We start from the raw sequence: 56,856 nt of genomic DNA, 5'->3' as shown, positions 1-56,856 counted from the left end.
GCCCACTGCTTCAGTTGCACAAAAGACATCCTGGCAGCAGTGCGCCTGAGTTCGGCCCTGCGGGCCCACGGGATCGCGCTGCTGCGCTTTGATTTCACAGGGCTTGGCAATAGCCAGGGTGACTTTGCCAACACCAACTTCAGCTCCAATCTGGAAGACCTGCGGCGGGCCGCCGATTACCTGCGCCAGGAACACGAAGCCCCACAATTGCTGATCGGCCACAGCCTGGGCGGGGCGGCCGTGCTGGCCGTGGCGGAGGATGTGCCGGAGGTACGCGCCGTGGCCACCATCAACGCCCCCAGTGATGTGGCCCACGTGACTCATCTCTTTGGCGAGGACACCCTGGAGGTCATTCGGGAGCAAGGGGAATCGGAGGTGAACCTGGCGGGGCAGAAATTCCGCATCCAGCGGCAGTTCCTGGAGGATCTGGACAGCCACAAGGTGCTGGATCAGGTGGCGAAGCTGCGGCGGCCTCTCATGATCTTTCATTCGCCCCACGACAAGATCGTCTCCATCGATCATGCGGCGCAGATCTACCGGGCTGCCAAGCATCCCAAGAGCTTCGTGTCCCTGGATAACGTGGACCACATGCTCTCCCGGCCCGCCGACTCCAGCTACGTGGCATCCCTGCTCAGCGCCTGGGCCGAGCGCTTTCTGGACCCACCGGAGCGAGAGGAATCAGGGGATCACGAGCGGGGCGTGCTGGTGGCGGAAAACGGTGTGGGTCCCTACGCGCAGACCGTCGAGATCGGCCCCCATCGGATCAACGCCGACGAGCCCGAATCCATGGGCGGAAAGGATCAGGGCCCGGCCCCCTATGAGTTCCTCATGGCGGGCCTGGGTGCCTGCACGAGCATGACCCTGCGCATGTATGCGCAGCGCAAGGAACTGCCTTTGGAGCACGTCTCGGTGCGCCTGCGGCATCGCAAGGTGGAGGAGGAGAGCGAGGACGGCGGCAAGCCCGCTCAGCGGGACCAGTTCGACCGGGAGATCACCCTGGATGGGGACCTCACGGACGACCAGCGCAAGCGGCTGCTACAGGTTGCCGATCGCTGCCCGGTACACCGCACCCTGGAATCCGAGGTGCGTATCCAGACGCGGCTGGGGGATGAGAGAGTGGAGTGAGGTAGTGCGGTTCCCCCGGCGTTGGGGGAGCCCGGTGTTGGCGGAGCGGCGGAGCGCGTCGGCGCTCTCGACCGCGGCGCCACGATCCATCAGTGCTTGTAACGGTAGCTGATGCGACCCTTGGTGAGGTCGTAGGGGGACATTTCCAGCTTGACCTTGTCGCCGCTGACCACGCGGATGCGGTAGCGACGCATCTTGCCGGAGGCGTAGGCCTGAACATGGACGCCATTGTCCAGTTCCACCTTGAAACGCTGATCGGGCATCACGTCGGTGACGGTGCCTTCCATTTCGATGAGATCTTCTTTATTAGACATGGTTGTACCTCGCACGCATGGGAACGGGGAATTGCAGTCCATTCCCGGGGCTTATGATGAAGTGAATCGGTGTGTCGACCAGACAGCCAGGGCCGAGACGTTATTCGGGCTGCTTCCGTTGATGCAGATTGGCGGTCCCTCAGCCGGTGATGACCGGCCAGGCCGCAACCCCGGATCGTCAGTGCAGGATGGTGCGCAGGCTGCCGGGCGTGGCCGTTGCCAGGATCGGAAACGTTCGGCTAATCCACGCCCTGAATGGCCGATGATTTCTTGAAGTCGCGCACAGTATACATGAATCGTCAAGGCGTTTCAGGGGCTTGCGCTGAATCGATGACGGCCCCTGGAGAAAACCCGGGACGCCGGGGGGCGTCCACGGGTCATGAAGGACGGCCTTCAGGAACTGCTGCCAGGCGAACTCACGGTGCCGCTCAGGGGCTTGTCAGCCTCATCGGTCTTGGCAGCCGTTTTGGCCGGCTCACCGGCCGGGGCCGTGGCAGCCCCCTGCCCTGCCGGCGTCTCCGCCGGCTTGGCGTCAGTCTTTACCTCAGGCTTGGCCTCAGGCTTGGCCTCGGGTTTGCCTGCCGCCTTCGGTTCGGACTTGGGCTCGGGTTTGCTTTCGGGCTTGGCAGGTGACGACGTCGCTGCCTTGGAGGGTGCAGGACGACCGGCGGGGCCGGACTTCGCGGCAGCCCTTTTGGCCTGGGCGGCCTTTTTCTCCTCGGCGGCCTTCTTTCTCTGCTCTTCGGCCTTGGCCTTGCGAGCCTTGGCTTCCTCAGCGCGGTCGGCCACGGCCTTGATGGCCTCTTCCACCGCCGTCTTGGCCTTGGCGGCCGAAATGGGCTGATCGATGCGGATCACCCCCAGAGGCAGCTCGATATGTGCGCAGACCTCTTCCAGGAAGTCGTCCGGGTCGTGCACCAGGCCCTTGCGCCGTGCGCTGCGGCAACGAATCGCGCAGACCACGTCGAAGCTGTCCTTCTTGCACAGGACGAAATCGAAGGTTTCGTCGTCGATGCGCTTCTGCGCCGTTTCCTTCAGCGGTTGATCGGGGGTGGGCTTGACGGCCACCACTTCGCTGGCTGTCAGGTTGGGGTAGATACGATGCTGGTCACCGAAACTCTCTTCAAGGGCCTTGAGGACCTCGATCTCCTTGGGGGTGAGCAGCTTCTCTTCGCGCTGGTAGGCACCGGAATTGGGCGGGGGTAGGTCCACCCGGGCACGATACTGGGTATAGAAAGCGATCGCCGCCGCAGCGAACAACAATATGATCAGTACTTCCGCCATCACAACATCCCTCCATCGGATTAAATGGAAATCCGGGCAAGGGTCCGGTTTTGTTCGCGCTACGGGCCACTTCCCGGCAACAGATTCTGACCGGCCTGAAAAAGGCACAGTCGTCCGATTTTGTAGGCCGTGGCGAACGTATTACAAGCCAATTAATAGGGTTTTTTGAGGGATATCGGGTCTTGGGCACTTGAAATGTAGCGGCCCAAGGTTTTTCAGGGCTTGCCGACCAGCCCACCCAGGGCCTGCAACAGGCCATCCACCTGCGCTCTGGAATGGGTGGCGCTGAGCGTGACACGCAGCCGCGCCCTGCCCTGAGGAACGGTGGGAGGCCGAATGGCCGGCACCAGCAACCCCTGTTGAAGCAGGCTATCGCTCCATTGGACAGCCCGCTCGGAGGCTCCGACCACGATGGGTTGAATGGGCGTGGCGCTCTCCATCAGTTCCAGGCCCAACTGCCCTGCGCCCTCCCGAAACTGCACCACCAGATCACGCAAATGCCCCCGACGTTCAGGCTCTTGCTGCACGATGCGCAGCGAGGCCCGGGTGGCCTCGGCCACCGCAGCGGGCATGGCAGTGGTGTAGATATAGGTACGTGCCGACTGGATCAGGGTTTCGATCAGGTCCTCGGGGCCGGCCACGAAGGCACCCGATGTACCCAGCGCCTTGCCCAGGGTGCCCATGAGGATGGGCACCTGATCCTGAGAAAGCCCCAGATGCTCCAGGGTTCCGGCTCCCCGCTCACCCAGCACGCCGATACCATGGGCATCGTCGGCCATCAGCCAGCACCCGTGGGTATCGGCCAGCGAGGCCAGGGCCTCCAGCGGCGCCAGGTTGCCATCCATGGAGAATACCGCGTCGGTGCTGATGAAGGTCTCGCGATCCTCCTCCCTGGCGGTCTTGCCCAGACGGCGGGCGAGATCCCCGGCATCGGCGTGATGATAGCGGCTGAGCCGGGCACCGCTGATCATGGCAGCATCGATCAGCGAGGCGTGGTTGAGGCGATCTTCGAACAATCGATCACCCCGGCGCAGCAGTGCCTGGGCCACGCCCAGGTTGGCCATGTAGCCGGTGGAGAACAGTAATGCCCGGTCCCGGCCGGTGAAGGCGGCCAGTTCATCCTCGAGGGCATGATGGGCCCGGGTGTGTCCGTTCACCAGATGGGCGGCACCCGCCCCCACACCATAGGTCTCGGCCCCTTGTCGAAAGGCCCGGATCACCTGCGGATGATTGGCCAGACCCAGATAATCGTTGCTGCAGAAGGCCAGCACGGGCCTTCCGTCGATCACCTGCTCCGGCTCCTGCGGCCCCTCCAGGATGCGCCGGGACCGGTACCGGTGCTCGTTGCGCAGGGCCTGAAGGGGTGCCTTGAGATCCCGGGTCACGCGACCCGGGTTTCGTCGTCTGCCGTGCGCTCCACCTCCAGGGTATTCACACCCAGGCGGCGGAAGAGCTGCTGGTCGTGGTTTTCGGTGGCGTTGGCGGTGGTGAGCAGTTTCTCGCCGTAAAAGATGGAGTTGGCACCGGCAAAGAAGCACAGGGCCTGCATCTCGTCGCTCATCTCGCTGCGACCGGCAGACAGGCGCACATGGGAGGTGGGCATGATGATGCGGGCCACGGCCACCACCCGCACGAACTCCAGCGGATCCACCGGCTCGGCGTCGGCCATGGGGGTGCCCTCCACCGGTACAAGATTGTTGATGGGCACGGATTCCGGATGACGCGGCAGGTTGGCCAGTTGCTGCAGCAGGCTGGCACGATCGCGGCGGGACTCGCCCATGCCCAGGATGCCGCCGGAACAGACATTGATGCCCGCCTCGCGCACGTGGGCCAGAGTGTCCAGGCGATCCTGATAGGTGCGGGTGGTGATCACCTCGCCGTAATACTCCGGCGAGGTATCCAGGTTGTGATTGTAGTAGTCCAGGCCGGACTCCTTGAGGCGACGCGCCTGCATCTCGGTGAGCATGCCCAGGGTCATGCAGGTTTCCAGGCCCATCTCGCGCACGCCGCGCACCATCTCGATCACCCGCTCCAGATTCTTGTCTGTGGGGTTGCGCCAGGCGGCCCCCATGCAGAAGCGTGTGGCACCCTCGTCCTTGGCCTTACGGGCCTCGGCCAGCACCTCTTCCACGGGCAGCAGTCGCTCCCGTTCCACGTCGGCATCGTTGTGGGCGCTCTGGGAGCAATAGCCGCAGTCCTCGGAGCAGGCCCCTGTCTTGATGGAGAGCAGGCGGCTCACCTGGACCTGATTGGGATCGAAATGGGCCCGATGAAGGGTATGGGCCTCGAACAGCAGATCATTGAAGGGACGATCCAGCAGGGTGAGGATCTCGTCCACCGTCCAGTCGTGACGGGTTTCAGCCATGGTCAGGCTCCTTGGGAATCTCGACGTCTTGCCAATGCTCCCGGTTGATCCGGATGATGTCGCGGATCGACCAGGGGATGATGATGAGTGCGGCCACCAGCCAGTAGATCCGGAAATAGAAGATCTCGGGCGGGAAGAAGGTGCCGATGACGATCAGTGCCCCCATGAAGGCGTAGTAACGATAGGCCGCCTGCTGGGTGTAATACCCCACCCGCTCGTCCGGATGGTGCCGGTTCAAGGCGTACACCAGCATGGAGCCGCCGAACCACAATACCAGGGGCACGATCCCCATGATGGCCGCGATGATCGTGGCCACGCCCACCTCGCCCGTCACCAGAAACAGCGGTACCCCGGCCACGGAGACGGCGATGATGGTGCCATAATTGAACAGCTTGGCCGATCCGGCACAGGCGCGCGCGGAGACATGGCGGGTGGCGGCGGGCTGGGACATACTCGGACACCTGGGAAAAACGGCCGGCCCGTTCGGTCAACGGACAAACCTCGAATATACCGCAACCGTGAGCGAGGTGACAGGGAAGTGAATCGACTGATTTCGGAAGTACGGCGCCTGGGCGCCGCCTGGATGGCGCGGGCCTACCCGCCCGTGTGCCTGCTCTGCGGGGCCGCCGGGGACGATGGGCTGGACCTGTGCCGGCCCTGTGCCGCCGAACTGCCCCGCCCGGGCCACGTCTGCCCCCGCTGCGGCCTGTCCCTGGGGAGTGATTCGGCGCACCCCTGTGGTCACTGCCTGACCCACCCACCCGACTTCGATAATGCCTGGGCGGCGCTGAGCTATCTGTGGCCGGTGGATGACCTGGTGGGACGCTTCAAGTTTCACGGGCGCCTCAACCACGGTCGGCTGCTGGGCGAGCTCATGGCCCGGGAACTGGCGCCGCGGGTGACCCGCCCGGACTGCGTGATCCCGGTGCCGCTGCACCCGCACCGAATACGGGAGCGGGGCTTCAATCAGGCGGTGGAACTGGCGCATCCGCTGTGCCGCGCCCTGGACTGCCCGCTGGAGGCCTTCGCGGTGCACCGGGTTCGCGCCACGCCACCCCAGCAGACGCTGTCCGCGAAACACCGTCAACGCAATCTGCGGGGCGCCTTCCATGTGGCTGAAGGGTTTGCGCCGGCCCACGTGGCCCTGGTGGATGATGTCATGACCACCGGATCCACCCTGGACGAACTGGCCGGCTTGCTGAAGACCCGCGGCGTGCAGCGGGTGGATGTCTGGGTGCTGGCGCGGGTGCCCGACCCGGCTAGAGGACACCCCGAACCAGATAATCCATGGCAATCCCGGCAAACACCACCGCCCCGAACCAGTTGTTGTTCAAAAAGGCCTTGAAACAGCCCTTGGGGTCACGGTCATGGATCAGGTACTGCTGGTAGATGGCCAGGCCGGCCGCCGCCACCAGGCTCAGGGTGAAGATCATGCCCAGCTCTGCCTGCATGCCCACCAGCACCAGGGCGATCAGCACCAGCAACTGCAGCAGGCCGATGATGCTCCGGTCCGACTCGCCGAACAGGATGGCGCTGGACTTGACGCCGATCTTGAGATCATCGGGCCGGTCCACCATGGCGTACATGGTGTCGTAGGCGGTGGCCCACAGGATGGTGGCCACGAACAGCAACCAGGCCAGGGGCGGCGGGAAGGCCCCCGTCTGGGCAGCGAAGGCCATGGGCACGGCCCAGCCAAAGGCCGCGCCCAGATGCACCTGGGGCAGGTGATGGAATCGCTTCATGAAGGGATAGGTGCCCGCCAGCAGCACCGCCACCACGGACAGGGCGATGGTCAGCGGGTTCATCAGCAGCACCAGGCCGAAGGCGATGATGGAGAGCACCACCGCCACGCCCACCGCCTCGGTGGGGCTGATCAGGCCCATGGCCAGGGGGCGATCGCGGGTGCGGCTCACATGACCGTCGATGTGCCGGTCGGCGAAGTCGTTCATGGCACAGCCGGCGGCGCGCATCAGGGCCACACCCGCCACGAACACGAACAGCACCAGGGGATCGGGCATGCCCTCGGCGGCGATCCACAAGGCCCAGAGGGTGGGCCATAGCAGCAGCAGGGTGCCCACGGGACGATGCATCCGCGTGAGCAGTGCATAATTGATCAGCCGGCCCTTCAGGCCCCCATTGGATGATGCGGTCTCGGTGTTCACGGGTATCGACGCATATTGGGTCAGTGGCAGTCGGTGGCCAAGTGTAGCAAAGCCCGGCCGCCCTTTGCGGCCCAGCTCTGGATGCTGTTCAAACCGCTTTGTCTGGTCGCGCAGCTCTTGGTCGAATTTCCCTGCATCGGAAGATGGCGACTCAGGAATCGTCAGGATCCAGGGGCTTTGAATGCAACAACATGTGCTCCACTTCCTCGGCCGGCATGGGTCGGCTGAACAGATAGCCTTGTCCCTGCACGCAGCCATGATCCAGCAGGAAGTCCCGTTGCACCGTGTTTTCAATGCCCTCGGCGATGACCTTCAGGCCCAGGGTCTCGCCCAGTCCGATGATGGCGCGGATGATGGCGGCATCCTCGGGATGGTTGGCAGGGTCCTCCTCCATCTCGAAGACGAAGGATCGATCGATCTTGATGGCATGCACCGGCAGGCGCTTGAGATAGTTCAGGGAAGAGTACGCAGTGCCGAAGTCGTCAATGGAAATGCGGATCCCATGACCATGCAGCTCGGTCAGGGTACGTATGGTCTGGTCAATGGAGCTCATGGCCGCGCTCTCGGTAATCTCGATTTCCAGGTCGCCAGCGTCCAGGCCGGTTTCGGCCAAGACGGTGAGGATGCGCTCGACAACGCCGGGTTCCCGGAACTCGCGCGCTGACAGGTTGACCGCCACGGGCACCGTCGGGACACCCCGGGCCTTCCAGTCGCGAATCTGCTCGCAGGCCTGTCGCAGGATTGCCGGCCCCAGCGAGAGGATGAAGCCGGTCTCCTCCGCCAGGGGAATGAAACGACCCGGCGAGATCATGCCCCGTTGGGGGTGGCGCCAGCGCACCAGGGCCTCCAGGCTGAGCGCACGTCCACTGACCAGTTCCACCCGGGGCTGATACACCAGATGAAATTGGTCCTGCTCCAACGCAAGCCGCATGGCCTGGTCCAGTTCCATGCGTTCCTGTAGCGCCGCGTCCATTTCCGGGATGTAGAAATGGTAGCAGCGGCGACCTTCGGCCTTGGCGCGATACATGGCCGCGTCGGCATGACGTACCAGCTCCTCGGGGCAATCACTGTCGCCGGGGTAGACAGCAATACCGATACTCACGGTGATGGAAACTTGCTGGGATGGCAGCGACACCGGCTGATTCAGACTCGCCTGGAGCTTTTCGATCACGGGGATCACGTCCTCCACATGCGTGAGGCTGGACAGCAGCAGGATGAATTCATCGCCGCCGAAGCGGGCCACCGTGTCTTCCTCGCGCAACAGGGTGCGTAGACGTTGCGCGATGTGGATCAGCAGTTGATCGCCTTGGGCATGGCCCAGTGAGTCGTTGACCACCTTGAAATCATCCAGGTCGATGAACACCACGGCCACAGTCTGCTGATCCCGTCGGGCCTGGGCGATCGCCCGATCGATCCTGTCCAGCATGACGCTGCGATTGGGCAAGCCGGTCAGCGGATCATGGAAGGCCAGATACTCCAGGCGCTGGGTCAGGGCGCGCTTGTCCGAGATGTCCTCCGCCAGCTTGATGTAATGCGTCACCTCACCACGGGCATTGCGGATCGGTGAAATCCGGGCCTGCTCCCAGTAAGGCTCACCCGAGCGGGTGCGATTGTTGAATTCGCCTTCCCAGGTTTCGCCGCCGCGGATTGTTGCCCAGAGCGCTTCGTACTGCTCGACGTTCTTTTCGCCGTAGCGCAGCATGCCTGGTCGCTGTCCGAGCACCTCCTCGCGGGCGAAACCCGTAATGTCACAAAAACGCTGGTTCACGTACTCGATCACGCCATCCGTGTCGGTGAGCACCACGACGCCGGGGCTTTGCTCCACCGCATAGGCCAGTCGCTTGCTTTGCTCCTCGACCAGCTTGCGCTCGGTGATGTCCAGGGTGGACCCCAGTATCTTGCGCAGATGCCCATCCGGGCCATGGACGGGAGAGGCCTGATGCAGTATCCAGCGCCACTGACCCGTCTGATGGCGCATGCGTACTTCGAAGCGGAACCGCCCTTGCGGTTGTCGCGTGTACTGCTCGAATTGGTGAATGCCCTCATCGCGCTCATCGGGGTGGATCAAGGACCACCAGGCTTCCAGGTCATCCTCCATCTCATGATCCCGGTAGCCCAGCTGTGCCTTGAGTTCGTGCGATAGAAAAACCTCCCCATTCGGGCGCCATTCGAACAGGCCCACGTTAGCGCCCTGTACCGCCTCCCATAGCCGTTCCTGATCCTTCAGTCGCGCCGTGATGTCTACATCCATGCAGTAAAGGCGCAGGTCATTGGGAGCATGTTCCACCACAATATGGGAGGAAAGCACTTTCAGCAGATGACCGTCCCGATGCCGCAGATTCAACTCCTCCGAAGGGGGGAGCGTCCCCCCCTCGCGCAAGTCCCGCATCCGCGCGAAGAACACCTGCCGTTGTTCCGGGGGAATGATGAGGTCTGCCAGATTGGTGCCCACGGCCTCATCCGCGCAATAGCCATAAAGGCGCTCACTGGCGGCATTCCAATAGAACGTCGTCCCATCAAGCCAATAGCCCTGAATGGAGATCTCGGGCACGTTATCCAGCAGTTGGGTGAGGGCCGCCTCATTGCGCTGCAGCGCCGCCTCCGCGTGATGGCGTGCGGTAATATCCCGGTTGGTTCCGCGGTGCCCCCGATAGCGACCCGACGCATCCCACACAGAGCGGCAGTCGTGCTCGATCCAGCGGACATCGCCGGATTGCGTGATGATGCGGAAGTGCAGCAGTGCCTGGTCCTCATGACTGCCCGCGTGCACATGCCCCTCATAGACCGCTCGATCATCCGGATGGATGATGCGCAACATGAGGCCCGCATCATCCAGAAACGCCTCTGCGGCGTAGCCGGTGATCTGTTCGCAGGCAGGGGACACGTAGCGGAATCGGTTGTCCTCACCCAACCAGTAGTCCCAGTCCGGCGAGAACTGCGCCAGGATCCGATAGCGCTCCTGCTCTTCACGCAGTTGCTGGTTCAGGGCCTCCAGGGCGTGCCGCTGATTCACAGCGGCAGTCTGGTCCACAACACTGCAGATGAACTCCGTGGCCCCATCGTAGGTATCGGGAATGCGGATGAGCTTGAGGTCGGCGATCATGCGCTGCCCGTTGGCACCGCGCAGGGGAATCTCACGGAGTTCAGCACCCCCCTCGCGGGCAGCCTCGCCCAGAGCCGCTTGCAGTGCCGAGTGATGCGAGGGGATTGCCAGATGCTGGAACAGTTTCTGATCCAGGGCCAGCGCCGCCATCGCCGCGCCATTGGCCTCTCTTACTTCGCCTCGATGATCAATCACGAAAGTGGGCTGCGGGAGGCCCTGATAAAAGCGATTGAAGCGCGCCAGGGCGCGCTGGGTGACCTTTTCCCCCTCGACCAGAGACTCGTTCTGCAGGACGAGCTCCGCATGGTAGATGTGCAATTCTTCCAGCAGACGATCCAGGTCGACTTCGCCCCGCTCGATGGCCAGATCCATATCCTTCCACGCGTTGTCGCGCAGAATGGCCTGAGCACGCTCGCGTAAGCGGTTTCGGTCCATACCGGGGTTGCCTATTCAAGGCTGGATAGCGAAGGATAACTCTTTCAAGGTGTCAGTTGCAGCCCCATGATCCGCTTCATGTGACCGCCCCGCCGCAACTGGAGCCCTGGCCGGCCGTGCAACCGTAGCAATGATCAGCAACCGTGATGGGCGCCCCCTCCAGATCCCGGTGGATCAAGTCCCGCAGATGGGTACGCTGCTGTGTACCCGCCCCCAGGGGAAGGCGCAGCATCTGATTGAAATCGCAATCATACACATAGCCCTGCCAGTCGACGCTGAGCAGGGTGCGGCACATGACGCGTTCCAGGTTCTCTGCCCGATAGGCATCCTTGAGCAGCGTCATGTAGGCCTCATGCTGACCGCTCTTGCGCAGCTGCTTGGCAAAACGGTGAATGGGCATGTTGGTGATGGCAAACAAGCCGTTGAACACGATGCCGTATTCCCGGGCCAGATGGTCCTTGTAGTCGGCTTCCAGCTGCGCCTGCGGAGGTGGCAGGTCAGGGCCCAGCGGGTTATAGACCAGGTTGAGCACCAGCTCGCTGCCGGGTTGCCCGTAGCCCATGGCGTTCAGTTGCCGCAGGCCCGCCAGGCTCTGCTCGAAGACACCGTCTCCGCGCTGGGCGTCCACATTATCCGGAGTGTAGCAAGGCAGGGAGGCCACCACCTCCACCTGGTGGGCTGCCAGAAACGCCGCCAGATCGCCCTGGCCCGGCTGCTCCAGCACCGTGAGGTTGCAACGGTCCATCACATGCACGCCCATCCCCCGCGCCTGCTCCACCAGGTAGTGAAACTGAGGATTCAACTCCGGCGCCCCGCCGGTGAGGTCCAGGGTGCGAATCCCGGCAACGCGAAGGTACTCAAGCACCAGATCGGCGGTGGCGCGATCCATCTTCTCCCGGCGATTGGGCCCCGCATTCACGTGGCAATGAAAGCAGGTCAGGTTACAGACATAACCCACGTTGACCTGCAGGGTTTCCAGCCGGCCCCGCCGGATGGCCGGGAAGGTGGTGGATTGCATGTTTTGCACAATGGCGCTCATGGAACCTCCTTTGGCACCGGCCATGCGGCCGTCAAGTCGTGCATTCTTCCCAGTGTTCCGGGAGATGGCGCAGATCATCGGGTTCATCGATATCCCACAATGGGGGTTGCTCACTCAGAGACCAGCCCAATGCGTGAATGCGTTCGCGGGTCTGTTGGGCCACCCGGGGCGTACTCCAGTCGATCCCCTCGAAGACGGTTGAGTGAAAACGACTCAATGCCAACGCCGCATAGCCGCCATCGGCCACCGGGGTGATGACGGCATCATGGCTGGTCAGGGCCAGTGCCATGGCACGCAAACGATTCCGGGTAAGCCCGGGACAGTCAGTGCCCATGACGATCACCCGTTGTTCGCGAGCCAGCAATGGTGCGGCACCCCGGGCGAGACGCGCGCCCAGATCGCCGTCTCCCTGGGGGGCGGTGGCCAGGCGTGCGGGCAGCGGTATGCCGCTCCAGGCATCGGCCTCATCAGGGGTTCTCAAGAGAGTCACCGGGCCAAGGTCCGCGCCCAGGGCCTCGTGGAGGGCATGGTGCAAAAGACGCTCGGCCAGTGCCGCCGCACCCCGGGGGCCCAGCGCCGGGATGAGACGGGTCTTGGCCAGGCCAGCACGGGGCGCCTTGGCGAAGATCAGGACATGCGTTTCAGGGGTCATGGGGATTTCATCCTCATCCCTGGCCGTTGTAGCGCTGTGCAAGGATGTGGGCCGACGTGCCACGCCAGTACAACCAACGCAGGTGCCACATGAGCAGGATGGTGCGCCACGCCCCATGCTGTTCCCAACGTCGTCCCGAGGTGCTCACCCGCGCCCGCAGACAACGGGGGGCCGTGATCCGCCGGAGTCGGCGGCTGATCTCGATGTCCTCCATCAAGGGCTGATCCGGAAAGCCCCCCACCGAATCGAAGAGTTCACGCCGCATGAACAGGGCCTGATCCCCCGTGGCAATCCCGGTGAGACGCGAACGTTGGTTCATCAATGCGGCCACCAGGGGGAGCAGCACACGGCTGCGCCCCCGAATACGAACGTTGAAACGTCCCCAGCCGGACTGGCCCTTCAGGGCATCACGTACCCGAGTATCGGCACCCATGGGCAGGTGGGTATCGGCATGCAGGAACAAGAGGACGGGTGCCCGGGTCGCCGCTGCGCCGGCATTCATCTGACGGGCCCGCCCGGGCGCCGAGACGATGATCGGCAGTCCATGGCCCTCGGCCACCGCCACCGTGTCATCCTGACTGCCGCCGTCCACCAGGAGGATTTCCGTCTCCCGTAACACAGCCGCCTCCAGGTTTCGCGCCAGAGACGGCAGATTGGCGGCTTCGTTCAGGACCGGCACGATCACGGCCAGCGCCCGCCCCGTCACGATGCATGCTCCGCACGGCGATTGATGCGATGGCCGTGAGAGAGAAACCCCACTCCAATGATTGATTCCTGCGCCATCACCCAGTCTCCCATCATCGATATCACCTCGGTGCGGCAGGAAAGAAGAGATTCCTGCATGGAGCATCTCCGCCTTGGTTAGATGCATCATGGAACCTTCAGTTTCCGTCCGTGACCTCATGGGCACAGGGAATCGCGGACTGCCAGCGCAGCGCTGTGGCTATTACGGATAGGCAATGCGCCGGCCCCGTTGGATACTGGGCCACAACAACCGGGAACGGGAGCATCGCACCCATGATGAATGACCTGAATCGGCAATGGCTGGTACGCGGGGTCCTGCTGGCGTTCATTGCGGCCGTGGTGACCCTGGGCGTGCTTTACCGGGATGCCCTCAGCGTGGAGTCGGTACGCCAGCAACTGGACCAGTTCGGTGCCTGGGCACCCGTGGTGTTCATGGTTGCTTACGCCCTGGCCGCCGTGGCGTTCCTGCCGGCCTGGATCTTTACCGTGACGGCCGGTGCCCTATTCGGCCCGGTGCTCGGGCTGATCTACGCCCTGGGGGGCGCCACCCTCGGAGCCACCCTGGCATTCCTGGTCGCACGCCACGCCGCCTCCGACTGGGTGGCCGGAAAGGCAGGCGGCATGGTCAAGCGCGTGATCGTGGGCGTGGAACGGGAGGGGTGGCGCTTCGTGGCCTTTACCCGCTTGGTCCCGCTGTTCCCCTTCAATCTGCTCAACTACGCGCTCGGCCTGACCCGAATCCCCTTGCTGCACTACGTAGCGGCCACGCTGGTCTGCATGATCCCCGGGGCACTGGCGTACGTGTGGATCGGCCATGCCGGCGCGCAGGCAATCGCCGGTGGCGAGCGCACCGTCCAGGCCGTACTGATCGCCATCGGTCTGCTGGCCATGGCCCTCTTCATGCCGCGGCTGGTGCGGCGCATCCGTCGTGACCCGGTGCCAGGCCTGGACGACGCGCCGGACGAGCGTAAAACGCGATAACGCTGCACTCACCAGCCAATAACGAGCGCAGCGAATAATTTGTCCGTGTGAAACGCTTTATTATAAATTCTTTTCATTCTCTTTGTTGTGCCAGATCCTTAATATGTAGATCATCTCATCGGCGATAAGGTAACGTACCGTATAGCTGCTTATATAAAGATCGCGTATTAACTCCGGGTCGGATGCTTTCAAAACGGGCAGACCAATTTTTGGAAACTGCTTCAGCTTATCGATACCTTCTTGTAGATCTATCGCAACTCGACGGGCTGCGAACGGATTCTTAACCTCTACAAATTACACCATTCTGCAGAGATCATCGACCGACTCCGGCGAGTACCTTATTTTCATGATTTAGGTGGCGATTTTCGATTATTAGTGCCCCAGCTATTCAGCCAAGCATTCACATCCTCTTCATCAATGGATTTACCTGCCTTGATGGATTCAAGCGCTTCGAGGGTATCCTGCCACCTTGATTTCTCTTGGGACTGCCTCGCAAGAAATTCTTTAATCGCTTGATTTATAAGACAATTCTTGCTCCTATCAAGCTTTTTGGAAAGAACCTCCAAGGGTTTTTCCAAGTCGTCAGCAATTCGAATACTCGTGACGCCCATGATGCCCACTCCCAGTGTAGTGATCTGTAATACAGATTAGTACAGCCAGAGCATCATGGCTAGACGAATTTATAACGCTGGCCATCACCGGTGACAAAACCGCAGCGAAGCGGAGGGTTTGGCATCCGGTGCATGGCTTGGTTATGTTTCGTTTGCTGGTAATTCGAGCTGCCTCTCACTACGCCAGATTCGTATGAGCACAACCTCTTTTGCCTGCCTGAGATAGACAACTCGAAACGGCGCGTGAATCAATTCGCGAATATGATCCATGTTGAATTCAGGAACAACTCGGCCAGCATCAGGGTGAATTTGAAGCATTCCACAGTGCTCCAGGATAGCAGCCACGAAGCCATCACCGATGTGTGGCACATCCTGCTCTTTGTAATAGCCCTGAATAGCCTGTAAGTCCTCAAGAGCAGATTGTGCGATGTGTAATTCCATTTACTTGATACCCAAAGATTTTCTGGCGTCCTCCAACGATACGGTGTTGCCCTCGCGAACATCCATAAGCCCCTGCGCTACCGCCTTTACAAACCGCAATTCCTCGGCAGTTCTCTCATAATCCTCGAGCCCCTGCACAACAGCCACACCACGGCCACGACTGGTAAGCAGGATCGGGCGATGCGTATCCTGCGCTCGACCAACCACCTTGCCGGGATTGATCTTCAGGTCTGATAGAGGAATGACATCCTCGGAAAATTTCACTTGCATAGTGATTACCTAGCCAACGATTTGGTGCTACCAATAGCACCGGTTAACAGGTGCTGTCAAGAAACATGACAGATCTTAGACGGAATCGGCCTTCCCCAGGAAAGACAGATTCCGCATAGCACGCCCTGGCAACCCGCCTTACCTGCCGCGAAACGCACACCCAGCATCCGAACCGCCCCCACAACCCACTGACTCAAAGAGCAATCCATCCCGAAAAGGGACGCCCAACTCAGTCCCAATGATTGAAGGCACCCACGCAGTCGGTGCTATACCGAGTCTGTATAACTTGGCATGAATGCAATGAAATACAGTATTTGCCGAGCGATACGGGCGCATTCTGTTCAACCCTTGACTGAACACGTACTCTCCCTGGTGTGACCTTCGATCCTGTCCGGAACGCCGGTGGACCCGCGGATACGCCAGGCCTGGATGGCTTACACCTTGAATCGCCCCACCAGCACCTGTAGCTCCGCCGCCAACCGGGCCAGTTCGTCGCTGGCTCCGGCGATCTGACCGGCCCCGGAGGCGGTCTGATCCACGGACTGGGCGATATTGGAGATATTACGGTTGATCTCCTCGGATACGCTAGACTGCTCCTCGGCCGCGCTGGCAATCTGAGTGTTCATGTCATTGATGTTGCCAATGGAGCCGGTGATGGCCTCCAGGGAGGCCCCTGCGATCTGCTTCACCATCTGGTGGATCCTGTCCACGAAGGCGTTGAAGGCCCCCGCCAGGTCTCCCAGCTCATTCTTTCCCCCCTCAGCCAGGCGGCGCGTGAGATCGCCCTCCCCTTGCGCGATGTCCTTGAGGGTGGTGGCCACCTGCTCAATCGGGCCGGAGATCATCCGCGCCAGGATGGTCGCATCCTCTAGAATTTTCATGGGGATTCCAGTTCGGGGGTTCGGGCCTTTTCCCTATTTTAGACCTTTGGTCCGTATCCGATGATCGTCGATCAGGCTGTTAAGATGGGACGGAGAGAAATCCTCTGCCTGTTTTCGCTGCAAGGGAGTCCCCCATGAATGACCATTACGATCTGATTGCCATCGGCGCCGGTAGCGGCGGCCTGTCCGTGGTGGAGCGCGCGGCCCGTTACGGGGCCCTCTGCGCCGTGGTGGAATCAGGGCCGCTGGGAGGCACCTGCGTGAACGTGGGCTGCGTGCCCAAGAAGGTGATGTGGTATGCCGCCGACATGGCCCATCGGCTGGATGACGCCCCGGGCTACGGCTTCAAGCTGGCCCGGGAGGGCTTTGACTGGAGCGAACTGGTGGGTGCCCGGGATGCCTATATCGAGGGTATCAACACCTGGTATCACACCTATCTTGCGGACTCGGGTGTGGACGAGATCCCTGGCCGCGCCCGTTTCGTGGACGCCCACACCCTGGAGGTGGATGGCCGGCGGGTGAGCGCGGATCATGTGGTGATCGCCGTGGGCGGTCAGCCCAGCGTGCCGGACATCCCGGGGGCCGAACTGGGCATCACCTCCGATGGATTTTTCCAGCTCAAGAGTCAGCCGCGGCGCGTGGCCGTCATCGGGGCAGGGTACATCGCCGTGGAACTGGCGGGCATGCTGCGCGCCCTGGGTTCCGAGGTGTCCATGTATCTGCGCCGCCAGACTCTGCTGCGCTCCTTTGACCCCATGTTGCGCGACACGCTGATGGAGCAGATGCTGGCCGATGGGGTGAACCTGTTCCCCAGCACACAGGTGGGACGACTCATCGCCCACCCGGACAGCGTGGAACTGTTCTGCGACCAGGGGGAGTGCCGCGGGGTCTTCGATCAGGTGATATGGGCCACTGGCCGGACACCGGCCACGAACGATCTGGATCTGCACAATACCGGCATTCAACCCGACGATCAGGGGTATATCCCCACGGATCTCTACCAGAACACCTCGGTAGAGGGTGTTTATGCCATCGGTGACGTGACGGGCCGGGCCCCGCTGACGCCGGTGGCCATCGCCGCTGGTCGACGCCTGGCGGATCGGCTCTTCGGGGGCCAGACGGATCGGCACCTGAGCTATGAGACCATCCCCTCGGTGATCTTCAGCCATCCTCCCATCGGCACCGTGGGCCTCACGGAGGAAGAGGCGAGGGCGGCCCACGGGGAGGCGGTGAAGGTGTATTCCACCCGCTTCACCTCCATGTACCACGCCATGACCCCCCATAAGGTGGCCACCGCCATGAAGCTGGTCACCGTGGGGGCACAGGAGAAGGTGGTGGGCGTACACATCATTGGCCCGGACGCCGACGAGATGCTGCAGGGGTTCGCCGTGGCCGTGCGCATGGGGGCCACCAAGCGTGATCTGGATGATACAGTGGCCCTGCATCCCACCAGCGCGGAGGAGCTGGTGACCATGAAGTGAACTGTTCAAGCCCCGCGACAGGAGCCCTCTCATGATCCGAAGCTTTGAAGGTCATACACCGAAGATCGCCCCGTCCGCCTGGGTGGACGACAGTGCCCTGATCGTGGGGGATGTCACCCTGGGTGCAGACAGTTCCGTGTGGCCCATGAGCGTGCTGCGCGGGGATGTGAACCGCATCCGTATCGGCGAATGCAGCAACATCCAGGATGGCAGCGTGCTGCATGTCACCCATGACGGGCCCTATACCCCTGGTGGTCAGGATCTGGCAGTGGGTAACGAGGTCACTGTGGGCCACAACGTCACCCTGCACGCCTGCCACATCCATGACCGGGTGCTGATCGGTATGGGTAGCGTGGTGATGGATGGGGCGATCATCGCCTCGGACGTGATTCTGGCCGCCGGCAGCCTGGTGTCACCGGGCAAGGTACTGGATTCGGGGTATCTTTGGCGGGGCAGGCCGGCACAGCGTGTGCGCCCGCTCACCCAGGAGGAACGGGACCATCTGCGCTATTCGGCCGAGCATTATGTGCGTCTCAAGCTGAGGCACGAGGGGCAGGGGAGGCCGCCGGAAGGGGTTGAGGTCTGAGCAGGGTCGGGCCCTTGTTGCCAGCCTCACCACCCTCACCCCAACCCCTCTCCCGCCAGCGGGAGAGGGGCTAGAAAGTCCTGCCTCTCCATCCTCTTGGGAGGGGACTATGAGCTCCCTTCTCACCTCGGGGGAGAAGGGCCGGGGATGAGGGGGAACGGCGGGCACGATCCTCCCTCGGATGGCACGGATCACTGGGTCAGCGGGATGAACGTCAGTTCCACGCGTCGGTTCTGGGCGCGCCCCTCGGGCGTGTGATTGTCCGCCACCGGACGATGCGGACCGAAGCCGATGGTGTCCAGCCGCACCGGTGACACCCCCTGGCTCTGCAGATAGCGGGCCACGCTGCGGGCGCGACGCTCCGACAGGTCCATGTTGTACTCCACGCTACCGGTACTGTCGGTGTGGCCAGCCACTTCCAGGGCGGTCTGATCGAATTCCTGGGCCACCTTGGCCACCGAATTGAGCACATCGTAGAACTGGGACTTCACCTCGTCGCGGTTCACGTCGAAAGTAACGTTGCCCGGCATGTTCAACACCACATTGTCGCCCACCCGGGTCACGCTCACGCCCGTGCCATCCAGTTCTCGGCGCAGTTCCTGCTCCTGACGGTCCATGTAGTTGCCCACAGCGGCGCCGGCCAGGGCGCCGATACCGGCACCGATCATGGCCCGCTTGGTGCGGTCGCGACGGGTGGTGAGATTGCCTACCAGGGCGCCGGCAGCCGCGCCAATGGCCGCACCGGTGGTGGACGCACTGATTTTATCCTCACGGGTATAAGGATCGATGGTGGTACAGCCGGCGAGGCCCACCAAGGCCGCCACGGCGATGATCAGCAATGGATGACGCATGAAAAACTCCCGCAACACTCAGTCAAGGGGCTGCCCGTCAAGGATAAGGACGCGCCCCGGTTATATCGGTCGATAACCGCCTGGAAGCCAGGCTACCGCAGGCCTGATGAACCCATCATGAACGGGGACGCAGGGCCTCCATGACCGGATCAGTCTGTGGACGCTGGCCGCGCCAGATGGCAAACGCCTCCGCCGCCTGCTCCACCAGCATGCCCAGGCCATCCCGCGTCCAGGCCGCTCCCTGTGCATCCCCCCAACGCACGAATGCGGTGGGGGTGTCGCCATACATCATGTCATAACAACCGGCACCGGGGGCCAGCAGGCCGGCAGGCAGGGGAGGGGTTTCATCGGAAAGCCCGGCGGCCGTGCCATTGATGATCAGATCGTGGGATTCCCCGGCAAGCGCCTCCAGCCCGCTGCCGGACACCGGCCCCAGATCGGCAAAATCCCGAGCCAGATCCTGGGCCTTGGCGGCGGTGCGATTGGCGATGTGCAACCGTGCCGGGCCCTCGGCCAATAGCGGAGCCAGCACACCGCGCACTGCCCCGCCGGCCCCCAGCAACAGGATACGGCTGCCGGCCAGAGGGGTGGGCTGGCGCTTCAGATCCGCCACCAGCCCAAGGCCATCGGTATTGTCCCCGTCGAGCCCGTCGGCGGTGACCGTGAGGGTGTTCACGGCACCGGCCCGCCGGGCCCGGTCGGTCAGGGTATCCGCCAGTTCGAAGGCCTCGTGCTTGAAGGGCACGGTGACACTGAAGCCTCGATACCCCGCATCCACCAGCCTGCGCACCGTGCCGGGAAAATCATCCTCCGGCGCCAGCACCGCCTCATAGACCATCTCCTGGCCCGTTTGCCGGGCAAACAGGGTATGGATCTGCGGTGACTTGCTGTGGCCGATGGGGTGGCCGATGACGGCATAATGATCCATGGGCATGACGGATCAGTCCATCCACTCCAGTGCCTGACGGGCGTAGTAGGTGAGGATGCCATCGGCGCCCGCACGCTTCATGCAGGCCAGGGCCTCCAGCACACAGGCTCGCTCGTCGATCCAGCCGTTCTGACCGGCGGCCTTGAGCATGGCGTACTCGCCGCTCACGTGATAGGCAAACGTGGGCACCCCGAAGGTCTCCTTCACGCGGCGGACGATGTCCAGATAGGGCATGCCGGGCTTGATCATCACCATATCGGCCCCTTCTTCCAGGTCCATGGCCACTTCCTGCAGGGCCTCGTCGGAATTGTGGGGGTCCATCTGGTAGGTGTACTTGTTGCCGGCACCCAGGTTGGCGGCCGAACCCACGGCATCGCGGAAGGGGCCGTAGAAGCTGGAGGCGTACTTGGCGGAATAGGCCAGGATACGGGTGTGGATGTGACCGCCTTCCTCAAGGGCCTCGCGGATGGCGCCGATGCGGCCATCCATCATGTCGGAGGGGGCCACCACGTCGGCGCCGGCCTCGGCATGGGACAGGGCCTGCTGGGTGAGCACGTCCACGGTTTCGTCATTGAGCACGTAGCCGGTCTCGTCGATGAGCCCGTCCTGGCCGTGGGTGGTGAAGGGGTCCAGGGCCACATCGGTGATCACACCGATCTCGGGCACGGCGTCCTTGAGGGCGCGCACGGCGGTCTGGGCCAGGCCATTGGGGTTATAGGCCTCGGCAGCATCTTCGCTCTTCTTCTCCATGGGCACCACGGGGAACAGGGCCATGGCCGGAATGCCCAGGCGGGCACTCACCTTGGCCTCTTCGATGAGCAGGTCGATGGACAGCCGCTCCACGCCGGGCATGGATGGCACCGGTTCACGCTGACCCTCGCCTTCCAGGACGAAGACCGGGTAGATGAAGTCGTTGGGCGTGACCATGCTCTCCTGCATCAGGCGGCGGGAGAAGTCATCGCGCCGCATGCGACGGGGTCGAACCAGGGGATAGTAGCCTTTGTACTGGGACATTGATCACTCCACGCCTTGATGGGCTGTCTTGGGATGGATTCTAAAGGGGCTCAGGATAGCCGATTTGCCCCGACGGAGCACGGCGTGGCGTCATGCCGAAGTCGCGGCCCGGGCCGCTGCCACCGAGGGTGGTGGCTCCCATAGCGATGACAAACCGGATATCCTTGCCCCCATGAATACACATCCCTTTGAATCCGTCATCGTCGACACCGGCGAGAATCCGAAAACCTGCGTCATCTGGCTGCACGGCCTGGGAGCCGATGGCCATGACTTCGAGCCCATCGTGCCCGAGATGCAGTTGCCGCCCGGCAAGCCGGTCCGCTTCATCTTCCCCCATGCCCCGGTGCGGCGGGTGACCATCAACAATGGCATGCCCATGCGCGCCTGGTATGACTTTCGGGAACTGGCCCCGGGGGAGGGAGAGGATCACGGCCAGGTGGGGGAGGGGGTCGCCGCTGTTCAGACCCTGCTCGCCGAGGCCAGGCGTCATTACGACACGGTGCTGCTGGGGGGATTCTCCCAGGGGGGCGCCATGGCCCTGCTCACCGGCCTGGTGGAAGGGCCGGCCCCGGACGCGGTCTTCGGACTGTCCACCTATCTGCCCGATGCCGCCAAGGCGGGTCTGCAACTGTCCCCCCGGGCGGCCGGCCTGCCGATCTTCATGGGCCACGGCAGTTTCGATCCCGTGATCCCTCCGGATTTCGGCCGTCACACCAGCCAGGCCCTGCGCGCCATGGGGGTGACACTGCAGTGGCATGAATATCCCATGCCCCACAGTGTGTGCCCCGACGAGATCCGTGACCTGAGCCGGTGGATGGGGCCGCTCATTCAGGCTTAGCGGGCTTGCCATCCTCCTTCGCCGAGCCATCCAGCGGCGGCAGGTTGAAGGCGAAGGTGGTGCCGGCGCCTTGCTGACTATCCACCCAGATGCGCCCGCCCAGGTGCTGGATGATGTTCTTGCAGATGGCCAGTCCCAGGCCCGTTCCCTCGGGCTTTTCGGTGAGGGCATCCCCCACCTGGCGAAACTTCTCGAACAGGGTGGGCAGATCCTCGGTCGGGATGCCGGGCCCGTTGTCCTCCACCTCCACCTTGACGCCCCCTTCCTCCAGGGGCGTGAGCCTCAGGGTCACGCGCCCCGTATGGGCAGGGGTGAACTTCACCGCATTGGACAACAGGTTGATGATCACCTGCATGAGCCGGTCACGGTCGGTGTCCATGGGAACCGGATGATCGGGCAGGTCCAGATGCAGGTCCACCGCCTTGGTCTTGAAGAGCTGTGACGTGGCGGTGGCGGCATCACTGAGGACTTCCACCAGATCATAACGGCGGATGTACCAGCGCATGGCACCGGATTCCAGCTTGGCCAGGTCCAGCACCTGATTGATCAGTCGGGTGAGGCGCTCGCTCTCGCTGATGATGATGCCCAGGAATTCCTGACGCTTGTCCGGGTCCAGGTCCCGGTTGTCATAGAGGATCTCGGTGAAGGAGCGGATGGAGGTGAGCGGCGTGCGCAGTTCATGGGTGACCGTGGAAATGAAATCATCCTTCATCCGATCCAGTTGCTTGAGTTGCTCGTTGGCGGCGCGCAACTCCCGGGTGGCTGTTTCCAGTTCCCGTGACTTGGTTTCCAGTTGCTGGCTGTAGGCGATCACCTGGCTGGCCTCGTCCAGGATCTCCATCACCTCCTCCAGGCTGACCACATCCCCCTTGGCCACATTGGAGACCATCACCCTCGCCGAGGCGGCGCCGATGGAGCCGGCCAGCATGCGCTCGCACAACTGGATCAGATCGGAGTCCGCTTCTCGCATCTGTGTCAGATCCAGGCCCCGACCGCGAGCATAGCGTTCAAAGGCCGCGCGGGCACGGGCCTCCCCCACGAAGCGCTTGAGCAGATCGAACAGGTCATCCACCGTGGCCGTGCCGCGCCAGAAGCGGGAGATGCCATAACGCTCGGCCGACAGACGGAAGACGTCCACGAACAGATTGGCCTGGATGCGCTCCATGGTGTTCTGCTGAGTGAGCAGGGAGACCGTCACGTAGGCCCCCAGGTTCACCAGCATGGACCAGACCAGGGAATGGGTGATCTGATGCAGCCCGGACAACCCGAACAGCTCGTAGGGCTTGAGCAGTTCGATACCCCAGGGGCCATGGGTGATGAATGTGGCGGGCAGCCAGCCGGCCTGGGCAAAGGAGGGCAGCAAGAGGGTGTACAGCCAGACCACAAACCCGGCCGACAGGCCTGCCAGGGCACCCTTGCGGGTGGCCCCCTTCCAGAAAATGCCCCCGATCAGGGCCGGGGCGAACTGGGCCACGGCGCAGAAGGACACCAGCCCCATGCTCACCAGGCCCACCATGTCGCCAGTCACCCGAACATAGGCATAGCCCAGCAGGATGCCGATGAGGATGGCACCGCGGCGGATATACAGCAGCAGCCGGGTGAGGTCCCGACGCCGCTCCAGCCCCAGCCAGCGGATGCGCAGCAGCGCCGGCATCACCAGGTCGTTGCACAGCATGGTGGCCAGGGCCACTGTCTCCACAATGATCATGGCCGTGGCGGCAGACAGACCACCCAGGAACACGATCAGTGCCAGCAGCTGCATTTCCTGGGAGAGGGGCAGGGCCAGCACGAAGTTGTCCGGGTTCACCTCCCCGTATCCGAACATGAGCACGCCGGCGAAGGCGATGGGCAGCACGAACAGGTTGATGAGGAACAGGTACAGGGGGAACAGCCAGGCCGCCTTGCGCACATGGCTTTCGTCCACGTTCTCCACCACCGCCACCTGGAATTGTCGCGGCAGGACCAGCACCACCACCATGGCCAGCAGGGTGAAGGCAATCCAGTTGCCGTAATCGGACAGTTCTCCCACGTGGAACAGCTCGGCCAGCTGGGGATGAGCCGCCGCCTGACTGAACAGATCTCCCACGCCACCGAAGATCACGAAGGTGACCACCAGGCCCGCCAGTATGAAGGCCACCAGCTTCACCACCGACTCGAAGGCGATGGCGGCCACCATGCCCGAGTGGTGCTCCGAGGCATCGATGTGACGGGTGCCGAAGAGGATGGCGAAGACGGCCAGGATCAGGGCCACATAAAAGGCGGTGTCGGCGTAGAAGGGCACGGTATGAGCCAACTGAGAGGCCGACGTATCCGGATAGCTGACCATCACATTGAAGGTGTCGGACACCGCCCGGAGCTGCAGGGCGATATACGGTACCAGACCCACCAGGGCAATGATGGTGACCAGCCCCCCCAGCATCTGGCTCTTGCCGTAGCGGGAGGCCACGAAATCGGCGATCGAGGTGATGCGGTTGACCTTGGAGATGCGCACCATCTTGCGCAGCACGATCCAGAACAGGGCCGCCATGAGGGTGGGGCCCAGGTAGATGGGCAGGTAATGGATGCCGCTCTCGGCGGCCAGCCCGACACTGCCGTAGAAGGTCCAGGAGGTGCAGTAAACGGCGATGGAGAGGGCGTAGACATAGGGGCTGTTGATGACGCTGCGCCCCTGATCCGAGCGCTTGTCGCCCCAGTAGGCAATCCCGAAGAGGATCAGCAGATACCCCAGGGAGACACCGATGACCAGCCCGATGTTCACGGCTCGCGTCCCGGATCGTAGGGGCGATGGTCACCCGGTTCCTCATGGGAGGAGCGGGCCACGATCAGCACGACCAGAATGATCAAGGCCAGCCAGGCCCCATAGAGATAAACGAACAGCAGGGGGATGCCCAGGACAAACCCGTCCGCATCAAAGACCACGAGCAAGGGCGGGAAGAACAGGGCGAGCCCCAGCATGAAGGCCGCCACGTAGCGCTCGCGGGCGCCACTGGGCGGGGCCATGCGCAGATTTCGCTTGCCGGTCGCCGTCTTTTCGGAGAGCGGCACACGGGCCATGGCGATCAGGCCCCCGCCGCCGAGCCGCTGCTGTTCTGGTGGGTGATGCTGCGCTCACGCTGGCGCAACTGGGCGGCCATGTTGGAGGAACGCATCACTTCGCCGAAGGTCTTGAAGCCCTGGGACTGCAGCCGTTCCACCAGGGTCACCAGCAGGTGGGCGGTGGCGATGGCATCCCCGAGTGCGGTATGTCGGCCGGTGATCTGTATCCCGTAGCGTTCGATCAGGGCATCCAGGGAGTGGTCCTCGTCTTCGTCCTCCACCATCACCGACAGCAGCAGGGTATCCAGCACCGGGTTGTGGAAGCTGACGCCGCAGCGTTTTTCCTTGAGGCTGATGAACTTCATGTCGAAGGCCGCATTGTGGGCCACCATCACGGCGTCGCCGACGAAGGTCTTGAACTGGGGCAGCACCTCGGTGACCGGGGGCTTGCCTGCCACCTGGTCGTCGGTGATGCCATGGAAGCGGATCGACGCGGGCGGGATGGGGCGGCCGGGGTGGATCAGGCGCTCGAAGGTCTCGCCACTGAGCACCCGGCCCTTGACCACGCGCACCCCGGCGATGGAGATGATTTCGTCCCCTCCCATGGGATCCAGGCCGGTCATTTCGCAGTCGAAGACCACGAAGGTGAGTTCGTCCAGAGGTGTGGCGGCCAGCTCCGGGTCGCCCTCGTGTTCGCGCATCAGGCCGAAATCGTAAAACTCGGGCCTTGGCGGCAGACGGTCGCCCTCGGGCAGGAACTGGGGCCTCTTGGGCGCGATCATGGGCAGGCGCAGCAGGGACTCACCATTGCGGCCACATGACTGGCTCCATAACTCAATGCCATGGCGCTCCAGCACCTCGCGGATGGACTGGTGGGCCAGTTCCTCACCGCAGGAGGTGTCCAGCCAGTTTTCCAGGGCGCTGGACGGCACCGGCGGCCCTTGCCAGGAGAAATCCATATAGACCCGCCGATCCCCCAGCAGGGTTTCCACATAGAACGTGCTGGCCCGGGAGAAACGCACCAGATGGCGCAGCAGTCTCTCGATCACCTGCACCAGGGAGAGGCTGTCCCCCTGGATCCACAGGGGTTGTCCCACCGTGACCAGCTTCACCTCGGGCAGATCCTCCAGACGCCGGGCCACACAATTGACCAGGTCGGTGCTCAGGAGATCGGACATGGGATAGCGCCCCAGGGCGTGGCCACGGAAAACGCTGGCCAGTTCGTCCACATGCCGACTCAGTTCCTCGCTCTCGGCGCGCAGCACATGATCGAACTGGCGGCGTTTTTCCTCGGGCATATCCGGATGGGCCTCGATGGTCTCTGCGGCCGCACGCAGATTGGCCACCCCACCACGCAGATCCACGGTGAGGGCGCGACGCACCGCATCCACCTGGGTCATCATTTCCAGCTCGCTGGAGATGTCCACCAGGGTGATGAGATAGGCACTGGTGTTGCCATCCGGATCCAGGATCAGTGACATGCGCCCCTGCAGCATGCGGGTGGCCGTGGCATCGGTGCACACGAAGGAGGCCGACAGGTCCTCGCCACTGCCTTCGGCTTCGCGGCGCCGCCACTCCAGTCGATCCAGGGTGTGCATCACCGGTGCCCTGGAAATCACCTGGAACAGGGGCCGCCCCAGACCCACCGCCTCGGGGGTTTCCAGGATGGAAACGGCTGACTGGTTGTAGAGCAGCATCTGGTGATTGCGGTTGCATACCAGCACGCCCTCAGTGAGCCCCTGGAGGATCACCTCAAGCCAGGTCTTCTGTTCGTTGATCTGCGCCGTGGCGGTGGCCATGGCACTGCGCACCTCGCGCCGGGAACTGCGCAGTGAAAGGGCAAGGGAACGTACCGACTCGGGCAGATCGCCCAGGGCATGATGGGGCGGACTGGTCACCTCGGTGTCGGCATTACGGGATTCCAGCAGCGCACGCACGTCGCGGCTGATGCGCCGTGCGGGGCGGAACACCAGCCGACGCACCACGAACCAGACCAGGTACACGGGCACCGCAAACGCCAGCGCTCCCACCAGCGGGGGACCCAGCCACGTGCTCGGGAGCTGGCCCTGGCTGATGACCTCCCAGTTGAACACGGTCACCAGGGCTGCGTAGGCGAACCCCAGCAGGCAGGCGAAGAGCAGGGCGATGAGGGTGCGTTTATCCACGGAGTCGATGGCCTGGCTGCTGGCTGGGATACAGGTCGGTCAAGGGCCCGGATCAGGCGCCATCATCCGGCATGTAGTCACGCACGCGAGCCACGACCTCGCGGGTGGAAAAGGGCTTGGTGATGTAGTCATCCGCCCCCATGGCCAATCCCTTTTCCTGCTCGATCTGCCGCCCCTTGGCGGTAAGCATCAGGATGCGCACATCCTTCCAGTCCGGATTGGCGCGGATCGTCTGACAGACATCATAGCCATCCCGCTTGGGCAACATGACATCCAGCAGGATCACATGGGGTGGTCGTTCGCGCACGGCTTCCAGGGCGCTCTCGCCATCACGGGCGACGCGCACGTCGAAACCTGCCTCTTTCATCAAAAATTCCAGTGAGAGGACGATATTGGGCTCATCATCCACCACCAGTACGGATTGGGGTGCCATCTCCTCCTCCTTATATCCTCACCATGCCGTGCGTCTCGATCTTGCCCGCCGCCACTAGAGGGCGGCGTGGTGGCGGCCATTCAAGGGCCGCTGGGTGGACGAATCGGCTTGCTTTGGTGTCTTGTCTTGCGGTGTGCAGAACTGAACCCGATGGTCTATTAACCTCTGGCTATAAGGTCAAAATAGCACAGCCGGAAGGGGGCGTCATGACGGGAACGCGCCCGTACGCACATTTTATGGAGCCCCCTTACACAACCGGAGCGCTCAGCTTCCGCAGTCCAGACGGGTTCGCGCTTCCCGGATACGCTCGCGAACCTGGACTGGCGCGGTGCCACCATGCAGGTTGCGGGCAGCCACCGAACCCTGCAGGGTCAGCACCTTGAACACATCATCCTGAATCACGGATGAAAACCGTTGCAACTCCTGCAGATCCATCTGGGACAGGTCACGACCTGTTTCCACCCCCAGGCGTACCGCGCGGCCCACCACTTCGTGAGCATCACGAAAGGCCATCCCCTTGCTCACCAAGTAATCGGCCAGGTCGGTGGCGGTGGCAAAGCCACTCCGGGCAGCGGCCTCCATGGCCTCGGCGCGTACCTGAACATGGGGCATCATGTCGGCAAAGGCGCGCAGGCTCCCTGCCAGGGTGTCCACGGTGTCGAACAGGGGCTCCTTGTCCTCTTGATTGTCCTTGTTGTACGCCAGCGGCTGAGCCTTCATCAGTGTGAGCATGGCAATGAGGTTGCCGTTCACCCGGCCCGTCTTGCCCCGCACCAGTTCCGGCACATCCGGGTTCTTCTTCTGGGGCATGATGGACGACCCGGTGCAGAAGCGATCAGGCAGGTCCACGAACCCGAACTGGGCGCTGGCCCAGAGGATGAGTTCCTCGGAGAAGCGCGACAGGTGGGTCATGATCAGCGCGCCAGCGGCGCAGAACTCGATGGCGAAGTCCCGATCGCTGACCGCATCCAGGGAGTTGTCGGACACCCCTTCAAAGCCCAGCAGTTCCGCAGTGTAATGCCGATCCAGTGGGTAGGGGGTGCCGGCCAGGGCGGCCGAGCCGAGGGGCATGACGTTCACCCTGCGCCGGCAGTCCAGCAGCCGGGCGTGATCCCGCTCCAGCATCTCGAACCAGGCCATCATGTGATGACCAAAGGTCACCGGCTGGGCGGTCTGCAGATGGGTGAAACCGGGCATGACGGTCTCGGCCTCGCGCTCGGCCAGATCCAGCAGGCCTTGCTGCAGGCGGCGGATCTCCGCCAGGATGCCGTCGATGGCCTCGCGCAGGTACAGACGGATGTCGGTGGCCACCTGATCGTTGCGGGAGCGCCCGGTATGAAGCTTCTTGCCCACGTCGCCAATGCGCTCGATCAGCCGGGCCTCCACGTTCATGTGGACATCCTCCAGGCTCACCGACCACTGAAAATCGCCGGCTTCGATCTGCGCCAGGATCTCTCCCAGGCCCTGCTGGATCTGCTCGCATTCACCATCGCTGAGCACGCCCACCCGGGCGAGCATGCGCGCATGGGCACAGGAGCCTTCGATGTCGTGCCGGTACAGGCGCTGATCAAAGCCCACCGAGGCGGTGAAGGCCTCCACGAATTGATCGGTGGGTTCGGAAAAACGTCCGCCCCAGAGTTTGTCTTGTGCTGGCTTTTCGCTCATGGGTCATGCATGCCTTATGTTCATTGGCGCGGAGTATATCATTGGGATAACGTACCCTGGAGGATGGCCCATGCAACAGACCTTCACCCCATGACAATCATCCCGAGACACACACGAAACGGAAGCACTGCAAGCAGCCATCGCGCCTTCCTGCCGGATTTCTGCGAAAGCCGCACGGTCTTCGTGGTGGTACTCATGGCACAGCTGCTGGCCTTCATCCTGGCCCTGGCATCGGAGCCACGACCCCAGGGATTCTGGGTCAACCTGGCGTTGACATCGCTGTTCGTGCAGTGGGTGGCCCTGGGCACGGTGTTCACCCTATGCCTGAATCGGCGCTGGCTGCGGCGCCTGCGTCCCTTGAACGCTGCGGTGGCCGCCTGGCTGATCATGCTGGCAGTCACCCTGGTGTTGTCCGTCATCGCCCTGCAGCTGTCACATCATCTGGGATGGTACACCCTGGGTTCGGGCTTCCCGGTGGATGAATTCCTCATGCGCACACTGGCCGTGAGCGCCATCGTCTGCGCCGTGGCGCTGCGCTATCTGTATGTGCAGAAGCAGTGGCAAGAGAACGTGGAGGCCGAGGCCCGCTCCCGGGTGCAGGCCCTGCAGGCCCGCATTCGCCCGCATTTTCTGTTCAACAGCATGAACACCATCGCCAATCTCACCCGCAGCCAGCCGGAGCAGGCGGAATCCACCGTGATGGACCTGGCCGACCTGTTCCGCGCCACCCTGTCCACCAAGGACAGCGTCACCCTTGACGAGGAGGTGGGTCTGACACAACGCTACCTGCGGATCGAGGCCCTGCGACTGGGGGATCGCCTGCGGGTGAGCTGGCGCATTGATGACTCGGTGCCCATGGATTACCCCATTCCCAGTCTGACGCTGCAACCCCTGGTGGAAAATTCCATTTACCATGGTATCGAACCCCTGACCGAGGGCGGCACGGTGACCGTGGAGATACGGCTGCGGGATCATTATCTGCATATCATGGTGGAAAACCCGTTACCGCCGGAAAAGGAACGCAATCAAAGGCCCGGCAACCGTTTCGCGCAGGAAAGCATCCGCCAGCGACTGGCGCTGGCCTATCGGGGCGAAGCGCGCATGGAGACGACCCAGGGTCAGGAACGCTATCGTGTGGATATCTCGCTGCCCAGGAGGAAGTGATGAAGGTGCTGATCGTGGATGACGAGCAACCGGCCCGTGAGCGGCTGGCCTCTCTGCTGGAGCGGATGCCGGATTACGAGGTGGTGGCCAATGCGTCCAATGGCCTGCAGGCGGTAAGGCTGGCTCAGCAACTGGAACCGGACATCGTCCTGCTGGACATCCGCATGCCGGGCATGGACGGCCTGGAAGCTGCCAGCCACATCGCCGAGATGGAGACTCCGCCCGCCGTCATCTTCATCACTGCCTACGAGGGTCACGCCATTGAGGCCTTCGAGACCCACGCGGTGGGTTACCTGCTCAAGCCCGTGCGTCAGGAGCGCCTGCAGGAGGCCCTGGAGCAGGCCGGCCGGCCCAACCGGGCGCAACTGGGACACCTTCAGGATTCCACCCACCAGAGTCGCACCCGCAGCCACATCTGCGCCCGGGTGCGCGGCAACCTGGAACTTATCCCCGTGGAAAGCGTGCATTATTTCCAGGCGGATCAGAAATATGTCACCGTGCGCCACGACGAGGGCGAGGTGCTGATCGAAGAGCCCCTCAAGGCCCTGGAAGAGGAGTTTGGCGAAGACTTCCTGCGCATCCATCGCAATGCCCTGGTGGCAAAGAGCCGGTTCTGCGGCATGGAAAAGAACAACCAGGGTGGCTTCGAGGTGGTACTCAAGGACTCGGGCGAGCGCCTGGAGGTCAGTCGACGGCACGTGGCCGAGGTGCGCCGTTTCCTGAAGACCCTGTAACGCCTTTTTTGGAATTTTGAACGACGATCGAGGCCTGGAAGATCCAATGACCGGGCCTGGGTCAAGTAAAGTTGACAGAGACCGGTCTGCCCCGTGTGTTGAAAGGCAGACATAATGTATGGTTGCGTTGTACGATACCGCAAACCTTCAACATGGCCAGATTACGCGAGCTTCTACCCGCCCATGCCCAAGACTGAACTCAAGATCGCCACCCGGAAAAGCCCTCTCGCCCTGTGGCAGGCCGAGGAGGTGTCCCGCCGGGTCAGAGCCCTGTTCCCGGATGTGCAGGTCACACTGGTGAAGATGTCCACCCAGGGTGATCGCATCCTGGATACCCCGCTGGCCAAGGTGGGCGGCAAGGGCCTGTTCGTGAAGGAACTGGAAACAGGGCTGCTGGAAGGGGACGCGGACATCGCCGTGCACTCCCTCAAGGATGTACCCATGGAGTTGCCCGAGGGCCTGGAACTGCCCGTGATCCTGGATCGCGAAGACCCCCACGATGCCTTCGTCTCGAATCATTACACCTCTCTTGAGGAACTCCCCGAAGGGGCTCGCGTAGGCACCTCCAGCCTGCGGCGGCAAAGCCAGCTGCGGGCCCGGTTCCCCAGCTTCCAGGTGCTGGATCTGCGCGGCAACGTGAACACGCGCCTGGCAAAACTGGACAACGACGAATACGACGCCATCCTGCTGGCCTCGGCCGGACTCAAGCGTCTGGGATTCGGTGAGCGTATCACCCGGGTACTCAGCGCGGAGGAGAGCCTGCCGGCCATCGGTCAGGGTGCCATCGGCATCGAATGCCGCTGCAATGACCCGGATGTAATGGAACTGATCGGGCCCCTCAATGACCCGGACACCAACGTGAGGGTCACGGCCGAGCGGGCCTTCAACCATCGCCTCAACGGGGGTTGTCAGGTGCCCATCGGCGGCTACGCGGAATTGCGCGACGACGGGACTTTGCACATGCGTGGCCTGGTGGGTGAACCTGATGGCTCGCTGGTCTACCGGGCCAGCCTGGATGGTCCACGCGAGAAGGCCCACGAACTGGGTGTGGCCCTGGCGGAGCAGCTGCTGCGCGAAGGAGCCGACCGGATCCTCAAGGATCTGGGCCTGAACCCCGCCGAACTACCCAAAAGTCAAAACCCGATGTCATGAGTTCAGTAGAAGCCAGGGCAACAGCCCCCAGGGAAGGCGCCGCGGGCCCGCTGCAGGGGGTGACCGTGATGGTGACCCGTCCGGCCCACCAGGCAGATCGTTTCTGCCAAATGGTGGAAGAGGCCGGCGGGCAGGCCCTGCGCTTTCCCACGCTGGAGATCAAGGAGGCGCGTGACACCACCGCCCTGGATGCCCTGATCGACAGGCTTGAAGACTTCCACATCGCGGTGTTCGTCAGCCCCAACGCCGTGAACCGGACCCTCAACCGGATCCATGGAAGAAGGCAGATGCCTTCGGGGCTGAAACTGGCCACCGTGGGCCGCAAATCGGCCCAGGCCCTGGAGCGGCTCGGTTATCAGGTGGACATCTGCCCGCCCAGCCGCTTTGACAGTGAGGCCCTGCTGGAACAACCTGAATTGCAGGACATGCAGGGACGGGAAGTGGTGATCTTCCGGGGCGACGGGGGTCGGGAACTGCTAGGTGCTACACTCACTGCTCGGGGGGCAAGGGTGACCTTCGTGGAGTCCTATCGTCGCGGCCTGCCGGATGCGGATACCGACCGGGTGCTGCGACAGTGGTCCCGTGGGGACATCCATGTGATTGCGATCACCAGCAGCGAGGGGCTGCGCAACCTCTACGAAATGGTAGGCAAGGTGGGGCAGTTCTGGCTGCGCGGCACACCGCTCGTGGTGGGCTGCGAACGCATGCTGGACACGGCCCGGGAGATGGGCTTCAAACAGACCCCAGTCGTGGCCGCAGACCCCAGCGACGAGGCCATGCTGGAGGCCGTGCAGAAATGGGCTGAAAAGAGGAAGCAAACTCATGAGTAGACAAAGATCGAATCCAAAGGCCAAAGGCGGCGCCAAGCCAACGGCGACCGGGGCGGGCACCCCGGCTGCCAAGACGAGAACAAGGAGCCGTGGCAAGGCCTCCGGCAACTCCCTGAGCGCCGCGGCCAAGACGGATACAGTGGCGTATAACGCCGATTCCAAGGACAAGGACGCACTTTCCGGCCAGGTCGGCACCAAGCCTGCGGACCAGGCCGGGGCAGACAAAACCCAAACCCCAAAGCCCGAGGCATCAAAACCCGTGGACAACAAACCTGAAACTTCGAAAGCCGACTCGACAAAGAGCGGGTCCGACAAATCCGAACCCGTAAAGGGCGCTGCCGCGAAGACGACCGCGGGTAGCCCCGGTGCCGCCAAGCCGGCCAGCCCGGCCCCCGGTCAGGGTGGAGGTGGCGCAGGCCGTACGCCGCCGCCTCCTTCCGGCGGTGACAGCAACGGCCGCAACAGCAAGCTGCCGCTGATCGTTGGTGGTGTTGCCGTGGTGCTGGCCCTGGGCATCGGCATGAATGCCTCCTCGAATGCCAACAAGGCGATGGAGATGGCCAACGAGGCCAACGACCGCCTGAGCAGCGCCCTGCGCGAGCTGGCCGAGATCGAGGAACGTACCCAGGCACTGCCCGAAACCATCAGCCGCATGGAGACCCAGGTCAGCGAACTGGAGGGTGATGTGCGCGCCGAGCTGGAGAAGGCCCTGGAAGAGGCCCGCACCGAACTGGCCAGCATTGAGGAGCGTCAGCAGCGTCGTCTGCAGACCCTGGAAGAAGGCCTGGGGGCCATTCAGGACGAATCCGAGCGTCCGCATCGCGAATGGCAAACCGCCGAGGTGGCCTACCTCCTGGGAATCGCCGATCACCGCATCAACCTCATGAGCGACGCCAAGGGTGCCATTGCGGCACTGAGATCGGCCGACAACATGCTGCAGGCCATGGGCGATCCCAAATACAGCGACGTACGCGACGCCATCGCCGAGGAGATCGCTGCCCTGGAAGGCTTTGAGGGTACCAACGTTCAGGAAATCGTTGCTGAACTGGACAAGATCACCGAAGAACTCAAGCCCATGCCGCTGCAGAAGCCGGAAACCGAATCCGGTGGTCGTCTCTCGCTGGTCAACGGTGAGGCTCCCAACGGTGACTCCCCCTGGTGGGAGCGTGCCTACTATCAGGTGGTCTCCGAGTTGAACCAGCAGGTGACGGTGCGCCGTCACGATCAGGCCGTGCGTTCCATGCCTGATGCGGATGCCGAACTGTTCATGCGTCAGGTGCTGGCGCTGCGCATCGAATCCGCCCGCCTGGCGGCGCTGCGCAACAACGAAGCCGAATATCGCGAAAACCTCCAGAGTGCCCGCTCCCTGCTGGCGGAGTACTTCGCGTCCGAGCCGGTCGCTCCTTTGATGAAGCGTCTGGAAGACCTGGAAAAACGTGATCTGCGCCCCGAGCAGCCTGAAATCGGCAAGTCGGCTGAGCTGCTGGCTAAGCTGGAGGGTTAATCAATGAAATCTCTTATCGTCATCTTTCTCGTATTGATCGCATCGGCGATCGCGACCCTGTTGTTCATGGAAGAGCCGGGATACGTGCTCTTCGCCTATGGTGACATGAGCGTTGAAACCAGCATGGCCTTCTACATTGTGGCCATGGTCGTCGCGCTGCTGGTGCTCTATGGCGTCATCCGCTTCCTGGTGGGCCTGTTCGGTCTCCCCGGCAACATGAGTGCCCGCCGCAAGCAGAAGAAGGCCCTGGCCTGCCAGAAGGGCCTGGCCCTGGGCATGGCAGAGATGACCGAAGGTCGCTGGCACAAGGCCGAAAAGCTGCTGGTGCAGTCGGCGCGCCGTGGTGATTCCCCCACCCTGAACTACCTGTCCGCGGCCCGTGCCGCCCAGGCCCAGGGCGCCTATGACCGTCGCGATGAGTATCTGCGTCAGGCCTCCCAGGCTGAAGCCGGTGCCGAAGTGTCGGTTGGCCTCACCCAGGCCGAGCTGCAGCTGGACCACGGTGAGACCGGTCCTGCCACCAGCACCCTGCGTCACATGAATGATGTGGCCCCCGGTCATCCCCAGTTGCTGCGTCTGCGGGCTCGGCTCTACCGGGAGACCGGCGACAGCGCCTCCCTGCTGAACGTGCTGCCGGAGTTGCGCAAGGCCAGGGCCCTGGACAACGAGGCCCTGAACGAACTGGAAGCCGAAGCGTTCTCTGCACGGGCAGCCGAGCTGGCCTCTGCCGGTGACCTGGGCAAGCTGGAAGGTACCTGGGTCAGCCTGCCCAAGACCTCCCGCAGCCGCAATGAACTGGTGGAGCCCTATGCCCGTGCGCTGATCAACCTCAATGAGCCGGATCGTGCCGAAGTGGTATTGCGCAGCAGCCTGAAGCAGAAGTGGAATGAGCGTCTCGTGGAGCTGTATGGTCAGCTCAACGTCAACGACACCAACCGTGCCATCAGTGTGGCGGAAGGCTGGCTGCGTGAGCATCGTCGCGATCCGGTGCTGCTGCTCACCCTGGGTCGTCTGTGCAAGAAGGGCAAGGCCTGGGGCAAGGCCCGCGGCTACCTGGAATCCAGCGTGAATGCCAAGCCCACGCCCGAAGCTTACCGTGAGCTGGGCGAGATCCTGGATCAGGTGGGTGAAGAAAAGCTGGCTCAGGATGCCTACCGCAAGGGCCTGCAAGTGGCAGTCGACGGCAGCCTCTCCGAGCCGGTGGTGCCCGTGGCACCCAAGCCCGAAGCGGGCAAGCCACTGCCCGGTCGTCGCCGCGGCAAGATGGGCCAGCCCCGACTCTCCAGCGCCTGATCTCAGGCAGGGACTTCCGGCACGGTCCGCACAGGGCCGCGTCGGCCCCTTGAAGGCGCTGGACACAGCCAAGGCTTGATCCAGATGAATGAAAGGCCATCCGCCCAGGCGGATGGCTTTTTTTTGGGTAAAACCTGGCCCCTCAGCCCGGACAGGGCCTTCCCCTAAACGGTATAGTCACGCAAAGCCAGTCAATCAGGAGAACGATGATGAAACCGGTACTGATCATGGGCTGCGGCTATGTGGGGGAGCGCGTTGGACACCGCATGGCTCGCGAGGGGCGCCGGGTCATCGCCGTGGCCCGGAGCACCGAGCGGGTAGAGGCCCTCAAGGCCATGGGTTTCGAGACCTTCCAGGCCGATCTGGATACCGGTGAAGGCCTGGACGAACTCCCCATGGCCGGTTGCCTGGTACTGCACAGCGCGCCGCCCCCCAACGAAGGGCGGGTGGATCCAAGAACCGCCAGATTCACCGAATCATGTCGCCGCCAGCCACCCGAGAAGATCGTCTACATCAGCACTACCGGGGTTTATGGGGACCAGGGTGGAGCCCAGGTGGACGACCTCACTGAACCCTCACCCATGACCGATCGCGGGCATCGCCGGCTGGATGCAGAAAAGCGCCTGAGCCAACTCATGGCCGAGGCGCGCATCCCGGTAGTGGTGCTCAGGGCCCCGGGGATCTACGGCCCCTTCCGGCTTCCACTGGCTCGCATCAGGGCGGGGGAGCCGGTCATCTGCCCCGAAGAATCCGGCCCTGGCAATCGCATTCATGCCGATGATCTGGCCACCCTGTGCGCGGCCGCCCTGGATCATGGCCCGGAAGGGCAGACCTACAACGTGGGGGACAGTGACCATCGTTCCATGACGGATTTCGTCTATGCCGTGGCTGATGCCGCAGACCTCCCGCGCCCCCCCTGCGTCAGCATGGCAGAGGCGGAAAAGGTGCTCAGTCCTGGCATGATGTCCTTCCTTCGGGAGTCACGGGTCGTCGTCGCAGGGCGGAGCCTGGTGGATCTCGGGGTGGACCTGCAGTATCCGCGGATGGAAGCGGGTATCCGCGCATCGCTCAAGGTGGAGGAGGGTGACGACACGCTGGATGACTCCGAGATCACGCCGTACCACATCAGCCGCCGCCACACACCCGGATGATATCCAGGCTGGCGGTGGGGCAATTGCCTTGCCCCCTCAACGGTGGCAGCATGGCGAGCCTTTTCATACTGACGCGAGGACACACGCTTGATACGCAAGAATCCCACAGGCCATCTTCCCAAAGTGGCTGAGTCCGCATTCGTGGACCCCACAGCGATCCTCTGCGGCAAGGTGGTGGTGGGGGAGCATGTCTTCATTGGGCCCTATGCCGTGATCCGGGCCGATGAACTCGATGCTCAGGGTGAACTGGAGCCCATCATCATCGGCGACAATTCGAACATCCAGGACGGCGTGGTGATCCACTCCAAGTCCGGTGCCCGTGTGGAGATCGGCGAGAAGACCTCCATTGCTCACCGCTCCATCATTCATGGCCCCTGCAAGGTGGGGAGCCAGGTCTTTATCGGCTTCAATACAGTGCTGTTCAACTGTTCGGTGGGGGCAGGGTCGGTCATTCGCCATAACTCGGTGGTGGAAGACTGCCACATACCGGAATCCTTCTACGTCCCTTCCACCAGCAATATCCACTCGGACACCGACCTGGAAACCATCGAGTCGGTCACGGCGGATGCTTCAAGCTTCTCGGAGGATGTAGCACAGACGAACGTGGGCCTCGTGCAGGGCTACAAGCGGATTCAGAACGAACTTTAAGGGGAAGCCAGGCCGCCGGCATGAGCCGGCCGGCCTGGAGCAGGTAGACCGCAGCCAGGATTACATCCGCTCGGCGGCCATCTCCTGGACCTGCTGGAGCATGGCCGGGTCGTTCTGCAACGACATGGCCACCTGATTGTACTCATCCACACTCATGCCTTCCTGCTGCACGGCGTTGATCATTTCCTCCTGGGCCTCCTGCTGCAGGGCCTGGGCCTCGGCCTCGTCCGTTACATCCTGGAGCTGCTCGGCAAAGTCATCGCGGATATGCTGTACGGCCACAAAGGCATCCACGAAGCGATCCAGGGTTTGGGGATCCACTTGGGGAGCCTGCTGCTGGTCCATGCCCGGGGGCTGTTGCTGCTGGCCCTGGAAATCACCCTGCTGCTGGGCCACGGCGTGGCCACCCACGCCCAAGAGGCCGGCGATGGCCACGGTGAGGGAAAGGGTGCGAAGGGGATGATGTTTCATGCGGTTTCTCCTGGTGGAATTAGTGTTACGTCTTGTATAAGCAGATTCCGTGCCAGGACGGCCATGCCGAGACCGTAGCCCTTCACTCCAACGAAATTCTCTTACGGCACTGCCATGCCCCCCCGCTGAGGGTGGATCAGGATGGCACATGCGCCACCATGCTACGTGCGCTGGGATGCCTGAGCGTCCATGTCCGCCTCGTCATCCTGGGCGCCATCTCCCAGCCTTCGGTAAAGGGTGCGGCGGCCGATCCCCAGCACCTTGGCCGCCTGGCGCTTGTTGCCATCCAGGCGTTCGAGCACCCAACGGATGTAGCGATCCTCGATCTCCTGAAGGGTAGGCATGTGGGTGTCCTCCTCCGACCACAATTGGGTGGCCGCGGCGCCGGCACCTGATTCGGTGCGTGCAGCATCAAGCCGCTCAGGGAGATCCGCCAACTGGATCTCGGTGCCACGACAGAAGGTGACCGCCCGCTCGATGAGGTTGGTCAATTCCCGCACGTTGCCGGGGAATGAGTAGCTGCGCAGAGCGCGCATGGCCTCGGGGGTGATGCCTTCCACAGGACGATCCATGGCCGCTCCGAAACGGGCCAGGAAACGCGCCGCCAGGCGTTCGATGTCATCACCCCGTTCGCGCAGCGGCGGCACATGCAGGCGGAAGGTTTCCAGGCGATAAAACAGGTCCTCGCGGAAACAATTCTCGGCAATCATGGGCCCAAGATCACGGTTGGTGGCCGCCACGACGCGCACATTGGCTTCCTTTTCCTGATTACTGCCCACCGGACGCACACGACCATCCTGAAGCAGGCGCAGCAGCTTTGCCTGCATGGCCATGGGCATCTCGCCGATCTCGTCCAGCAACAGGGTGCCGCCATGGGCTTCGGCGAAGAGGCCTCGGCGCGCCTGCTGCGCCCCGCTGAAGGCCCCGGCGGCATGGCCAAAGAGCTCGCTTTCCATGAGTTCGCCGGGTATGCCCGCGCAGTTGATGGCCACGAAGGGGCCACCGGCGCGATCACTCTCGGCGTGAATGGCCCGGGCCACAAGTTCCTTGCCGGTGCCCGACTCCCCGGTGACCAGCACCGGTCCGGAGGCACGTGCCAGTCGACGCACATTTTCGTACAGGGCCTGCATGGCCGGGCTGCTGCCGATCAGGCCATGGAAATCATCCGCCTCCAGCAGCTCGCGGTAGCGGGCCACTTCGGCCTGTAATCGGCGGGTGCGCAGGGCACGGCGCACGGAGATGACCAGATGATCCAGATCCACCGGCTTGGTGAGAAAATCGTCGGCTCCCTGCTTGAGGGCCTCAACCGCCTGGGCAATGGTGCCAAACGCGGTGAGCATGATGAACGACGGCGGCATGGGCAGGCGACGGGACTGTATGAGCAAGTCCTGGCCATCGTTCCCGGGCAGGCGCAGGTCACTGAGGACCAGCGAGATATGCCCGCTTTCCAGATGCGCCCGGGCCGCCTCCGCATCGCCCACGGCGAACACATCCAGGCCGGCATCCTTGAGCTCTTCCACCACCAGCTCACGATGGGAGGCATCGTCCTCCACGACCAGGATCTGCTCAGGGTTTTTGTTGGAGGTCTGGGTCATCATTGCCTTCGGTTGCCACGACATTGAGGGGTAGATGAAGCACGAACCGTGCCCCACCCAGGGGGCTTTCCTCCACGTGGATCTCGCCATGGTGCTCCGTGACGGCACCATGGGCCACCGCCAGTCCCAAACCCGTGCCGCTGCCCACGGACTTGGTGGTAAAGAAGGGTTCAAACAATCGTGAGCGATGGTCCGGGTCGATGCCCGGCCCATCATCTTCCACCACCAGTGCCAGACGCCCTTGCGCCGATGTCCAGTTCACCTGGACCTGTCCGCCGGGCGTGGCCTGGATGGCGTTGCGCAAAAGATTCGTCAGGGCCTGTTCCAATCGCGCCCGATCCATGGGGATCACCGGGCCATCCTCCTGATTGACCAGACGCAGAGTGGTTCCCCGGGTCCGTGCTTCATCCTCCACCTGGGCGAGGGCAGCGCTGACCAGACGCCGCACGGGTTCATCACGCACACGGGGGGGGTTTCTTCGGCCAAAGTCCATCAACTGGCGCACGATACGATCCATGCGGCCCACCTCCTGGCGGATCTCTGCCAGCGCCCGGGCCTGAGGGGTTTCCGCCTCCACACGTCGCAAGGCCCGTTGCGCCTGCCCGTTGATCACCCCCAGGGGGGAACCCAGTTCATGGGCGACCCCGGCCGCCAGCTGGCCGATGGCGGCCAGCTTTTCCGATTGGCGAAGGCGTTCCTCCAGGGCGGCCTGATGACGGCGCTGGGCCTCCAGTTCAGCATTGGAACGATCCATATTGTCCAGCATCCGGTTCATGGCCTCGGCCAGCACACGCAGTTCCCGCGGCCCGGCACCTGCCACGCGCAACTGACGATCCCCCTGACCCACCCGTGCCATGGCATTGACCAGGCGGCTCACATGGCGCCCTACGGCTCGATGGTGACCCAGCACGACCACCGCAACGAACAACAGGCTGAGGACCCCCAGGGCCATGAGGGCGCGGGAGCGCACCTGCATGAGATCTTCGTGGAAGTCGCCGCCGTGGCGGGTGACCTGGAGCAGCCCGTTGATGCGGCCACCCGCATCACTCAGGGGCATGAAGAAGGAATAGATCTCCTGACCACTGCGGTCGTCAAAGGCCCCGTGGGTGCCGGTCACCGTGGCGAGACGGGCATCGCGACGGCGATCCATGGAGGGACTGCGCGGGCCACTGGCAGCCACCAACTCACCCTGGTGGTCATAGACATAGGCACCGTAAACCTGATCGATGCGAAAGGCAGAGTCCAGGGCCTGCTGGACATTGGCCCGCTCCCCGCGGGCCAGAGCATCACTCAGCGGCAGGTGGATGGCCCGGGCCACCAGTTCGATGTCCTGCTGCATGCGCGTTTCCATGTGGGCTTCCAGACTCGTGAGCCCCGACCATCCGGCCAGGAGCACGATCAGCAGCAGGGGGGCCAGCACGAAGCCCAGCAGGGCGGACCGCAGGCTGTAGGGATAGGCAGGGAATGTCATGGCATGCACCGGGCGGTGTATTCAGGCGGCGCGATCAGCCGCTCCGGTCATGATACCCGATACGAAAACCACCCCAATGCCGTCCCTTGACGAAAATGGGCACCGAGAGGTCGTGCATGATCTCCCCGGTATCCCGCTTGTAAGTCTGCAGCAAATAGGGCTTCTGGTGCGAGCCACAGCGGGAGCCGGTGCGGTCCTTGAAGATCCGCTTGGTGCGGTTGTTGGCCAGGTCCTTGGCATAATCACCGGTCAGGGCCTTGGCATAGCGACGGTTATGGGTGGGGAAATAACCATGATCATCCACGGCGCCGGCATAGGCGATAAAGCGATGGCGCTCCAGGATGGGTTCCTGAATGGCTGGTAGGACCTTGTCGGTGAAATCGTCGAAGCGGGTCTTGTGCTTCACCGGATCGGTATCCGGGATGGGCTTGTAATTGCGGTCGAACAGATCCTCCAGGCGAATGCGGCCTGCGTCCACCGCCGCCTCGAACGCGTGTCCGACAGCAGCAGCAGCCTGTTCGGCTTCCTGGCGCACCTGATCGTGCAGGCCCCCCAGTCCCACATCGCCCAGAAGCTCGTAAATCAATTCCGCCCGCTCCGCCAGTTGCTCCGCCTGGGAGGACAGATGGCTCACATCGTCCTCGGTCTCCCGCAGGTGGCTGCTGACGGTCTGGATGGCCCGGGTCACCTCGTCCAGATGATTGTGATTCTGCTCGGCGCCACTGACCACCGTCTGGATGCAGTTATCTGCATTGGCGGAGTGGTTGAGGATGTCGGAGAGATGCTGATCCACCTTCACGGTGCGGTCGGCGCTGCCCTGCACTGCCTCCACCAACTGCTGCATGGTGGAGGCAGCCTGGTGGGTCTCCGTGTTGATCTCCTGGACCATCTGACCAATCTCACCGGTGGCCTGAGAGGTTCGGTTGGCCAGGCTGCGCACCTCGTCCGCCACCACCGCAAAACCCCGGCCCTGTTCGCCGGCACGGGCGGCCTCGATGGCCGCGTTCAAGGCCAGCAGATTGGTCTGCTCGGCAATGCCGCTGATCACCCCGGTGATGCGCTGAATCTCTCCGGCGCGGCCTTCCAGACGGGACATGAGCTGGGAGGCCTGCTCCATGCGTTCCTTCATCTCCTCCATGTGACTGAGGGCGTCCTCCACGCAGGCATGACCGGCGTGACTGGCCTCGTTGGTCAGGCGGGCGCTCTCGGCAGCCTGCCCGGAACTCTCCACGGAGGTCTGCACCGTGGCTGAGATGTGCCCGGACGCATCGGCGATGCCGTTGACGGTGGAGACCTGGGAGTGCACCCGCTGCTTGAGGGTGACCGACGCATGGGACACTTCGGCGGCAGAGACAGCGATACGGGACCCGGTATCGGCCAGGCGCCCCGCCAGCTTGCGTTGCCTCTCCAGGGCCTGGGCGATGACCTTGCTGCGCGGATCTTCCGTGACCGTCAGTGGGGCAGGGGGGCGGGAGAGGGTCTGCGCGTAAAGTGTTTCCAGGGCCTGCTCACGGGGTGCCACGTGCAGTCGGTCCATCACCGTGATGGCGCCGCCGGTAGCCAGCATGGATGCCAGGATGGCTGCCCCCGGCCCGGGCCCCAATAGCCAGACGAGGGTCAGTGCGAGCAACCCGGCCAGAACCACCAGACCGATCATGAGGAGTATGCGTTGTGTCATGGCGAGATCCGTGATGAGAAGAACACGGGGCGCCTGCCCGGCGCCTCCCTGCGAGTTAAGTATCGGCCAATACCGTCAGGCCTGTAGGGTTTGACTCAACTCAATCTACCGCAGACCACGACACCCGCAAAGCACGCTCGTCGGCTAGATGCCCAGCTCGTCCCAGATCTCGTCAACGCGTCGTTTCACCTCGTCGCTCATGACGATGGGCGTGCCCCATTCCCTTTGAGTCTCTCCCGGCCACTTGTTGGTGGCATCGAAACCCATCTTGGAGCCCAGGCCGGACACAGGGGAGGCAAAATCCAGATAATCAATAGGGGTATTATCGATGGTGACCGTATCACGACCCGGATCCATGCGGGTGGTCATGGCCCAGATCACATCCTTCCAGTCCCGCGCGTTCACATCATCATCGACGATGATCACGAACTTTGTATACATGAACTGGCGCAGGAAGGACCACACCCCCAGCATCACCCGCTTGGCGTGACCTGCATATTGCTTGCGAATGCTCACCACTGCCAGGCGATAGGAACAGCCCTCGGGGGGCAGATAGAAATCCACGATCTCCGGAAACTGCTTGCGCAGTATGGGCACGAAGACCTCGTTGAGGGCCACACCCAGGATTGCCGGCTCGTCCGGTGGCCGGCCCGTATAGGTACTGTGGTAAATGGGGTCGGGCCGGTGGGTGATGCGTTCCACGGTGAACACCGGGAAGCTGTCCACTTCGTTGTAGTACCCGGTATGGTCACCAAAGGGCCCCTCGGGTGCCATGTCGTCCGGGTGGATCACACCCTCGAGGATGATCTCGGCCGTGGCCGGCACCTGCAGATCGTTGCCCAGGCAGCGGGTGAGCTCCGTGCGCGAACCTCGCAACAGCCCCGCAAAGGCGTGCTCGGAGAGGGTATCGGGCACCGGGGTGACGGCCCCCAGGATGGTGGCGGGATCGGCCCCCAGCACCACCGAGACCGGAAAGGGCTCGCCGGGATGTGCCTGTTGCCATTCCCGAAAATCCAGGGCGCCACCCCGATGGGAGAGCCAGCGCATGATCACCCGGTTGCGACCGATCACCTGTTGGCGATAGATCCCCATGTTCTGACGCTCCTTGTGGGGGCCACGCGTGACCACCAGGCCCCAGGTGATCAACGGCCCGGCATCACCCGGCCAGCAGACCTGTACGGGCAATTCCCCCAGATCCACCTCATCACCCTTTTTGACCACGGTCTGACACACCCCGTGACGCACCTTCTTGGGCGCCATGTCCAGCACTTTCTTGAACACGGGCAGGGTGCTCCAGGCCTCCTTGAGACCCTTGGGCGGATCCGGTTCCTTGAGAAACGCCAGCAGCTTGCCCACCTCGCGCAGGGCCTCCACGGAATCCTCCCCCATACCCAGAGCCACCCGCCGGGGGGTGCCAAAGAGGTTACCCAGCACCGGCATACGGTATCCGGTAGGGTTCTCGAAGAGCAGGGCAGGGCCCTCGGCCCGCAGGGTGCGGTCGCAGATCTCGGTCATCTCCAGGCGCGGATCAACCGGCGTCTGGATGCGTTTCAATTCGCCCCTGGCCTCCAGGCCCTGAATGAACTCGCGCAGGTCTCGATATTTCATGATGGTCCGGTCTAGAGGTGGAAGTCGGCAACGACGGGGGCGTGATCGGAGGGGCGCTCCAGCTTTCTTGGCGCCGTGTCGATCATGCTGGCGGTACATTGCCCGGCCAGGGCGGTCGTGGCGAGGATCAGATCGATGCGCAGCCCCTGGTTGCGACGGAAGCGCGCGGCCCGGTAGTCCCACCAACTGTAGCTGGGATCCGGCTGCTCGAATCGCCGGAACACATCCACGAAGCCCATATCCAGGATCGCCTTGAGGGCCTCACGCTCCGGGGTGGAGCACAGGATGCGTTCGTGCCATGCCTCGGGGTCGTACACATCCCGATCCTCCGGAGCGATGTTGAAATCACCCAGCACCACCACATGCTCGTGTTGCGCCTGCTCGGCCCGCAAGAATGCCGTGACCCGATGCAACCATTCCAGCTTGTAGGCGTACTTGTCCGAACCCACTTCGGACCCATTGACCACATAGAGATTGACCACCCGGACGCCATCCACGGTGGCGGCCATGATACGCCGGTCCACGCTCTCCACCCCGGGCGGGTCGGTCATCGGGTCCATGGCCTGGGTCTTTGAGAGCAGGGCCACCCCATTGTAGGTCTTCTGACCCGCAAAAACGGCCTGATAGCCAGCTTCCGCCAGGGCTTCAACGGGGAAGGCCTCGTCGATGAGTTTGGTTTCCTGCAGGGCGAGCACGTCCGGTCGCTGCTGCTCCAGCCAGTCCAGGACGTGGGGCAGACGCACCTTCAGGGAATTGACGTTCCAGGTGGCAATCCTCATGCCGCGGCCAGCCCCGAATGACGCAGCAGGGCCTCGATGTCCGGCTCCCGGCCCCGGAAGGCCTTGAAGAGTTCCAGGGCAGGGCGGGACCCACCCTGCTCGAGGATCTCGGTGAGAAAGGCGTGACCCACACCAGGGTTGAACAGGCCTTCCTCCTCGAAGCGGGCAAAGGCATCAGCGGAGAGCACCTCGGCCCATTTGTAGCTGTAATAACCCGCCGCGTAACCCCCGGCGAAGATATGCGAGAAGCCATGCTGGAATCGGTTGAAGGCGGGTGGCTTCATCACCGCCACCTGATCACGGACTTCGTCCAGAATCTCCTGGACGCGGCCACCCCGCTCGGGATCGTATTCCGCGTGCAGGCGCATGTCGAACAGGGAGAACTCCAGCTGCCGGACCATCTGCATGGCGGCCTGGAAATGCCGGGTGGCCAGGAGCTTGTCGAACAGTTCCTGGGGCAGGGGCTCGCCAGTCTCGTGATGGGCGGCGAACATGTCCAGGGCCTCGCGCTCCCAGCACCAGTTTTCCATGAACTGGCTGGGCAGTTCCACGGCATCCCATTCCACACCGTTGATCCCGGCCACATCCGGGCAGTCCACGCGGGTGAGCATGTGATGCAGGCCATGACCGAATTCGTGGAAGAGGGTGAGCACTTCGTCATGGGTGAACAGGGCCGGCTTGCCACCCACGGGAGGGGTGGAGTTGCAGGTCATGTAGGCCACCGGCAACTGCAGGTCATCGCCGTCCCGCAGTCGATTCAGACACTCGTCCATCCAGGCGCCGCCGCGCTTGTGGCTGCGCGCATACAGGTCCAGGTAGAAGCGTGCCCGAGGAGTACCATCCGGATCCTGGATCTCGTAGAAGCGCACATCCTCGTGCCACACCGGGACATCGTTCTCCCGCCGGATGCGCACCTGATACAGCCGCTCCACCAGGTCAAACAGCCCCTGCAACACACGGTCCACCGGGAAATAAGGCTTGAGATCCTCCTGGGAGAGGTTGTAGGCATGCTGGCGCAGCTTTTCCGAGGCATAGGCAAGGTCCCAGGCCTGCAGATCCTCCAGCGACAGATGTTCCCGGGCGAACCTGCGCAGATCGTCCAGTTCCTGAACCGCAGCGGGACGGGCACGTTGGGCCAGATCGTTGAGGAAACCCACCACCTGCTGCGGGGATTCGGCCATCTTGGTGGCCAGGGAGAGTTGGGCGTAGTTGTCGTACCCCAGTAGTCTGGCCTGCTCATCACGCAGGGCCAGGATGCGTTCCATCACCTCGGAGTTGTCGAATTTGCGGTCATGGGGTCCTTCGTCAGAGGCCCGTGTGACATAGGCGCTGTACACCTCCCGACGCAGTTCCCGGTCGTCAGCAAAGGTCATGATGGCGTAATAGGAGGGGAATTCCAGGGTGATCAGGCAGCCCTCCAGGGACCGCTGCTGTGCGTTCTGCCGCAACATGTCCAGGGCCGACTCAGGCAGACCTGCCAGGGAACCCTCCTCAGGGACGTGACGCTGCCAGGACTGGGTGGCATCAAGCACGTGTTCCTCAAACCGGGAGGTCAGCTGGGAGAGCTCCTGAGCGATCTCCTTGTAGCGGACCTTCTGTTCGTCCTGAAGGTCCACGCCGCTGAGATGGAAATCCCGCAGGGCGTTGGTGATCACCCGCTGCTGCGTGGGGGAGAGCTCGGTAAAGCCCGGGCCATCGGCAATGCTCTGATAGGCCTGAAACAAGCGGATGTTCTGGCCCATCTCGGTGGCATAGTCGGAGAGCTTGGGCAGGCAGGCATTGTAAGCCTGACGAAGAGACTCGGAATTCACCACGGAATTCATATGGCGCACCGGGGACCAGATTCGGTTGAGCCGGTCTTCCAGCAGGGAGAGAGGATGGATGAGATTGTCCCAGGTGAAGGGCCCGGGCTGATCCAGCAGGGCGTTCATGGCTTCGCGGTTTTCCGCCAGCACCTGGTCCAGTGCCGGCTCCACGTGTTCCGGCAGGATCTCGGGAAACGGGGGTAACCCGCTCATCTGCAAAAGGGGATTATTCATGAGGGCTCGGATCACGATAAGGTCAGGGTATTAATGTAACACGCGAAATCGCTCCTGGGCGTACTCGACGCGTGATCCCTCAGGAGTGCCGGAGGTCAGGTTTTGCCATGGGCGGGAGGAGGCTTCCGACCGTCATCTCAGCCCGCGAGAAAGAGCCAGGCAAGGCCACCCACCGACAGCAGGAAACCCAGACCACTCAGACGAGCCATCCAGCGATACCGGGTCACCAGTTGATCCTCAGGTAGCGCGGAGAGGATATAAGGGCGTCGACGGTCGGGGCCGCGGCTCAGGAGATGCGTGGCGGGCGCCATGGCGCGCTCGGCGCGCTGCATCAACGCCTGATCGGTGGCGGCCTGCCGGGCCGCCTCCCATTCCTCCAGGCAGATCTCGCCATCGCCATTGGCATCGAAGCGAGCGAGGGCCGCGGGATCTTTTTTCCATTCCCTCAGTATCTGTGCCACCTCGGTATTCAAGGTGGTTTCATCGCCGGTGACGTGACTGCGGAAATAACCGATGGCATAGAGGTCATCGTCAAGATGCAGGCGGTTTTCGGTGTAGCGATAACGCCCGGCACCCAGAAAGGTGCCCCCGCCCCCGGGGCCTACCAGCGGCCGGCGTGAATCCCCATGCCAACGGTCCTGATGCACGTGGACCACCTGAGCCCCCTCCGGGTCCACCACGCATTCGCCGGTATCATCCACCAGGTAGAACAGATCCGTGCTGGTTCCCTGATCCACGCAGGTCCAGCGCTGGCGCGATCGACGCCCGGAGCCGGTGCGGTCGCGTCGATCGATCCGATAGGAGTACCAGGCGCAGTGGGTGCCGGTGAGGGGGGCAATGATGGGAGGGCCTTCCATGAGGCGGGCCTGGCCGATCAGTTCAACATAGCCCTGAGCGGCCGAACGGACCCGCGAGGTGGGCGTATCGGCAATCAGACGCTTGCGCGTGGCCCCACGGATGAAACCGAACAGTGAGAGGCAAAGAAGGGCTCCCAGCAGGCCTGCCAGGAGCCAGAATTCACCAGGATCCAGCACGGGTAAGACGACCCTTGATCAATTGAACAGGGCCCGCACATCCACATCCTGGGTCTCGCGGCGGGAGAACTCCAGGAGATCGAAGGGACCGAAACGAAACAGGTGGGCAATCACCAGATCAGGGAATTGCTCGATGCGCACGTTGTTGCGATTGACGCTTTCATTGTAATACTCGCGCCGGTCGGCAATGGCATTTTCCAGGCCGCTGATACGGGTCTGCAAGTGGCGATAGCTCTCATCGGCCTTGAGATCCGGATAGGCCTCGGCCACGGCAAATAGATTACCCAGACCAATGCGCAGGCCATCCTCGGCCTCGCCCAGGGATTTTACATCGCCCCGTTGCTGTGCGGCATTCACCGCTGATCGGGCCCGCATGACCCGCTCCAGGGTTTCCTTCTCGTAGGCCATGTACTGGCGGCACACCTCCACCAGTTTGGGCAACTCATCGTAGCGCTGTTTGAGCAGCACCTCGATGTTGGACCAGGACTTGGAAACCGCGTGCTTGAGGTTCACCAGGTTGTTGTAGATGAGCACCGAATACAGGGCAATCAGGAAAAAGATGCCCAGCATGACATAACCGCCGATATCCATGACATTGACCTCTGTCGGATAGTGAAACCGCCTGGAGACCATTGTGCCCCAGGCAGCCGCGGAATGTCCCCCAGCGGATCGGCTGTTTTCGACCCATGATCGCCTCGATCAGGGTAGGGCAGGGAGAAATCAGATATCCAGATTGGACGCCGTCAGGGCGTTGGCCTCGATGAATTCCCGTCGAGGTTCCACGTGATCCCCCATGAGGGTCGTGAAGACTTCATCGGCACGGATCGCATCCTCCACCTGTACCTGCAGCAAGCGACGGGTCTCGGCATTCATGGTGGTCTCCCAGAGCTGCTCGGGATTCATCTCACCTAGACCCTTGTAACGCTGCACGGCCAGACCACGGCGAGCCTCGGCCATGAGCCAGTCCATGACCTGTCGGAAGCTGCTCACGGGCTGACGGCGTTCGCCCCGCTGAATACTGGCCCCCTCGTCCAGCAGGCCATCCAGGCGTTCTGCGAGGCTGCGCAACAGACGAAATTCTGCCGACTCGAAAAAGTCCGCACCGAAGACATCCCGAATCTCGGCACCATGCATCAGGCGCACCACATGCACCTGATAGCCACCCCGGTCGTCGTCGTGGATTTCCATTCGGTACTGGGTGGCTCCGGCCGAATCCGATTGCAGGCCCTCCATGACGTGATTGAACCAGGCCTCCAGTTGATCGCGGTCGGCCCGCTGCTCATCGGCCAGGGGCGAGGAGAACACCATGCGCTCCAACAGATGTCGATCATAACGCCGGCCCAGACGGCCCACCGCAGCCATGACGCTGTTGTAGCGTCGCGCCAGATCCTCAAGGGCCTCGCCACTCACGGGCGGGGCATTTTCATGGACCAGCAGCTTGGCCCCATCCAGGGCCTGGTTGAGCAGTAGATTGGTCATTTCCAGCTCATCCTTGACGTAGAGTTCCTGTTTGCCCCGCTTGATCTTGTAAAGCGGCGGCTGGGCGATATAGATGTGGCCCCGAGCCACCAACTCCGGCATCTGGCGGTAAAAGAAGGTCAGCAGCAGGGTACGGATGTGAGAGCCGTCCACATCGGCGTCTGTCATGATGATGATGCGGTGGTAACGCAGCTTGTCCGGGTCGAACTCGTCCTTGCCGATCCCGCAGCCCAGGGCGGTGATCAGGGTACCCACCTCGGCAGAAGAGAGCATCTTGTCGAACCGGGCCTTCTCCACGTTCAGGATCTTGCCCTTGAGAGGCAGTATGGCCTGCGAACGACGATCGCGACCCTGTTTGGCGGAACCACCGGCTGAATCACCCTCGACAATGAAAAGTTCGGAGAGGGCAGGGTCCTTCTCCTGGCAGTCGGCCAGTTTTCCGGGCAGCCCGGCCACATCCAGCGCCCCCTTGCGGCGGGTCATGTCCCGGGCCTTGCGTGCCGCTTCCCGAGCCCTGGCGGCATCGGTGATCTTGCCCGTGATGATCTTGGCCTCGGTGGGATTCTCCAGGAGGAAATTATGCACCGCGTCGGCCATGACCGATTCCACCACACCCTTCACTTCCGATGAGACCAGCTTGTCCTTGGTCTGTGAGGAAAACTTGGGATCGGGCACCTTCACGGACAGGACGGCGGTGAGGCCTTCCCGTGCGTCATCTCCAGTGGGACTCACCTTGTGGCGCTTCAGCAGGCCTTCGGTGTCCATATACTGGTTCAGGGTACGGGTGAGGGCAGAGCGAAATCCGGCCAAGTGAGTACCGCCATCACGCTGAGGAATATTGTTGGTGTAGCAGAAGATGTTTTCCTGATAGGAATCATTCCACTGGAGGGCGATCTCCACGCCCAGCCCATCACGATCGGCGTCCATGTAGATCACGTTGGGGTGCAGGGGGGTCTTGTTCCGATTCAGATGTTCCACAAAGGCCCGTATCCCACCCTGGTACTCGAACACATCCCGCTTGCCTTCGTCCCTTTCGTCCACCAACTCGATGCGCACACCCGAGTTCAGGAAGGACAGTTCCCGCAGGCGGCGGGAGAGGATGTCGTAGTGAAATTCGGTGTCACCGAACACCTCGGGGCTGGGCTTGAAGCGGATCAGTGTGCCCGTTTTCTGCGTCTCGCTCACCGGCTTGAGCGGGGCTTCCGGCACGCCCATGTGATAGGTCTGGCGGAACGTCTGACCGCCCCGGTAGATGGTCATCTCCAGGGTCTCCGACAGGGCATTCACCACGGAGACACCCACGCCGTGGAGACCGCCGGACACTTTGTAGGAGTTGTCGTCGAATTTTCCGCCGGCATGGAGCACGGTCATGATGACCTCGGCGGCGGACCGACCTTCTTCCGGATGGATGTCCACCGGAATACCACGACCATCGTCACTCACGCTGACCGAACCGTCGCTATGAACGGTCACCACGATCTGCTGGCAGTGTCCAGCCAGGGCCTCGTCGATGGCATTGTCCACCACCTCGAAAACCATGTGATGCAGGCCGGTGCCGTCATCCGTGTCACCGATGTACATCCCGGGGCGCTTGCGAACTGCGTCCAGGCCCTTGAGGACCTTGATATTGGATGAGTCGTAGGTGGGAGGCGTAAGGTCGGTCATGCTTTGCCTGCAGTGAACTTAAATGAAGGGGGCATTATAACACTTCGGTGGACTTGCCCCCCGGATGGATGGTGCGACACCCGTGATGTTCCACGTGGAACATTAACATTGACTCTCATGCGTCACGGTGGTGAGGCACCCTCAATGATGAAAGGTACATAACGAGCCCCTCTCCCCTCGGGGGAGAGGGGTTGGGGTGAGGGCCGGCACAGTGCCTCCCCCACCCCCTCATCCCCAGCCCTTCTCCCTCAGGGGAGAGAAGGGAGCTTCCGTAGCTGAACCTGGGTGCTTTCACAGTAAGGCTTGGTCGGGTTTAATCTGACCTGAGTGTTCCATGTTCCACGTGGAACATCTTTTGGCTTGCCCAATTCCCCAGCCCCTGTACCTGGGCCCCGTCAATGGCGCTCACAAACACCTGACATTCCAGGCCACGCAGAAATTCCAGCGCGGCCTCGCGACGTTCCGCGTCCAGCTCCGAGGGCAGGTCGTCCACCAGCACCACCGCAGACCGTCCCGTCGCGCGCCGATGGGCAGCCACTTGAGTGAGCCTCAACAAGAGCACTGCGGTCTTCTGTTGCCCCCGGGATGCCTCCATGGCCAACGACACCCCGTCGCGCTTCAAGACAAGCTCTGCGCGATGCGGCCCCATCAGGGTGTATCCCAGTTCCCGCTCTCGATGCCGCCCGGACGCCAGGGCTTCGCGCAGATCGACGCCGTCCTTCCAGCCGCGGCGATACTCCCAGGTCATCCCATCCAGATCCGGCAACTGCACACGCAACTCCAACAGGGTCTCCCACAGTCGTTCCAGATAGCCGCGCCGATAACGGTCCAGCGCTTCTCCCCGTTCTCCCAGTTCCCGCTCCCATCCCGTCAGCACGTTGTCCGGGAAGCCTCGCCTCAACGCCTCGTTCCGCTGATTCAATGCGCGGCGATACCCTTGCAGTATCGTCATGTACTCGGGTGCTTCGTGGAACAGCCCCCAATCCAGAAACGACCTGCGCTCCGCCGGCGACCCCGCCAGCAATTCGTGACTGTCCGGGTGGATGACCTGTACCGGTAACACCCGAGCCAGTTCGGACTGGGAGCGCACAGTGCGCCCGGCCAGTCGACCACGTGTTCCCGAGGCACCCTTGCGAATACCCATGCGGATCTTTTCCGACTGGAGGTGGGTCACCTGACCTGTGACCATCAGTTCCCGACTGCCCCTGTGGACAACGTGCTCGATGCGCGGCGTCCGAAAGGACCGTCCCGTGGCGAGCATATGAATCCCTTCCAGCAGACTGGTCTTGCCGGAGGCGTTGGGACCGACGATGAGATTCAGGCCCGGCACGGGATCGAGCCGGACCCTTTCGAAGATGCGAAGGTTGAAGATGTCGAGCCGGGAGAGACTCATCCTCAAAGGCGGATAGGCATGACCACGTAAATCGCCCTGGGCATCACCTGGTCGCGAATGACGATGGAGGCCCCGGACATGCGGAACTTGATCTCCATGATCTCGCCCTCCAGATGATTCACCACATCCAGCAGGTAAGTGCTGTTGAAGCCGATCTCCATGGCCGGACCGGCGTACTCCACCTCCAACTCTTCTTCCGCCTCTTCCTGTTCAGGATTGTGCGACTGCAGCTTGAGAAGGTTTTCGCCCAGTTCCATGCGTACCCCGCGCACCTTCTCGTTGGAGAGGATAGCGGTGCGCCCCAATGCCTGTTTGAGCAGTTCACGGTCCACCTTGAGCACATGGCCGTCGTCCTCGGGTACCACCCGTTTGTAATCCGGAAACCGCCCATCAATCAGCTTGGAGGTGAATTGCAGTCCGGCAAAGATGGCTCGCAGATGACTGGCGCCCAACTCAAGACGCACCTTGTCATCCACCCGCTCGAGCAAGCGGCTCAATTCCATCACCCCCTTGCGGGGCAGGATCAACTGCTGACTGTCCGGGGTTTCAACAATGGACTCGATCGCACACAAGGACAGTCGATGCCCGTCGGTGGCCACGGTGCGAACCGTGCCAGGCTCCACCTCGAACATCAGTCCATTGAGGTAATACCGTACATCCTGCACCGCCATGGCAAAGGAGGTGCGCTCCATGAGATCCAGCAATTCGCGCTGCGTCACTTCCAGCGAGAGATTGGCGCGCATCTCTTCCAGGGAGGGATAGTCATCCGCGGGCAGGGTGCTCAAGGTGAAACGGGAACGCCCCGAACTCACCAGCAACCGGTCTCCCTCGTGGTGCAACCCGACGGTTGCTCCCTCCGGCAATGCCTTGCAGATATCGAGCAGCTTCCGTGCGGGCACGGTCACCACACCCGGGCTGGCAACCGTGTGCTCCATGTCGGCCACCCATTCCACTTCCAGATCGGTGGCCACCAGCTCCAGTCGGGAGGTCTCCGCCCGGATAAGCACGTTGCTCAGTATCGGCATGGTCTGCCGTTTTTCCACGGCGCCGACGACTTGCTGTAGCGGTTTGAGCAGGCGTTCGCGCTCTATGCTGAATTTCATCAGGGAGACCCTTTAATAATGATCTTTTTAAAGACTTACTTTAGTAATAATAATTAGCAACCGGCACTGGCCTGGATAAGGCTCTTTTTCACCATGTTTTTCATGAAGTTGCGCAACCTCAGGACTGTGCGCAGCCGCCCGGATAAGCCACGCACAAACTGTTGAGGGAATGTGGATAACTTTGGAAGCCGATTCTGTCCCGTGCTGTCCCACAGGTTATCAACAGTCCTGCCCACCGCCCACACCGGATCACCGGTCTCCAGCCCGGTTGGCCAGGTCAGCTGGTCAGCGTTCTCAGCAGGTTCACGAAGTCTTCATTGATGCGGGCATCTGATTCCCGCAATTCCTGAACCTTTCGACAGGCGTGCAGCACCGTGGTGTGGTCACGCCCCCCGAAGGCCTTGCCGATCTCCGGCAGGCTGTGATTGGTGAGTTCCTTGGAGAGCGCCATGGCCACCTGTCTTGGGCGGGTGATGGACCGGCTGCGCCGATTGGAATGCAGATCCGATACGCGGATCTTGAAGTACTCGGCCACGGTCTTCTGGATGTTGTCGATGGTGACCAGCTTGTCCTGCAGGGCGAGCAGGTCGTGGAGGGCCTCCTTGGCGAACTCCAGGGTGATGGCGCTGCCCGTGAAATGTGCATTGGCCAGCACCCGGCGCAACGCGCCCTCCAGCTCACGGATGTTGGAGCGGATCCGTTTGGCCACGAAGAAGGCCACCTCACTGGGCAGTTCCACCCCAGCCTCCTCAGCCTTGCGATTGAGGATGGCCACCCGGGTTTCCAGTTCCGCCGGTTCGATGGCCACGGTCAGACCCCAGCCGAAGCGGGATTTGAGGCGGTCCTCCAGACCATCCACTTCCTTGGGATACCGATCGCAGGTGAGGATCACCTGTTGCTGGCTCTCCAGCAGGGCATTGAAGGTGTGGAAGAATTCCTCCTGCGAGCGCTCCTTGCCCGCGAAGAACTGGATATCGTCGATCAGCAGGGCGTCCACCGAGCGGTAGTAGCGCTTGAACTCGTCAATGGAGTTGTGTTGCAGGGCCTTGATCATGTCGGCCACGAAACGCTCCGAGTGGAGGTACACCACTTTGGCCCCGGGGCGATGGGCCAGAATGGCGTTACCGATGGCGTGCATCAGGTGGGTTTTGCCCAGCCCTGTACTTCCATACAGGAATAACGGATTGTAGGCCATGCCCACGTTGCCGGCCACCTGAAGGCTTGCCGCCCGGGCCAGTTGGTTGGACTTGCCTTCGACGAAATTATCGAAGGTGAAATTGGGGTTCAGGTTGTTGGTGAACTGAGGTGAACTGGCCGCTGGCTGCGGCGCCGCCTCCTGCTGCGGTTGCCGCATGGCTGTATTGCGGGCTCCGTGCGGGCCATTGCCCTGACCGGCGCCGCCGGGAGCGTTGGCGGTTCGGGCAGGCGCCTTGGCCGGAGCAGGGCGCTGGCTGCTGCCCACTTCCAGATGCACCCGCACCGAGTGTTCACCGGAGGTATCGTTCACCACCTGATCGATGCGTTCGAAAAAGTGATCTTTCACCCAGTCCAGCACGAATCGATTGGGTGCGAGCAGGCGCAGGACCTCCGGCTCCTCCACCGCATGCAGTGGACGTATCCAGGTGTTGAGCTGTTGTTCGGAGAGTTCGCCCTCCAGGCGCGTGACGCATTGCTGCCAAAGGGAGCTGCCGACCAAGGGTAATTCTCCAGGGCTGGTGGTGGATAAACGCGCCAGTCTACTCTGGGCGCGGAAGAGTTATCCACACCTTTTTCCACATCCTGATCACCCTTCCTGGGCCACGACATTGACACCCACGGGAATCGCGGGTACTTTTACGCGCCTTGGATGGGGTGTTCCGTCCACTCACTCATTAGAATCTATCCTGGTCCGCCATCATGAAAAGAACATTCCAGCCCAGTAACCTGCATCGCAAGCGCACCCATGGTTTCCGTGCCCGCATGGCCACCCGTGGCGGCCGCAAAGTGCTGGCTGCGCGCCGCGCCAAAGGCCGCGCCCGTCTCTGCCCCTGATCCATTGGCCCGGCCAGCCGGCAGGCTCGCAGACAGGGGTTTCCCCCGCGCCGCCAGGCTGACCTGCGCCAGCGACTACCAACAGGTGTTCGCTGGCGCCCACCGGGTTTCGGAAGCACCCTTTACCGGACTCTGGCGTCATCACCCCAGCGACGCGCCGCAAACCGCGCGACTGGGGATGGCAGTGGCAAAACGCAACGTGCGACTCGCCACACAGCGCAACCGGATCAAACGCCTGATCCGGGAATCGTTTCGACATCATCGGGATTCACTGGGGGCCATCGATATCGTGGTCCTTTGCAAACCCCGGGCCGAACGCTACAGCAACGAGCAGTTGCGTGAAGCCCTGGACCGACTCTGGCAACGGATGAGTATCCAATGCGAAAGATCCTCGTCTTCCTGATCCAGGTCTACCGATACACGCTCAGTCCGTTCGTCGGGCAACATTGCCGTTTTCTGCCCACCTGTTCCTGCTACGGGATTGAAGCCATCGAACGCCACGGTGCCCTGTATGGCTCCTGGCTGACGATCAAGCGGCTTGCCCGCTGCCATCCCTGGTGCGAGGGCGGGTATGATCCCGTTCCGGACCCCGCTCACGGCCATCATCGACCCCCGCGAAATCATGGATAA

52 protein-coding genes and 4 pseudogenes (2 of these 56 cut by a window edge) are annotated in these 56,856 nt (G+C 62.7%); 18 read left to right on the top strand and 38 right to left on the bottom strand.

The genetic code is table 11. The features are described from left to right. Nucleotides 1–1,125, top strand: the 3' portion of a protein-coding gene (locus tag LPW30_RS01545; protein WP_025280273.1) for a bifunctional alpha/beta hydrolase/OsmC family protein. Its footprint begins 105 nt before the window's first position; only the last 1,125 of its 1,230 coding nucleotides appear in the window; its start codon lies beyond the left edge, outside the window; the stop codon is at nucleotides 1,123–1,125. 89 nt (nucleotides 1,126–1,214) lie between these two features. Here the strand turns inward: LPW30_RS01545 and infA are convergent, their stop codons facing one another. The 5 genes from infA to LPW30_RS01520 form a co-directional block, all read right to left on the bottom strand. Beyond that, nucleotides 1,215–1,439 (bottom strand): translation initiation factor IF-1, encoded by a 225-nt coding sequence (gene infA / locus LPW30_RS01540; protein WP_025280272.1) that lies wholly within the window; start codon nucleotides 1,437–1,439, stop codon nucleotides 1,215–1,217. Between the two features lie 393 nt (nucleotides 1,440–1,832). Further along, on the bottom strand, nucleotides 1,833–2,723 hold the full coding sequence (locus tag LPW30_RS01535; protein WP_238624692.1) for a DUF2726 domain-containing protein: 891 nt from the start codon (nucleotides 2,721–2,723) through the stop codon (nucleotides 1,833–1,835). Nucleotides 2,724–2,938: 215 nt separating this feature from the next. Continuing rightward, nucleotides 2,939–4,108 carry an 8-amino-7-oxononanoate synthase gene (gene bioF, locus LPW30_RS01530; protein WP_239679893.1) on the bottom strand — a complete coding sequence of 390 codons (1,170 nt, stop codon included), beginning with the start codon at nucleotides 4,106–4,108 and terminating at the stop codon, nucleotides 2,939–2,941. After that, complete coding sequence (gene bioB, locus LPW30_RS01525) at nucleotides 4,105–5,088, bottom strand: biotin synthase BioB (RefSeq protein WP_025280269.1); 984 nt, start codon at nucleotides 5,086–5,088, stop codon at nucleotides 4,105–4,107. Before bioB ends, bioF begins: the two co-directional genes overlap by 4 nt. Next, nucleotides 5,081–5,539: a hypothetical protein gene (locus tag LPW30_RS01520; protein WP_026623830.1), complete on the bottom strand. Its 459-nt coding sequence runs from the start codon at nucleotides 5,537–5,539 to the stop codon at nucleotides 5,081–5,083. The genes bioB and LPW30_RS01520 overlap by 8 nt, the downstream gene beginning before the upstream one ends. An 87-nt stretch (nucleotides 5,540–5,626) precedes the next feature. On the opposite strand from LPW30_RS01520, the gene LPW30_RS01515 reads away from it, so the two are divergent. Beyond that, nucleotides 5,627–6,433 carry a phosphoribosyltransferase family protein gene (locus tag LPW30_RS01515; protein ID WP_239679892.1) on the top strand — a complete coding sequence of 269 codons (807 nt, stop codon included), beginning with the start codon at nucleotides 5,627–5,629 and terminating at the stop codon, nucleotides 6,431–6,433. Here LPW30_RS01515 and ubiA read toward each other — a convergent pair. The 6 genes from ubiA to LPW30_RS01485 all read right to left on the bottom strand — a co-directional run bounded on the left by ubiA (nucleotide 6,348) and on the right by LPW30_RS01485 (nucleotide 13,322). Continuing rightward, nucleotides 6,348–7,178 (bottom strand): 4-hydroxybenzoate octaprenyltransferase, encoded by an 831-nt coding sequence (gene ubiA, locus LPW30_RS01510; protein WP_239680005.1) that lies wholly within the window; start codon nucleotides 7,176–7,178, stop codon nucleotides 6,348–6,350. The genes LPW30_RS01515 and ubiA overlap by 86 nt on opposite strands. A 223-nt stretch (nucleotides 7,179–7,401) precedes the next feature. Further along, nucleotides 7,402–10,788 (bottom strand): sensor domain-containing protein, encoded by a 3,387-nt coding sequence (locus LPW30_RS01505; protein ID WP_239679891.1) that lies wholly within the window; start codon nucleotides 10,786–10,788, stop codon nucleotides 7,402–7,404. Between the two features lie 76 nt (nucleotides 10,789–10,864). After that, entirely contained in the window at nucleotides 10,865–11,827 is a 963-nt protein-coding gene (gene arsS, locus LPW30_RS01500) for an arsenosugar biosynthesis radical SAM (seleno)protein ArsS (protein ID WP_239679890.1), read from the bottom strand. Between the two features lie 31 nt (nucleotides 11,828–11,858). Further along, nucleotides 11,859–12,479 (bottom strand): TIGR04282 family arsenosugar biosynthesis glycosyltransferase, encoded by a 621-nt coding sequence (locus LPW30_RS01495; protein ID WP_025280263.1) that lies wholly within the window; start codon nucleotides 12,477–12,479, stop codon nucleotides 11,859–11,861. Between the two features lie 13 nt (nucleotides 12,480–12,492). After that, a complete protein-coding gene (locus LPW30_RS01490) occupies nucleotides 12,493–13,185 on the bottom strand; it encodes a TIGR04283 family arsenosugar biosynthesis glycosyltransferase (RefSeq protein ID WP_025280262.1) in 693 nt (230 codons plus the stop codon). Further along, the gene (locus LPW30_RS01485) at nucleotides 13,182–13,322 is read right to left on the bottom strand and encodes a hypothetical protein (protein ID WP_238625264.1); all 141 of its coding nucleotides are present in this window, start codon (nucleotides 13,320–13,322) and stop codon (nucleotides 13,182–13,184) included. Before LPW30_RS01485 ends, LPW30_RS01490 begins: the two co-directional genes overlap by 4 nt. 174 nt (nucleotides 13,323–13,496) lie before the next feature. Between LPW30_RS01485 and LPW30_RS01480 the strand changes: the two genes are divergently transcribed. Then, nucleotides 13,497–14,204, top strand: a complete 708-nt coding sequence (locus LPW30_RS01480; RefSeq protein ID WP_239679889.1) for a TVP38/TMEM64 family protein — start codon at nucleotides 13,497–13,499, stop codon at nucleotides 14,202–14,204. A 60-nt stretch (nucleotides 14,205–14,264) separates the two neighbouring features. On the opposite strand, the pseudogene LPW30_RS16170 reads toward LPW30_RS01480, so the two are convergent. The 6 genes and pseudogenes from LPW30_RS16170 to LPW30_RS16230 all read right to left on the bottom strand — a co-directional run. After that, nucleotides 14,265–14,474: pseudogene (locus LPW30_RS16170) on the bottom strand (type II toxin-antitoxin system RelE/ParE family toxin); the annotation flags it as partial. A gap of 74 nt (nucleotides 14,475–14,548) precedes the next feature. Continuing rightward, complete coding sequence (locus LPW30_RS01475; RefSeq protein WP_239679888.1) at nucleotides 14,549–14,815, bottom strand: CopG family ribbon-helix-helix protein; 267 nt, start codon at nucleotides 14,813–14,815, stop codon at nucleotides 14,549–14,551. Between the two features lie 141 nt (nucleotides 14,816–14,956). Beyond that, entirely contained in the window at nucleotides 14,957–15,256 is a 300-nt protein-coding gene (locus LPW30_RS01470; RefSeq protein WP_025280290.1) for a type II toxin-antitoxin system RelE/ParE family toxin, read from the bottom strand. Beyond that, entirely contained in the window at nucleotides 15,257–15,526 is a 270-nt protein-coding gene (locus LPW30_RS01465) for a type II toxin-antitoxin system Phd/YefM family antitoxin (protein ID WP_025280291.1), read from the bottom strand. A 434-nt stretch (nucleotides 15,527–15,960) separates the two neighbouring features. After that, a pseudogene (locus LPW30_RS16235) lies at nucleotides 15,961–16,230 on the bottom strand (methyl-accepting chemotaxis protein); the annotation flags it as partial. After that, nucleotides 16,231–16,371, bottom strand: a pseudogene (locus LPW30_RS16230) (HAMP domain-containing protein); the annotation flags it as partial. Between the two features lie 170 nt (nucleotides 16,372–16,541). On the opposite strand from LPW30_RS16230, the gene gorA reads away from it, so the two are divergent. Next, entirely contained in the window at nucleotides 16,542–17,888 is a 1,347-nt protein-coding gene (gorA, locus tag LPW30_RS01450; protein WP_025280293.1) for a glutathione-disulfide reductase, read from the top strand. Nucleotides 17,889–17,919: 31 nt separating this feature from the next. After that, nucleotides 17,920–18,474: a gamma carbonic anhydrase family protein gene (locus tag LPW30_RS01445; RefSeq protein WP_239679887.1), complete on the top strand. Its 555-nt coding sequence runs from the start codon at nucleotides 17,920–17,922 to the stop codon at nucleotides 18,472–18,474. Between the two features lie 191 nt (nucleotides 18,475–18,665). Here LPW30_RS01445 and LPW30_RS01440 read toward each other — a convergent pair whose 3' ends face one another. The 3 genes from LPW30_RS01440 to hemB form a co-directional block, all read right to left on the bottom strand. Then, on the bottom strand, nucleotides 18,666–19,325 hold the full coding sequence (locus LPW30_RS01440) for a YiaD family glycine zipper/OmpA-like lipoprotein (protein ID WP_025280189.1): 660 nt from the start codon (nucleotides 19,323–19,325) through the stop codon (nucleotides 18,666–18,668). Between the two features lie 115 nt (nucleotides 19,326–19,440). Then, nucleotides 19,441–20,253 (bottom strand): shikimate dehydrogenase, encoded by an 813-nt coding sequence (gene aroE / locus LPW30_RS01435; RefSeq protein WP_025280188.1) that lies wholly within the window; start codon nucleotides 20,251–20,253, stop codon nucleotides 19,441–19,443. A 12-nt stretch (nucleotides 20,254–20,265) separates the two neighbouring features. After that, complete coding sequence (gene hemB / locus LPW30_RS01430) at nucleotides 20,266–21,267, bottom strand: porphobilinogen synthase (RefSeq protein WP_025280187.1); 1,002 nt, start codon at nucleotides 21,265–21,267, stop codon at nucleotides 20,266–20,268. A 64-nt stretch (nucleotides 21,268–21,331) separates the two neighbouring features. Between hemB and LPW30_RS01425 the strand changes: the two genes are divergently transcribed. Then, nucleotides 21,332–22,105, top strand: a complete 774-nt coding sequence (locus tag LPW30_RS01425) for an alpha/beta hydrolase (RefSeq protein WP_238625255.1) — start codon at nucleotides 21,332–21,334, stop codon at nucleotides 22,103–22,105. Here the strand turns inward: LPW30_RS01425 and LPW30_RS01420 are convergent. The 5 genes from LPW30_RS01420 to argH all read right to left on the bottom strand — a co-directional run bounded on the left by LPW30_RS01420 (nucleotide 22,092) and on the right by argH (nucleotide 29,404). After that, entirely contained in the window at nucleotides 22,092–24,863 is a 2,772-nt protein-coding gene (locus LPW30_RS01420; RefSeq protein ID WP_239679886.1) for an ATP-binding protein, read from the bottom strand. The genes LPW30_RS01425 and LPW30_RS01420 overlap by 14 nt on opposite strands. After that, entirely contained in the window at nucleotides 24,860–25,159 is a 300-nt protein-coding gene (locus LPW30_RS01415; RefSeq protein WP_239679885.1) for a hypothetical protein, read from the bottom strand. The genes LPW30_RS01420 and LPW30_RS01415 overlap by 4 nt, the downstream gene beginning before the upstream one ends. Before the next feature lie 5 nt (nucleotides 25,160–25,164). Next, nucleotides 25,165–27,306 carry a 3'-5' exonuclease gene (locus LPW30_RS01410; protein WP_238625252.1) on the bottom strand — a complete coding sequence of 714 codons (2,142 nt, stop codon included), beginning with the start codon at nucleotides 27,304–27,306 and terminating at the stop codon, nucleotides 25,165–25,167. 52 nt (nucleotides 27,307–27,358) lie between these two features. Beyond that, nucleotides 27,359–27,739, bottom strand: a complete 381-nt coding sequence (locus LPW30_RS01405) for a response regulator transcription factor (protein WP_238625251.1) — start codon at nucleotides 27,737–27,739, stop codon at nucleotides 27,359–27,361. Between the two features lie 264 nt (nucleotides 27,740–28,003). After that, complete coding sequence (gene argH, locus LPW30_RS01400; RefSeq protein ID WP_025280181.1) at nucleotides 28,004–29,404, bottom strand: argininosuccinate lyase; 1,401 nt, start codon at nucleotides 29,402–29,404, stop codon at nucleotides 28,004–28,006. A gap of 90 nt (nucleotides 29,405–29,494) precedes the next feature. Between argH and LPW30_RS01395 the strand changes: the two genes are divergently transcribed. The 8 genes from LPW30_RS01395 (at nucleotide 29,495) to LPW30_RS01360 (ending at nucleotide 37,880) form a co-directional block, all read left to right on the top strand. Next, nucleotides 29,495–30,568, top strand: a complete 1,074-nt coding sequence (locus LPW30_RS01395; RefSeq protein ID WP_025280180.1) for a sensor histidine kinase — start codon at nucleotides 29,495–29,497, stop codon at nucleotides 30,566–30,568. After that, nucleotides 30,568–31,302, top strand: coding sequence for a LytR/AlgR family response regulator transcription factor (locus LPW30_RS01390; RefSeq protein ID WP_025280179.1), 735 nt, complete (start codon nucleotides 30,568–30,570; stop codon nucleotides 31,300–31,302). The genes LPW30_RS01395 and LPW30_RS01390 overlap by 1 nt, the downstream gene beginning before the upstream one ends. A gap of 183 nt (nucleotides 31,303–31,485) precedes the next feature. Next, nucleotides 31,486–32,454 (top strand): hydroxymethylbilane synthase, encoded by a 969-nt coding sequence (gene hemC / locus LPW30_RS01385; RefSeq protein WP_025280178.1) that lies wholly within the window; start codon nucleotides 31,486–31,488, stop codon nucleotides 32,452–32,454. Next, entirely contained in the window at nucleotides 32,451–33,284 is an 834-nt protein-coding gene (locus tag LPW30_RS01380; protein ID WP_239679884.1) for a uroporphyrinogen-III synthase, read from the top strand. Before hemC ends, LPW30_RS01380 begins: the two co-directional genes overlap by 4 nt. After that, the gene (locus LPW30_RS01375; protein WP_084307027.1) at nucleotides 33,277–34,788 is read left to right on the top strand and encodes a uroporphyrinogen-III C-methyltransferase; all 1,512 of its coding nucleotides are present in this window, start codon (nucleotides 33,277–33,279) and stop codon (nucleotides 34,786–34,788) included. Before LPW30_RS01380 ends, LPW30_RS01375 begins: the two co-directional genes overlap by 8 nt. 3 nt (nucleotides 34,789–34,791) lie before the next feature. Beyond that, nucleotides 34,792–36,081 (top strand): heme biosynthesis HemY N-terminal domain-containing protein, encoded by a 1,290-nt coding sequence (locus LPW30_RS01370; protein ID WP_025280175.1) that lies wholly within the window; start codon nucleotides 34,792–34,794, stop codon nucleotides 36,079–36,081. A gap of 209 nt (nucleotides 36,082–36,290) precedes the next feature. Continuing rightward, the gene (locus LPW30_RS01365) at nucleotides 36,291–37,232 is read left to right on the top strand and encodes an NAD-dependent epimerase/dehydratase family protein (protein WP_025280174.1); all 942 of its coding nucleotides are present in this window, start codon (nucleotides 36,291–36,293) and stop codon (nucleotides 37,230–37,232) included. An 87-nt stretch (nucleotides 37,233–37,319) separates the two neighbouring features. Then, nucleotides 37,320–37,880: an LbetaH domain-containing protein gene (locus tag LPW30_RS01360; protein ID WP_025280173.1), complete on the top strand. Its 561-nt coding sequence runs from the start codon at nucleotides 37,320–37,322 to the stop codon at nucleotides 37,878–37,880. Nucleotides 37,881–37,940: 60 nt separating this feature from the next. Here LPW30_RS01360 and LPW30_RS01355 read toward each other — a convergent pair whose 3' ends face one another. The 13 genes from LPW30_RS01355 to dnaA all read right to left on the bottom strand — a co-directional run bounded on the left by LPW30_RS01355 (nucleotide 37,941) and on the right by dnaA (nucleotide 55,891). Next, nucleotides 37,941–38,351 carry a DUF4168 domain-containing protein gene (locus tag LPW30_RS01355; protein WP_025280172.1) on the bottom strand — a complete coding sequence of 137 codons (411 nt, stop codon included), beginning with the start codon at nucleotides 38,349–38,351 and terminating at the stop codon, nucleotides 37,941–37,943. Between the two features lie 161 nt (nucleotides 38,352–38,512). Then, nucleotides 38,513–39,946, bottom strand: coding sequence for a sigma-54-dependent transcriptional regulator (locus LPW30_RS01350; RefSeq protein WP_239679883.1), 1,434 nt, complete (start codon nucleotides 39,944–39,946; stop codon nucleotides 38,513–38,515). Then, a complete protein-coding gene (locus LPW30_RS01345; protein ID WP_239679882.1) occupies nucleotides 39,918–41,417 on the bottom strand; it encodes an ATP-binding protein in 1,500 nt (499 codons plus the stop codon). Before LPW30_RS01345 ends, LPW30_RS01350 begins: the two co-directional genes overlap by 29 nt. A gap of 34 nt (nucleotides 41,418–41,451) precedes the next feature. After that, complete coding sequence (locus LPW30_RS01340; protein WP_239679881.1) at nucleotides 41,452–43,095, bottom strand: methyl-accepting chemotaxis protein; 1,644 nt, start codon at nucleotides 43,093–43,095, stop codon at nucleotides 41,452–41,454. A 144-nt stretch (nucleotides 43,096–43,239) separates the two neighbouring features. Continuing rightward, entirely contained in the window at nucleotides 43,240–44,703 is a 1,464-nt protein-coding gene (ubiD, locus tag LPW30_RS01335; RefSeq protein ID WP_239679880.1) for a 4-hydroxy-3-polyprenylbenzoate decarboxylase, read from the bottom strand. Nucleotides 44,704–44,714: 11 nt separating this feature from the next. After that, complete coding sequence (gene xth / locus LPW30_RS01330; RefSeq protein ID WP_025280167.1) at nucleotides 44,715–45,482, bottom strand: exodeoxyribonuclease III; 768 nt, start codon at nucleotides 45,480–45,482, stop codon at nucleotides 44,715–44,717. Continuing rightward, nucleotides 45,479–47,521, bottom strand: a complete 2,043-nt coding sequence (prlC, locus tag LPW30_RS01325; RefSeq protein ID WP_025280166.1) for an oligopeptidase A — start codon at nucleotides 47,519–47,521, stop codon at nucleotides 45,479–45,481. Before prlC ends, xth begins: the two co-directional genes overlap by 4 nt. 137 nt (nucleotides 47,522–47,658) lie before the next feature. Continuing rightward, nucleotides 47,659–48,555, bottom strand: a complete 897-nt coding sequence (locus LPW30_RS01320; RefSeq protein WP_051582662.1) for a GIDE domain-containing protein — start codon at nucleotides 48,553–48,555, stop codon at nucleotides 47,659–47,661. 18 nt (nucleotides 48,556–48,573) lie between these two features. Continuing rightward, nucleotides 48,574–49,146 (bottom strand): LemA family protein, encoded by a 573-nt coding sequence (locus LPW30_RS01315; RefSeq protein ID WP_063464172.1) that lies wholly within the window; start codon nucleotides 49,144–49,146, stop codon nucleotides 48,574–48,576. Nucleotides 49,147–49,275: 129 nt separating this feature from the next. After that, nucleotides 49,276–51,699 (bottom strand): DNA topoisomerase (ATP-hydrolyzing) subunit B, encoded by a 2,424-nt coding sequence (gyrB, locus tag LPW30_RS01310; protein WP_239679879.1) that lies wholly within the window; start codon nucleotides 51,697–51,699, stop codon nucleotides 49,276–49,278. Between the two features lie 313 nt (nucleotides 51,700–52,012). Beyond that, entirely contained in the window at nucleotides 52,013–53,092 is a 1,080-nt protein-coding gene (recF, locus tag LPW30_RS01305) for a DNA replication/repair protein RecF (protein ID WP_239679878.1), read from the bottom strand. A gap of 2 nt (nucleotides 53,093–53,094) precedes the next feature. Beyond that, nucleotides 53,095–54,195 (bottom strand): DNA polymerase III subunit beta, encoded by a 1,101-nt coding sequence (gene dnaN, locus LPW30_RS01300; RefSeq protein WP_025280161.1) that lies wholly within the window; start codon nucleotides 54,193–54,195, stop codon nucleotides 53,095–53,097. A gap of 277 nt (nucleotides 54,196–54,472) precedes the next feature. Next, on the bottom strand, nucleotides 54,473–55,891 hold the full coding sequence (gene dnaA, locus LPW30_RS01295; RefSeq protein ID WP_025280160.1) for a chromosomal replication initiator protein DnaA: 1,419 nt from the start codon (nucleotides 55,889–55,891) through the stop codon (nucleotides 54,473–54,475). Between the two features lie 200 nt (nucleotides 55,892–56,091). Between dnaA and rpmH the strand changes: the two genes are divergently transcribed. Beyond that, nucleotides 56,092–56,226: a 50S ribosomal protein L34 gene (gene rpmH, locus LPW30_RS01290; protein ID WP_082829751.1), complete on the top strand. Its 135-nt coding sequence runs from the start codon at nucleotides 56,092–56,094 to the stop codon at nucleotides 56,224–56,226. After that, nucleotides 56,165–56,629, top strand: coding sequence for a ribonuclease P protein component (gene rnpA, locus LPW30_RS01285; RefSeq protein ID WP_238625243.1), 465 nt, complete (start codon nucleotides 56,165–56,167; stop codon nucleotides 56,627–56,629). Before rpmH ends, rnpA begins: the two co-directional genes overlap by 62 nt. Then, nucleotides 56,605–56,856 (top strand): membrane protein insertion efficiency factor YidD, encoded by a 252-nt coding sequence (yidD, locus tag LPW30_RS01280; protein WP_084307031.1) that lies wholly within the window; start codon nucleotides 56,605–56,607, stop codon nucleotides 56,854–56,856. The genes rnpA and yidD overlap by 25 nt, the downstream gene beginning before the upstream one ends. After that, nucleotides 56,849–56,856 (top strand): annotated as a pseudogene (yidC, locus tag LPW30_RS01275) (membrane protein insertase YidC); its annotated part runs 1,642 nt beyond the window's last position; the annotation flags it as partial. The gene yidD and the pseudogene yidC, both read left to right, overlap by 8 nt.

This window comes from Ectothiorhodospira variabilis, assembly GCF_022227625.1.
GTDB classification, from domain to species: domain Bacteria; phylum Pseudomonadota; class Gammaproteobacteria; order Ectothiorhodospirales; family Ectothiorhodospiraceae; genus Ectothiorhodospira; species Ectothiorhodospira haloalkaliphila.
The sequence above is the reverse complement of the archived record's forward strand: the minus strand, read 5'-3'. Positions and strand labels throughout refer to the sequence as shown.

What these genes read in the sequence shown, in the direction of transcription:
- LPW30_RS01415 (WP_239679885.1), bottom strand. Translation starts at nt 25,159, where the DNA reads ATGGCCCGTGTGCCGCTCTCCGAAAAGACGGCGACCGGCAAGCGAAAT.
- LPW30_RS01395 (WP_025280180.1), top strand. Translation starts at nt 29,495, where the DNA reads ATGACAATCATCCCGAGACACACACGAAACGGAAGCACTGCAAGCAGC.
- dnaN (WP_025280161.1), bottom strand. Translation starts at nt 54,195, where the DNA reads ATGAAATTCAGCATAGAGCGCGAACGCCTGCTCAAACCGCTACAGCAA.
- LPW30_RS01535 (WP_238624692.1), bottom strand. Translation starts at nt 2,723, where the DNA reads ATGGCGGAAGTACTGATCATATTGTTGTTCGCTGCGGCGGCGATCGCT.
- xth (WP_025280167.1), bottom strand. Translation starts at nt 45,482, where the DNA reads ATGAGGATTGCCACCTGGAACGTCAATTCCCTGAAGGTGCGTCTGCCC.
- yidD (WP_084307031.1), top strand. Translation starts at nt 56,605, where the DNA reads ATGCGAAAGATCCTCGTCTTCCTGATCCAGGTCTACCGATACACGCTC.
- LPW30_RS01340 (WP_239679881.1), bottom strand. Translation starts at nt 43,095, where the DNA reads ATGACACAACGCATACTCCTCATGATCGGTCTGGTGGTTCTGGCCGGG.
- LPW30_RS01475 (WP_239679888.1), bottom strand. Translation starts at nt 14,815, where the DNA reads ATGGGCGTCACGAGTATTCGAATTGCTGACGACTTGGAAAAACCCTTG.
- argH (WP_025280181.1), bottom strand. Translation starts at nt 29,404, where the DNA reads ATGAGCGAAAAGCCAGCACAAGACAAACTCTGGGGCGGACGTTTTTCC.
- LPW30_RS01350 (WP_239679883.1), bottom strand. Translation starts at nt 39,946, where the DNA reads ATGACCCAGACCTCCAACAAAAACCCTGAGCAGATCCTGGTCGTGGAG.
- ubiA (WP_239680005.1), bottom strand. Translation starts at nt 7,178, where the DNA reads ATGCATCGTCCCGTGGGCACCCTGCTGCTGCTATGGCCCACCCTCTGG.
- arsS (WP_239679890.1), bottom strand. Translation starts at nt 11,827, where the DNA reads ATGAGCGCCATTGTGCAAAACATGCAATCCACCACCTTCCCGGCCATC.
- prlC (WP_025280166.1), bottom strand. Translation starts at nt 47,521, where the DNA reads ATGAATAATCCCCTTTTGCAGATGAGCGGGTTACCCCCGTTTCCCGAG.
- LPW30_RS01315 (WP_063464172.1), bottom strand. Translation starts at nt 49,146, where the DNA reads ATGGATATCGGCGGTTATGTCATGCTGGGCATCTTTTTCCTGATTGCC.
- LPW30_RS01465 (WP_025280291.1), bottom strand. Translation starts at nt 15,526, where the DNA reads ATGCAAGTGAAATTTTCCGAGGATGTCATTCCTCTATCAGACCTGAAG.
- LPW30_RS01390 (WP_025280179.1), top strand. Translation starts at nt 30,568, where the DNA reads ATGAAGGTGCTGATCGTGGATGACGAGCAACCGGCCCGTGAGCGGCTG.
- LPW30_RS01355 (WP_025280172.1), bottom strand. Translation starts at nt 38,351, where the DNA reads ATGAAACATCATCCCCTTCGCACCCTTTCCCTCACCGTGGCCATCGCC.
- LPW30_RS01405 (WP_238625251.1), bottom strand. Translation starts at nt 27,739, where the DNA reads ATGGCACCCCAATCCGTACTGGTGGTGGATGATGAGCCCAATATCGTC.
- rpmH (WP_082829751.1), top strand. Translation starts at nt 56,092, where the DNA reads ATGAAAAGAACATTCCAGCCCAGTAACCTGCATCGCAAGCGCACCCAT.
- hemB (WP_025280187.1), bottom strand. Translation starts at nt 21,267, where the DNA reads ATGTCCCAGTACAAAGGCTACTATCCCCTGGTTCGACCCCGTCGCATG.
- bioB (WP_025280269.1), bottom strand. Translation starts at nt 5,088, where the DNA reads ATGGCTGAAACCCGTCACGACTGGACGGTGGACGAGATCCTCACCCTG.
- LPW30_RS01345 (WP_239679882.1), bottom strand. Translation starts at nt 41,417, where the DNA reads ATGACATTCCCTGCCTATCCCTACAGCCTGCGGTCCGCCCTGCTGGGC.
- LPW30_RS01380 (WP_239679884.1), top strand. Translation starts at nt 32,451, where the DNA reads ATGAGTTCAGTAGAAGCCAGGGCAACAGCCCCCAGGGAAGGCGCCGCG.
- gyrB (WP_239679879.1), bottom strand. Translation starts at nt 51,699, where the DNA reads ATGACCGACCTTACGCCTCCCACCTACGACTCATCCAATATCAAGGTC.
- LPW30_RS01520 (WP_026623830.1), bottom strand. Translation starts at nt 5,539, where the DNA reads ATGTCCCAGCCCGCCGCCACCCGCCATGTCTCCGCGCGCGCCTGTGCC.
- LPW30_RS01485 (WP_238625264.1), bottom strand. Translation starts at nt 13,322, where the DNA reads ATGCAGGAATCTCTTCTTTCCTGCCGCACCGAGGTGATATCGATGATG.
- recF (WP_239679878.1), bottom strand. Translation starts at nt 53,092, where the DNA reads ATGAGTCTCTCCCGGCTCGACATCTTCAACCTTCGCATCTTCGAAAGG.
- LPW30_RS01495 (WP_025280263.1), bottom strand. Translation starts at nt 12,479, where the DNA reads ATGACCCCTGAAACGCATGTCCTGATCTTCGCCAAGGCGCCCCGTGCT.
- LPW30_RS01470 (WP_025280290.1), bottom strand. Translation starts at nt 15,256, where the DNA reads ATGGAATTACACATCGCACAATCTGCTCTTGAGGACTTACAGGCTATT.
- LPW30_RS01370 (WP_025280175.1), top strand. Translation starts at nt 34,792, where the DNA reads ATGAAATCTCTTATCGTCATCTTTCTCGTATTGATCGCATCGGCGATC.
- hemC (WP_025280178.1), top strand. Translation starts at nt 31,486, where the DNA reads ATGCCCAAGACTGAACTCAAGATCGCCACCCGGAAAAGCCCTCTCGCC.
- ubiD (WP_239679880.1), bottom strand. Translation starts at nt 44,703, where the DNA reads ATGAAATATCGAGACCTGCGCGAGTTCATTCAGGGCCTGGAGGCCAGG.
- LPW30_RS01505 (WP_239679891.1), bottom strand. Translation starts at nt 10,788, where the DNA reads ATGGACCGAAACCGCTTACGCGAGCGTGCTCAGGCCATTCTGCGCGAC.
- LPW30_RS01375 (WP_084307027.1), top strand. Translation starts at nt 33,277, where the DNA reads ATGAGTAGACAAAGATCGAATCCAAAGGCCAAAGGCGGCGCCAAGCCA.
- LPW30_RS01365 (WP_025280174.1), top strand. Translation starts at nt 36,291, where the DNA reads ATGAAACCGGTACTGATCATGGGCTGCGGCTATGTGGGGGAGCGCGTT.
- LPW30_RS01480 (WP_239679889.1), top strand. Translation starts at nt 13,497, where the DNA reads ATGATGAATGACCTGAATCGGCAATGGCTGGTACGCGGGGTCCTGCTG.
- gorA (WP_025280293.1), top strand. Translation starts at nt 16,542, where the DNA reads ATGAATGACCATTACGATCTGATTGCCATCGGCGCCGGTAGCGGCGGC.
- LPW30_RS01440 (WP_025280189.1), bottom strand. Translation starts at nt 19,325, where the DNA reads ATGCGTCATCCATTGCTGATCATCGCCGTGGCGGCCTTGGTGGGCCTC.
- LPW30_RS01445 (WP_239679887.1), top strand. Translation starts at nt 17,920, where the DNA reads ATGATCCGAAGCTTTGAAGGTCATACACCGAAGATCGCCCCGTCCGCC.
- aroE (WP_025280188.1), bottom strand. Translation starts at nt 20,253, where the DNA reads ATGGATCATTATGCCGTCATCGGCCACCCCATCGGCCACAGCAAGTCA.
- infA (WP_025280272.1), bottom strand. Translation starts at nt 1,439, where the DNA reads ATGTCTAATAAAGAAGATCTCATCGAAATGGAAGGCACCGTCACCGAC.